This window comes from Pseudomonas sp. PLMAX (assembly GCF_046042685.1).
Lineage (GTDB): Bacteria > Pseudomonadota > Gammaproteobacteria > Pseudomonadales > Pseudomonadaceae > Aquipseudomonas > Aquipseudomonas putida_AE.
The window spans coordinates 5,362,501-5,419,480 of sequence record NZ_CP064949.1; the positions used below are offsets into that span (position 1 = coordinate 5,362,501).

Annotated in this window: 50 protein-coding genes and 2 pseudogenes (2 of these 52 running past the window's edge); 24 read left to right on the forward strand and 28 right to left on the reverse strand. The window is 61.8% G+C overall.

The genetic code is table 11. The features are described from left to right. Nucleotides 1-324 carry the final stretch of a threonine/homoserine exporter RhtA gene (rhtA, locus tag DKB71_RS24275; RefSeq protein WP_323608121.1) on the forward strand. 564 nt of this gene lie to the left of the window's left edge, so 324 of the gene's 888 nt are visible here — the last part of the coding sequence; its start codon lies off the left edge, out of view; its stop codon occupies nt 322-324. Nucleotides 325-494: 170 nt separating this feature from the next. Beyond that, nucleotides 495-776 (forward strand): hypothetical protein, encoded by a 282-nt coding sequence (locus DKB71_RS24280; protein WP_408597929.1) that lies wholly within the window; start codon nt 495-497, stop codon nt 774-776. Between the two features lie 15 nt (nt 777-791). Here the strand turns inward: DKB71_RS24280 and DKB71_RS24285 are convergent, their stop codons facing one another. After that, entirely contained in the window at nt 792-1,352 is a 561-nt protein-coding gene (locus DKB71_RS24285; RefSeq protein WP_323629167.1) for a TetR/AcrR family transcriptional regulator, read from the reverse strand. Between the two features lie 93 nt (nt 1,353-1,445). Between DKB71_RS24285 and DKB71_RS24290 the strand changes: the two genes are divergently transcribed. Together DKB71_RS24290 and DKB71_RS24295 are read left to right on the forward strand one after the other, a co-directional pair. Further along, on the forward strand, nt 1,446-2,174 hold the full coding sequence (locus DKB71_RS24290) for an SDR family oxidoreductase (protein ID WP_323629168.1): 729 nt from the start codon (nt 1,446-1,448) through the stop codon (nt 2,172-2,174). A gap of 36 nt (nt 2,175-2,210) precedes the next feature. Next, on the forward strand, nt 2,211-2,801 hold the full coding sequence (locus DKB71_RS24295) for a 2-hydroxychromene-2-carboxylate isomerase (protein ID WP_408597932.1): 591 nt from the start codon (nt 2,211-2,213) through the stop codon (nt 2,799-2,801). 45 nt (nt 2,802-2,846) lie between these two features. Here the strand turns inward: DKB71_RS24295 and DKB71_RS24300 are convergent, their stop codons facing one another. The 4 genes from DKB71_RS24300 to DKB71_RS24315 form a co-directional block, all read right to left on the reverse strand. Next, on the reverse strand, nt 2,847-4,655 hold the full coding sequence (locus DKB71_RS24300) for an aminopeptidase P family protein (protein WP_408597934.1): 1,809 nt from the start codon (nt 4,653-4,655) through the stop codon (nt 2,847-2,849). A 64-nt stretch (nt 4,656-4,719) separates the two neighbouring features. Then, nucleotides 4,720-5,877, reverse strand: coding sequence for an aminotransferase class V-fold PLP-dependent enzyme (locus DKB71_RS24305; protein WP_323629171.1), 1,158 nt, complete (start codon nt 5,875-5,877; stop codon nt 4,720-4,722). A 206-nt stretch (nt 5,878-6,083) separates the two neighbouring features. Then, entirely contained in the window at nt 6,084-6,698 is a 615-nt protein-coding gene (locus DKB71_RS24310; RefSeq protein WP_274073275.1) for a LysE family translocator, read from the reverse strand. Nucleotides 6,699-6,799: 101 nt separating this feature from the next. Then, a complete protein-coding gene (locus DKB71_RS24315) occupies nt 6,800-7,069 on the reverse strand; it encodes a hypothetical protein (protein ID WP_274073274.1) in 270 nt (89 codons plus the stop codon). A 131-nt stretch (nt 7,070-7,200) separates the two neighbouring features. Here DKB71_RS24315 and DKB71_RS24320 point away from each other — a divergent pair. Next, nucleotides 7,201-7,299 (forward strand): annotated as a pseudogene (locus tag DKB71_RS24320) (FMN reductase); the annotation flags it as partial. Here the strand turns inward: DKB71_RS24320 and DKB71_RS24325 are convergent. Beyond that, nucleotides 7,299-7,664, reverse strand: coding sequence for an antibiotic biosynthesis monooxygenase (locus DKB71_RS24325; RefSeq protein ID WP_274073273.1), 366 nt, complete (start codon nt 7,662-7,664; stop codon nt 7,299-7,301). The pseudogene DKB71_RS24320 and the gene DKB71_RS24325 overlap by 1 nt on opposite strands. 95 nt (nt 7,665-7,759) lie before the next feature. Here DKB71_RS24325 and soxR point away from each other — a divergent pair, with 95 nt between their 5' ends. The 13 genes from soxR to DKB71_RS24390 all read left to right on the forward strand — a co-directional run bounded on the left by soxR (nt 7,760) and on the right by DKB71_RS24390 (nt 17,333). Then, nucleotides 7,760-8,227: a redox-sensitive transcriptional activator SoxR gene (gene soxR, locus DKB71_RS24330; protein ID WP_408597938.1), complete on the forward strand. Its 468-nt coding sequence runs from the start codon at nt 7,760-7,762 to the stop codon at nt 8,225-8,227. 144 nt (nt 8,228-8,371) lie between these two features. Beyond that, a complete protein-coding gene (locus tag DKB71_RS24335) occupies nt 8,372-8,830 on the forward strand; it encodes a VOC family protein (protein WP_274073271.1) in 459 nt (152 codons plus the stop codon). Nucleotides 8,831-9,105: 275 nt separating this feature from the next. Beyond that, nucleotides 9,106-10,305, forward strand: coding sequence for a PepSY-associated TM helix domain-containing protein (locus DKB71_RS24340; protein WP_408597941.1), 1,200 nt, complete (start codon nt 9,106-9,108; stop codon nt 10,303-10,305). Then, nucleotides 10,302-10,844 (forward strand): thiamine pyrophosphate-binding protein, encoded by a 543-nt coding sequence (locus tag DKB71_RS24345; RefSeq protein ID WP_274073269.1) that lies wholly within the window; start codon nt 10,302-10,304, stop codon nt 10,842-10,844. Before DKB71_RS24340 ends, DKB71_RS24345 begins: the two co-directional genes overlap by 4 nt. Next, nucleotides 10,841-11,170, forward strand: coding sequence for a hypothetical protein (locus DKB71_RS24350; protein ID WP_274073268.1), 330 nt, complete (start codon nt 10,841-10,843; stop codon nt 11,168-11,170). Before DKB71_RS24345 ends, DKB71_RS24350 begins: the two co-directional genes overlap by 4 nt. Next, the gene (locus tag DKB71_RS24355; protein WP_323608114.1) at nt 11,167-11,739 is read left to right on the forward strand and encodes a DUF6162 family protein; all 573 of its coding nucleotides are present in this window, start codon (nt 11,167-11,169) and stop codon (nt 11,737-11,739) included. Before DKB71_RS24350 ends, DKB71_RS24355 begins: the two co-directional genes overlap by 4 nt. A gap of 35 nt (nt 11,740-11,774) precedes the next feature. Next, complete coding sequence (locus DKB71_RS24360) at nt 11,775-12,701, forward strand: metal ABC transporter substrate-binding protein (protein ID WP_274073266.1); 927 nt, start codon at nt 11,775-11,777, stop codon at nt 12,699-12,701. Further along, nucleotides 12,698-13,543: a metal ABC transporter ATP-binding protein gene (locus DKB71_RS24365; RefSeq protein ID WP_408597945.1), complete on the forward strand. Its 846-nt coding sequence runs from the start codon at nt 12,698-12,700 to the stop codon at nt 13,541-13,543. Before DKB71_RS24360 ends, DKB71_RS24365 begins: the two co-directional genes overlap by 4 nt. Then, complete coding sequence (locus tag DKB71_RS24370) at nt 13,543-14,442, forward strand: metal ABC transporter permease (RefSeq protein ID WP_033041974.1); 900 nt, start codon at nt 13,543-13,545, stop codon at nt 14,440-14,442. Before DKB71_RS24365 ends, DKB71_RS24370 begins: the two co-directional genes overlap by 1 nt. After that, complete coding sequence (locus DKB71_RS24375) at nt 14,443-15,345, forward strand: metal ABC transporter solute-binding protein, Zn/Mn family (protein WP_408597948.1); 903 nt, start codon at nt 14,443-14,445, stop codon at nt 15,343-15,345. It begins immediately after the preceding gene. A gap of 850 nt (nt 15,346-16,195) precedes the next feature. Then, nucleotides 16,196-16,501: a transposase gene (locus tag DKB71_RS24380; RefSeq protein WP_323609148.1), complete on the forward strand. Its 306-nt coding sequence runs from the start codon at nt 16,196-16,198 to the stop codon at nt 16,499-16,501. Continuing rightward, nucleotides 16,498-16,890, forward strand: a complete 393-nt coding sequence (locus tag DKB71_RS24385) for an IS3 family transposase (protein ID WP_408597950.1) — start codon at nt 16,498-16,500, stop codon at nt 16,888-16,890. The genes DKB71_RS24380 and DKB71_RS24385 overlap by 4 nt, the downstream gene beginning before the upstream one ends. Next, a complete protein-coding gene (locus tag DKB71_RS24390; RefSeq protein WP_408601152.1) occupies nt 16,785-17,333 on the forward strand; it encodes an IS3 family transposase in 549 nt (182 codons plus the stop codon). The genes DKB71_RS24385 and DKB71_RS24390 overlap by 106 nt, the downstream gene beginning before the upstream one ends. Nucleotides 17,334-17,715: 382 nt before the next feature. Here DKB71_RS24390 and DKB71_RS24395 read toward each other — a convergent pair whose 3' ends face one another. From DKB71_RS24395 to DKB71_RS24415, 5 genes are all read right to left on the reverse strand, one after another. After that, the gene (locus tag DKB71_RS24395) at nt 17,716-17,943 is read right to left on the reverse strand and encodes an MbtH family protein (protein ID WP_128608950.1); all 228 of its coding nucleotides are present in this window, start codon (nt 17,941-17,943) and stop codon (nt 17,716-17,718) included. Nucleotides 17,944-18,024: 81 nt separating this feature from the next. Further along, nucleotides 18,025-19,437, reverse strand: coding sequence for an aspartate aminotransferase family protein (locus DKB71_RS24400; RefSeq protein ID WP_408597952.1), 1,413 nt, complete (start codon nt 19,435-19,437; stop codon nt 18,025-18,027). 41 nt (nt 19,438-19,478) lie between these two features. Then, on the reverse strand, nt 19,479-20,000 hold the full coding sequence (locus tag DKB71_RS24405; protein ID WP_408597954.1) for a GNAT family N-acetyltransferase: 522 nt from the start codon (nt 19,998-20,000) through the stop codon (nt 19,479-19,481). 91 nt (nt 20,001-20,091) lie between these two features. After that, complete coding sequence (locus DKB71_RS24410) at nt 20,092-21,417, reverse strand: ATP-binding protein (RefSeq protein WP_408597956.1); 1,326 nt, start codon at nt 21,415-21,417, stop codon at nt 20,092-20,094. Then, nucleotides 21,414-22,094, reverse strand: a complete 681-nt coding sequence (locus DKB71_RS24415) for a response regulator (protein WP_034151358.1) — start codon at nt 22,092-22,094, stop codon at nt 21,414-21,416. Before DKB71_RS24415 ends, DKB71_RS24410 begins: the two co-directional genes overlap by 4 nt. 154 nt (nt 22,095-22,248) lie before the next feature. Here DKB71_RS24415 and dsbD point away from each other — a divergent pair, with 154 nt between their 5' ends. From dsbD to dsbG, 3 genes are read left to right on the forward strand one after another with little or no spacing between them, the layout of a single operon-like run. Further along, on the forward strand, nt 22,249-23,985 hold the full coding sequence (gene dsbD / locus DKB71_RS24420; protein ID WP_408597959.1) for a protein-disulfide reductase DsbD: 1,737 nt from the start codon (nt 22,249-22,251) through the stop codon (nt 23,983-23,985). After that, nucleotides 23,985-24,839, forward strand: coding sequence for a prolipoprotein diacylglyceryl transferase family protein (locus tag DKB71_RS24425; protein WP_408597961.1), 855 nt, complete (start codon nt 23,985-23,987; stop codon nt 24,837-24,839). The genes dsbD and DKB71_RS24425 overlap by 1 nt, the downstream gene beginning before the upstream one ends. After that, on the forward strand, nt 24,815-25,582 hold the full coding sequence (gene dsbG, locus DKB71_RS24430; protein ID WP_274073258.1) for a thiol:disulfide interchange protein DsbG: 768 nt from the start codon (nt 24,815-24,817) through the stop codon (nt 25,580-25,582). Before DKB71_RS24425 ends, dsbG begins: the two co-directional genes overlap by 25 nt. 106 nt (nt 25,583-25,688) lie before the next feature. Here the strand turns inward: dsbG and DKB71_RS24435 are convergent, their stop codons facing one another. Together DKB71_RS24435 and DKB71_RS24440 are read right to left on the reverse strand one after the other, a co-directional pair. Further along, nucleotides 25,689-26,513 (reverse strand): alpha/beta fold hydrolase, encoded by an 825-nt coding sequence (locus DKB71_RS24435; protein ID WP_408597963.1) that lies wholly within the window; start codon nt 26,511-26,513, stop codon nt 25,689-25,691. Nucleotides 26,514-26,692: 179 nt separating this feature from the next. After that, nucleotides 26,693-39,688 (reverse strand): non-ribosomal peptide synthetase, encoded by a 12,996-nt coding sequence (locus DKB71_RS24440; protein ID WP_408597965.1) that lies wholly within the window; start codon nt 39,686-39,688, stop codon nt 26,693-26,695. Nucleotides 39,689-40,061: 373 nt separating this feature from the next. On the opposite strand from DKB71_RS24440, the gene DKB71_RS24445 reads away from it, so the two are divergent. After that, nucleotides 40,062-40,610, forward strand: a complete 549-nt coding sequence (locus DKB71_RS24445; RefSeq protein ID WP_188265168.1) for an RNA polymerase factor sigma-70 — start codon at nt 40,062-40,064, stop codon at nt 40,608-40,610. A 46-nt stretch (nt 40,611-40,656) separates the two neighbouring features. On the opposite strand, the gene DKB71_RS24450 is transcribed toward DKB71_RS24445, so the two are convergent. From DKB71_RS24450 to DKB71_RS24480, 7 genes and pseudogenes are all read right to left on the reverse strand, one after another. Next, nucleotides 40,657-40,875 carry a hypothetical protein gene (locus DKB71_RS24450; protein WP_408597967.1) on the reverse strand — a complete coding sequence of 73 codons (219 nt, stop codon included), beginning with the start codon at nt 40,873-40,875 and terminating at the stop codon, nt 40,657-40,659. 394 nt (nt 40,876-41,269) lie between these two features. After that, nucleotides 41,270-41,530 (reverse strand): DUF6429 family protein, encoded by a 261-nt coding sequence (locus DKB71_RS24455; protein WP_408601153.1) that lies wholly within the window; start codon nt 41,528-41,530, stop codon nt 41,270-41,272. 33 nt (nt 41,531-41,563) lie between these two features. Beyond that, nucleotides 41,564-41,796, reverse strand: a pseudogene (locus tag DKB71_RS24460) (type II toxin-antitoxin system HicB family antitoxin); the annotation flags it as partial. Between the two features lie 159 nt (nt 41,797-41,955). After that, nucleotides 41,956-42,240 carry a type II toxin-antitoxin system RelE/ParE family toxin gene (locus tag DKB71_RS24465; protein ID WP_046816214.1) on the reverse strand — a complete coding sequence of 95 codons (285 nt, stop codon included), beginning with the start codon at nt 42,238-42,240 and terminating at the stop codon, nt 41,956-41,958. Further along, a complete protein-coding gene (locus DKB71_RS24470; protein ID WP_008056440.1) occupies nt 42,230-42,475 on the reverse strand; it encodes a type II toxin-antitoxin system Phd/YefM family antitoxin in 246 nt (81 codons plus the stop codon). The genes DKB71_RS24465 and DKB71_RS24470 overlap by 11 nt, the downstream gene beginning before the upstream one ends. A gap of 445 nt (nt 42,476-42,920) precedes the next feature. Then, nucleotides 42,921-43,418 (reverse strand): hypothetical protein, encoded by a 498-nt coding sequence (locus DKB71_RS24475; RefSeq protein WP_408597970.1) that lies wholly within the window; start codon nt 43,416-43,418, stop codon nt 42,921-42,923. Between the two features lie 526 nt (nt 43,419-43,944). Continuing rightward, nucleotides 43,945-44,307, reverse strand: coding sequence for a DUF6124 family protein (locus tag DKB71_RS24480; protein WP_408597972.1), 363 nt, complete (start codon nt 44,305-44,307; stop codon nt 43,945-43,947). 99 nt (nt 44,308-44,406) lie between these two features. Here DKB71_RS24480 and DKB71_RS24485 point away from each other — a divergent pair, with 99 nt between their 5' ends. After that, the gene (locus DKB71_RS24485) at nt 44,407-45,657 is read left to right on the forward strand and encodes an IS256 family transposase (protein WP_408597974.1); all 1,251 of its coding nucleotides are present in this window, start codon (nt 44,407-44,409) and stop codon (nt 45,655-45,657) included. 483 nt (nt 45,658-46,140) lie between these two features. Then, nucleotides 46,141-47,136, forward strand: coding sequence for a tRNA dihydrouridine(20/20a) synthase DusA (dusA, locus tag DKB71_RS24490; RefSeq protein ID WP_408597976.1), 996 nt, complete (start codon nt 46,141-46,143; stop codon nt 47,134-47,136). A gap of 13 nt (nt 47,137-47,149) precedes the next feature. Here the strand turns inward: dusA and DKB71_RS24495 are convergent, their stop codons facing one another. From DKB71_RS24495 to smc, 8 genes are all read right to left on the reverse strand, one after another. Then, nucleotides 47,150-48,463 carry a sensor histidine kinase gene (locus DKB71_RS24495; RefSeq protein WP_408597978.1) on the reverse strand — a complete coding sequence of 438 codons (1,314 nt, stop codon included), beginning with the start codon at nt 48,461-48,463 and terminating at the stop codon, nt 47,150-47,152. Next, complete coding sequence (locus tag DKB71_RS24500) at nt 48,460-49,128, reverse strand: response regulator transcription factor (RefSeq protein WP_274073201.1); 669 nt, start codon at nt 49,126-49,128, stop codon at nt 48,460-48,462. Before DKB71_RS24500 ends, DKB71_RS24495 begins: the two co-directional genes overlap by 4 nt. Nucleotides 49,129-49,131: 3 nt before the next feature. Then, nucleotides 49,132-49,455 carry a PepSY domain-containing protein gene (locus tag DKB71_RS24505; RefSeq protein WP_408597981.1) on the reverse strand — a complete coding sequence of 108 codons (324 nt, stop codon included), beginning with the start codon at nt 49,453-49,455 and terminating at the stop codon, nt 49,132-49,134. Next, a complete protein-coding gene (locus DKB71_RS24510; protein ID WP_274073199.1) occupies nt 49,455-49,763 on the reverse strand; it encodes a PepSY domain-containing protein in 309 nt (102 codons plus the stop codon). Before DKB71_RS24510 ends, DKB71_RS24505 begins: the two co-directional genes overlap by 1 nt. Nucleotides 49,764-49,850: 87 nt before the next feature. Then, nucleotides 49,851-51,014: a putative zinc-binding metallopeptidase gene (locus DKB71_RS24515; RefSeq protein ID WP_408597983.1), complete on the reverse strand. Its 1,164-nt coding sequence runs from the start codon at nt 51,012-51,014 to the stop codon at nt 49,851-49,853. 178 nt (nt 51,015-51,192) lie between these two features. Then, nucleotides 51,193-53,550: an NAD-dependent DNA ligase LigA gene (ligA, locus tag DKB71_RS24520; RefSeq protein WP_408597985.1), complete on the reverse strand. Its 2,358-nt coding sequence runs from the start codon at nt 53,548-53,550 to the stop codon at nt 51,193-51,195. Nucleotides 53,551-53,717: 167 nt separating this feature from the next. Beyond that, complete coding sequence (gene zipA, locus DKB71_RS24525; RefSeq protein ID WP_274073196.1) at nt 53,718-54,572, reverse strand: cell division protein ZipA; 855 nt, start codon at nt 54,570-54,572, stop codon at nt 53,718-53,720. 255 nt (nt 54,573-54,827) lie between these two features. Then, nucleotides 54,828-56,980, reverse strand: the 3' portion of a protein-coding gene (gene smc / locus DKB71_RS24530; RefSeq protein WP_408597988.1) for a chromosome segregation protein SMC. 1,336 nt of this gene lie beyond the right edge of the window; 2,153 of the gene's 3,489 nt are visible here — the last part of the coding sequence; the start codon falls outside the window, past its right edge; it ends in the stop codon at nt 54,828-54,830.

The following is a 56,980-nucleotide window of genomic DNA, read 5'->3' on the forward strand; positions in this document are numbered from 1 at the left end:
CTGTTTGTCGCCCCGATCGGCATTGTGCATGCCGGCGCGGCGCTGTTGACCCCGGCATTGATTCCGATCGCCCTCGGGGTTGCCGTGCTGTCCACGGCCCTCCCCTATACGCTGGAAATGGTCGCCCTCACCCGCATGCCGGCCAGGACCTTCGGCACATTGATGAGCATCGAGCCGGCGGTGGGTGCCTTGTCCGGTCTGTTGTTCCTGCAGGAATTCCTGTCTCTGTCACAGTGGATGGCCATCTTGTGCATCATCCTGGCTTCCGTGGGCGCCACCATGACCATGGGCAGTAACGCCAAGCCCGCCGTTGCAGCCGATTGAGGGGCGGATTTGCATAGACTCTGGTAATTGCCGCGCAATTAGGCCATGTTTAGGCCCGCAACCCAGTGCCAGAAATGGATTTTTTCAGGACAGGGGCCTCAAAACGCTTCATGCGTAAAGCGAACACTGCCAGACCGGGCGATAGATCCGGGAACGCTACAAGGATAGCAATGAAACGAATTTTGATACTGATCGCCGTTCTTGCAGTTGCGGGCTGCGCGGCGACCGCCAAACCCCAGACCAAACACGGCAAGAAAGGAATCCATATCAACTGTTCGGGGCTGTCGTCCTCATGGGACCAGTGCTACTCCAGCGCCGCCAACTCGTGCGCCCCCAAGAGCTACAAGGTCATTGCCAAATCCGGCGACGCCGTTGAAGAACCGGGTGATTATCTGTTCGGGATCAACCCCGCGGGCTACACCAGCCGCAGCATGATCGTCATCTGCAAATAATCTGCAGCCATCCTGTCAGGCCCTCGGGCCTGCCAGCTGGCGGCCAATCTCCTCATGACTGGACTTCAGCACCTTGCGCTGCAGCTCCGGCGTGGCGAGCATTCGCGCCACCACCAGTGCACCGACGCATTGCGACAGAATCGCCCAGGCCAGGCTGTCGCTCTCCAGCACCTGCGCCCAACGCTCCTGAAGCTGGCAGATCCAGTGCTCAGCCTGCTGCCTGATCAGTAGATCCGAGCGGGCAATCTCGGCCCCCAACGCCGGTAGTGCACAACCGGTTTCCGGGTGCTCGACGTGGGACATGCTCAGGTAGAGCTCGAGGCAACGTTCGAATTTGTCGCGATCCTGGTCAGCCCCCAGCCGCTCCAGGCTTTGCCGCAGCTCACGCTCGACAATGGATGCGAACAACTCGTCCTTGGACGCGAAGTGACTATAGAACGCCCCGCCACTCAAACCGATGGCCTTCATCAAACCGTCGACACCTACCGTGGAAAAACCCGATTGCTTGGCCGACACCGCGCTGCTTTGCAGCAGTTTCTCTCGGGTTTCCAGCTTGTGACTGGCTGAATAACGCATTGTCCTTACCTCTGGTTCGATCATCTTGACGCCTGTCGAATCGTAGCATAACGTTCGTTTAGTTAACGATCGTTTACTAAAGAGGTCCAGGCAATGAATAACAAGAAGGTCGTACTGGTTGTCGGCGCGGGGGACGCCACGGGTGGCGCTATTGCCAAACGCTTTGCACAGGAGGGATTTGTTGCCTGCGTGACCCGGCGCAGCGCGGACAAGCTCCAGCCTCTGGTCGATGCCATCAATGCAGCCGGCTGTGAAGCCCACGGCTTCGCCTGCGATGCCCGCAAGGAAGACGATGTGGTTGCACTGGTCGAGCAGATCGAAAGCGAGATCGGCCCGATCGAAGCGTTCGTGTTCAATATCGGCGCCAACGTGCCTTGCAGCATTCTCGAAGAAACCGCCCGCAAGTATTTCAAGATCTGGGAAATGGCCTGCTTCTCAGGCTTTCTCAATGGCCGGGAAGTGGCCAAGCGCATGGCCAAGCGGCAACGGGGCACGATCCTGTTCACCGGCGCCACCGCCGGTTTGCGCGGCGCCGCAGGTTTTGCGGCGTTTGCCGGCGCCAAGCACGGGATCCGTGCGCTGGCACAAAGCATGGCGCGCGAACTGGGGCCGATGAATATTCATGTCGCCCACGTCGTCGTCGACGGCGCCATCGATACCGATTTCATCCGTGACAGTTTCCCCGAGAAGTACGCGACCAAGGATCAGGACGGCATTCTCGACCCCGAACACATCGCAGAGAACTATTGGTACCTGCACAGCCAGCCCCGCGATGCCTGGACCTTCGAACTGGACCTGCGCCCCTGGAGCGAACGCTGGTAACCCCTCCCCTACAACAACAAAAAGAGTGCATCGACCATGAGCAAGATCGTGGAGTTCTATTTCGACCTGGGCAGCCCCGCCACCTACCTGGCGTACACCCAACTACCGAAGATCTGTGAGCAGACCGACAGCCAGCTGATCTACGTGCCCATCCTGCTCGGCGGTGTGTTCAAAGCCACCGGCAACGCTTCCCCGGCGACCATACCTGCCAAGGGTCGCTACATGTTCATAGACCTGGATCGTTACGCCAATCGCTATGGCGTGCCATTGAAAATCAACCCGCACTTCCCGATCAACACACTGGTGCTCATGCGTGCCGTGACAGGTGTGCAGTTGCGCCAACCCGAGCGCTTTGCCGCGTTCATCGATTGCCTCTTCAAGGCACTGTGGATCGATGGTCGCAACCTCAATGATCCGGCCACTGTCGGGGCAGTATTGAGCGAAAACGGTTTCGACCCGGAAGAAATCCTGGCCCTGAGCGCTGACGAAGAGGTCAAGAATGCCCTCAAGGAAACCACTGAAAAAGCCGTGCAACGCGGCGTGTTCGGCGCACCGAGCATGTTTGTCGGTGATCAGCTGTTTTTTGGCCAGGATCGGTTGGATTTTGTCATCGAAGCCCTGAGTTAAAACCCGAGGCCCGGGCGCTGGAGACGGCGCCCGAGCTCAAGTCAATCAGATGGCCGCAGTACGGGTGTTCAACCACTCCAGCGTAGCGCCGTCGAGCAACGGGCTCAAACGCTCGCGCACTTCGGCGTGGTAAGCGTTGAACCACTGCTTTTCTTCCTCGCTCAGCAACGAGGTTTCCAGGCAGCGTGTGTCAATCGGGCACAGCGTCAGGGTTTCGAAACTGAGGAATTCGCCGAATTCGCTGGTGCCTGCCTCGCGGTTCATCGCCAGGTTCTCGATGCGCACACCCCAGCGGCCTGGACGATAGGTGCCGGGTTCGATCGAGGTGATCATGCCTGGCAGCATCGCGGTTTGCGGCGCGGGTGCAGCCTGGTAGGCAATCACCTGCGGACCTTCGTGAACGTTGAGGAAGTAGCCGACGCCGTGACCGGTGCCGTGGCCATAGTCGACGTTTTCCGCCCAGATCGGTGCCCGGGCGATGGCGTCCAGCAGTGGCGACAGGATGCCTTTGGGGAACCGCGCACGGGACAGCGCGATCACGCCCTTGAGCACCCGAGTGCAATCGCGTTTCTGTTCCTGCGTCGGCGTGCCGACCGCAACCATGCGCGTGATGTCGGTGGTACCACCCAGGTACTGGCCGCCGGAATCGATCAGCAACAAGCCGTCACCTTCGATCACCGCGTGCTCTTCTTCGGTGGCGTGATAATGCGGCATGGCGCCGTTCGCGTTGAAGGCGGCAATGGTGTTGAAGCTCAGCGAAACGTAACCCGGCCGGCGTTCGCGCGCTGCGGTGAGTTTTTCGTCGATGGTCAGTTCGGTAATCCGCTCACGGCCCCAGGCCGATTCGAGCCAGGTGAAGAATTCGCACAGCGCCGCGCCGTCCTGCTCCATGGCCTGGCGGATGTGTTCGGCGTCGGCCAGGCTCTTCTGGGACTTGGCCAGGGTGGTCGGATTCAGGCCTTCGAGCAGTTTGACAGCGCTGTCGAGGTTACCCAGCAGGCCAGCCGTGACCCGCGCCGGGTCGACCAGCAGGCTCGCCCCCGCTGGCACTGCACGCAGGGCCTCGGCCACTTCGCTGTAATCGCGCAAGGTCACGCCGTCCTGTTCCAGGGCCGCACGCAACGGCGCATCGACCTTGCTCAGCGCCACGAACAGTGTTGCCTGCTGCTGGCTGATCAAGGCGAAGGAAACGAACACCGGGTTGAACGACACATCGCCGCCGCGCAGGTTGAACAGCCAGGCAATGTCATCGAGAGTGGCGATGAAATGCCAGTCGGCACCACGTGCCTGCAGGGTTTCGCGCAGCTTGGCGAGTTTTTCGCCACGGCTGACGGTGGCCTGTGGCGGCAAGTGCTGATAGATCGGTTCGTTCGGCAGGCTCGGGCGATCGCTCCAGACTTCGCTCAACAGGTCGATGTCGGTACGCAGGCGCGCGCCCCGCTCTTCCAGCTTGCTGCCCAATGTGCGCGCGGAAGCCACCGCCATCACCGCGCCATCGACCGCGACCACGCCGCCTTGCGGGGTCTGCTCGGCCAGCCAGTCCAGCGGCCCGGGTTGTCCCGGTTGCAGCTTGACCAGCTCGATGCCGCTGCCCTTGAGTTCCTTGCTCGCCTGTTCCCAATAACGGCTGTCGGCCCAGACGCCGGCGAAATCCGCGGTAACGATCAGGGTGCCGACCGAACCGTGGAAACCCGACAACCATTGGCGCCCTTGCCAGTAACCCGGCAGGTATTCGGACAGGTGGGGATCGGCGGACGGCACCAGCAGGGCATGGATGCCCTCCCGGCTCATCAGCTCGCGGGTTTGCGCCAGGCGCTGGGGCACTGACCCGGTGATCGTAAACTGCGTATTCATCGTGACTCCTGCTAACCACTCGTCATTATTGTTCGGTGCCGATCAAGGTCGGCACTTTGTTACCCTATTGCCAGAATGCCGGAGCACTGGCGCAGGCGGTTCTAATCAGCTGTACCGCTTGGTCGATATCCTGTTCGGTGGTGAAACGCCCCAGGCTCAAGCGAATGGTGCGACTCGCCGTACGGGCATCATGCCCCAGGGCCAGCAGCACATGGGAGGGCGCATTGCTCGCGGAATTACAGGCCGAGGTCGCGGAGAACGCCATCGAGGCGAGCAACACCGCCGAGTTGAACTCGCCTTCACTGAAGGTCAGGCTCAAGGTATGCGGGATGCGTTGAGTCAGGCTGCCATTGAGCCGCACGCCGGGAATGCTCAGCAATTGCTCGAGCAGGCGTTCGCGCAGATGCACGATCGAGGCTTTTTCTTCATCGAACAAGGCTGCCGCCAGGGCGAAGGCCGCGCCCATCGCGGCGATCTGGTGGGTTGCCAGGGTACCGGAACGCAGGCCGCCTTCGTGACCGCCGCCGTGGATCTGCGCCAGCAGGCGCTGCTGCGCACGCGGTCCGACATACAGCGCGCCGATGCCTTTGGGACCATAGAGCTTGTGCGCCGAGAAGGACATCAGGTCCACCGGCCACTGCGCCAGGTCGATCGCTACCTTGCCCGCGCCTTGCGCCGCGTCGACATGAAACAACGCATTGCGCCCGCGCACCACCTGGCCGATGGCCGGGATGTCGTTGACCGTGCCCAGTTCATTGTTGACCAGCATCAGCGACACCAGGAAGGTGTCCTCGCGCATGGCTTCGCGCACCGCTTGCGCGCTGATCAGGCCATCGGCGTCCGGCACCAGGTACGTCACCGCCACCCCGCTGTCCTGCAACTGTTTCGCGGTGTCGAGGATGGCCTTGTGTTCGATCTGGCTGGTGATGATGTGGCCGCCGGATACACCGCGGGCCTGGGCAACGCCCTTGAGGGCCAGGTTGTTGGATTCGGTGGCGCCCGAGGTCCAGACGATCTGTTCGGGCGTGGCGCCAACCAGTTCGGCGACCTGGCGCCGCGCCTGCTCGACCGTTTGCCGGGCCTGTTGGCCAAAAGCATGGGAGCTGGAGGCCGGATTGCCGAAGTTGCCGTCAAAGCCCAGGCACTCGACCATGATCTTGATGACGCGCTCATCCACCGGCGTGGTGGCGGCGTAGTCGAAATACAGCGGACGTTTATTCATAAAAGACTCGCAGAGCGTGTTCCGGGATCAGGAAGCTCATGACTGCAAACGGCAAGACGCAGCCTCATGAGCTGCGTGCTGTTTTCAGAAGGTTACCAATACCTGATCGGATGCCGTTAAAGAAGAACAACTTCATTTAAAAGTGCGTCGGAACGCTCCTGAAAAGCCAGCTTAACAGGCATCGGGCAAGCGGTTGAAGCAATGCGTCAGCTAAAGCTTTCGAGCAAGATCGGATACAGCGACGCCACCAGCAGCGCGGCCATGCCCCAGTTGAACAGGCGCAACCAGCGCCGATCCTTGAGCACGTTGCGCAGCAGCGTGCCGCAAGCGGCCCAGACGCCGACGCTCGGCAGGTTGATCAGGGCGAACACCGCCGCAATCACGATCACGTTGGTGAAGTAGCCCTGCATGGGTGTGTAGGTGCTGATGGCACCGATCGCCATGATCCAGGCCTTGGGGTTGACCCACTGGAAAGCGGCGGCGCCCAGGTAGCTGATCGGCTTGGCCTCGCCTTTCGCGCTGTCGGAGACGGGGCCGGAATGGGCGATTTTCCACGCCAGGTACAGCAAGTATGCCGCACCGACGTAACGCAGCACCGTGTACAGCACGGGATAAGCCTGGAACACCGCGCCCAGCCCGAACCCTACTGCCACGACCAGCACGAAGAATCCGCAGGTGATGCCCAGCATGTGGGGAATGGTCCGTTGAAAGCCGAAGTTCACCCCGGAGGCCAGCAACATGGTGTTGTTCGGACCGGGCGTGATCGAGGTGACGAGGGCAAACAGGGCAAAGCCCAGCAGCAGATCGAACGAGAGTGTCATGGGTGGCAGTCCATCGGGGTCAGTCAGGTATTGACCCTATCGCGAACCTTGGGGGAAACCCATGGACAGTTAGGCGAAAGTTCGAGCAGTACAGTCTTGGCTCAGCTCGGGCGACCGTGCAGCTGTACAGCTCGCTCGGCGTTCATCTCGCCCTGTTTGTCGAAGCCAAATGTCTTCTGTGGCTGGCCGAGCAGTTCGGCTTTCTTCGCGTGGTATTCGTCGAAGGACAAGCCGCGACGATTCAGCGCCTCCAGCGCCAGTTCCCGGGTTTCTTCAGCGGTGTAGGGGCGCAATTCCGGGGAAACATGGCTGGCACATCCAGCGAGTACGGAGACCGCGAGCAGCAAGAAAGTGGCGATTAGAGGTTTCATTTTCGGCGTCCTGGCATCAGGTTCGGGGCAATGAACACAGGCTACTCGCGCCTTTATCCGAGCAGAAATCAACGCTCTCGATAGTGGCTATCGGGATTTTCCAATGCAGGCTTCATATGATGTAGCGTCCATTGAAAGTCATTGCCCTCTCCGGCGGTACCTGGCGCCCTTCGCGCACCCTGGTGCTGACCCAGGCTCTGCTGGCGCAATTAGCCGAGCAACTGTCGATCTAACCCGGCAGATTGCAGTGCAGCGCCTGATCGTGGCTGCGTTCCAGGCTGTGCAGCACCTGGAACGAGCCGAAGGTCACGGCCTTCGCCTGATGGGCGCGGATCAGCTGCCAGAAATCCTGTTCGCCGCTTTCAAACGCCTGAAACGCCGCCTCCCCCGCCTCACGGGTTTGCCATTGCAGGTAATTGAGCACCCGCCGACCGTCCTCGCTGGCCTGGATGCTGGCACTCAGAAAGCCGCTGTGGTGCTGGGCCAGACGCTCGGTCTGCTGCGACAGCGCCGACACCAGCGCCAATTGTTGATGCGGTTCGATTTCGAATTCGATCAGTTGGGTGAAGCTGCGATGTTTGGCTGGCGCGTTCATGGATAGTCCCCACTCAGGTACAAAGCGAATCTTGCGATCCGAAGACGTGCAGGGTAAAACCTCCAGTTAAGTCAAGGTCAAGGGGCATTTTTTAAATGATTACCTCGCAAAACTCCCATAAGGAGCTCAGCGTCGGCCAACTGGCGGCCCGCAGCGGCGTCGCGGTCACGGCGCTGCACTTTTATGAAACCAAGGGATTGATCAAGAGCTACCGCAACCAGGGCAACCAGCGCCGTTATCCACGGGAGGTGTTGCGGCGGGTGGCGTTGATCAAGGTGGCCCAGCGCCTGGGCATTCCGTTGGCGGAGATCGGCGAGGCGCTCAAGGCCCTGCCGGACAATCGCGCACCGACGGCGGCGGACTGGCAGGTGATGTCGGCGCAGTGGAGCCGGGAGCTGGATGAGCGGATCAATCAGTTGACCTTGTTGCGGGACAAGTTGAATGGCTGCATTGGTTGCGGGTGTTTGTCGATGGAGGCGTGTCCGTTGCGTAATTTTGGCGATGTGCTGGGGGAGCGTGGGCCAGGGGCGCAGTTGCTGGAATCGGGGGTTGAGCCGAGATAGCGGCGCGGCCATCGCGAGCATCTTTTTGTGAACTTGAAACATTCCGAAGATCAAAATCAAAGGATCGCAGCCTCCTGCAGCTCCTACAATTGTTCGGCTGGAGAGCGATCTTCAATCCACAACAAGAAAAAGGGAGAACCCATCATGAGCGTTAAACCGATTCCAGAGGGTTATCACAGCATCACCCCGTACCTGGGCATTCAAAAAGCAGCCGAAGCCATCGATTTCTACAAAAAGGCCTTCGGCGCCATCGAGGTCATGCGCCTGTCCATGCCCGACGGCGGCATCGGCCACGCCGAACTGCGCATTGGCGATTGCCCGATCATGCTCGGCACTCCGTGCGATCAAGGGCCGCTGAGCAATCCCGACAACTCGCCGTCGGTGGGCCTGCACCTGTACGTGACCGATGTGGACAAGTCCTACAAACAGGCGATCGACGCTGGCGGCACCGTGGTTTCCGAGGTCAAGGACCAGTTTTACGGTGACCGTTCCGGGACCTTGAAGGATCCCTATGGGCATATGTGGTTCCTGGCCACGCGTAAAGAGGACCTGACTCAGGAGCAGATCGAGCAGAGGGCGAAGGAGATGTTCCAGCAAGGGTGAAATATGCGGTGCCTGAGCGGCCCTCTTCGCGAGCAAGCTCGCTCCCACAGGGGATCTTCTGTGAACCGGTGGGAGTGGGCTTGCCCCTGGCGACGATGGCCTGGCGAAACACGAAACATTTTCTTTCATATCTCCCTTCCTGATTTAGGGTGCTCATCCGTCCTATATAGATGCAGTCCTGTCGCGTAGGCAAAAGCCACGACCGGACCTTCCATTGACCTCATCGCTGCGAAGCCCGTAGCAGAGGCCTTTCATCGATATAAGACGCCCTGATCATGTCGAAGAAATCCCGCTCCAAACTCTGGTTCCTGGTCCATAGCTGGCTGGCGCTGCCGATCTGGTTTTTCGTCCTGATCGTCTGTGTGACCGGCACGTTGGCGGTGGTCAGCCAGGAGATCGTCTGGCTGGCCAACCCGCAAATGCGCGCCAGCGCGCCTGCGGACGATGCGCCGCGGCTCAATTACGACCAGATCGTCGCCGCGATCAGGCAGGCCGAGCCCGACATCATCGTCGACAGCATCAGCCGCTCCGACGAATCGCACTTCGCCCTGGACGTCGGCGTCACCTACCCCGACGGGCGGGCGCTGACGGTGTACGTCAACCCCTACACCGGTGCCATCCAGGGCCCCGCGCCGCAGTTCAACTTCCAGGCCTTCACCCGTGCCCTGCATGGCTGGTGGCTGGTGCCGTTCACCAACGGCTACAGCTGGGGCTGGTACCTGGTGTCGTTCCTCAGCCTGCCGATGCTGGCGTCCCTGGTGACCGGGCTGGTGGTGTACAAGCGGTTCTGGAAAGGTTTTTTGCGTCCGACCCTGCGCATTCGCCATGGCGCGCGGATTTTCTGGGGGGATTTCCACCGTCTCAGCGGCATCTGGTCGATCTGGTTCATTGCGGTGATTTCCGTCACCAGCACCTGGTTCCTGATCGAGGCGTTCATGTTCGACAACCAGATTTCCATCTCCACCGCGCCGGTGGCTGCCGTGGTCCCGCGGGAAAGCGTGCCGCTCACCGCCGATGGGTCGCCCACGCCGATGATCAGCCTGGAAGCGGCGATCCGCGAGGCCAAGGCACGTATCCCGGGGCTCGACGAGAGTTTCGTCAGCATGCCGGCCAATGCCTACAGCTACCTGTCGGTGGGTGGGCGCAGTTGGTACCCGCTGATGTTCCAGACCGCCGACATCAACCCCTACACCGGCGAAGTCGCCGCCACGCGCCTGCTGTCGGACCGCTCGGGCCTGGAGTTCGTCACCGAATCCATGCGTCCGCTGCACACCGGTGATTTCGGTGGTATCTGGATCAAGCTGATCTGGTGCTTCTTCGGCCTGCTGTTGAGCATGATGGTGCTCAGCGGCCTGCTGATCTGGACCAAACGCACCGCCCTGGCCACGGCCAACGCCCTCAAGCGCAGCAACAAACGCCCGCGCAACGAGCCTGCTACGGCGAACAGCCGTGAAACCACGGAGGTCAGCCCATGAGCCAGGTCGCCACTCAAGCACCCCGTTCGACCCTGAGCCGCCTCTGGCACAAATGGCGTTTCCACATCAACGTCCTGCTGTTGCTGGTGCCGCTGGGCTTCATGCCCAAATACTTCGCCGATGCTGCGCTGTTTCGCGGTGACACGGGGCTGGGCGAGCGGGAAATTGGCGAAGTCCAGGTCGGACCCTGGAGCCTGCGCCTGGCCGAACTGCGCAACGAAGCACCACGGCCCGATGGCCCGGCCGGCCACATGAAAAGCTTCAACGCCGCGCTGTGCGACAGCTGCCGCGAGCAGGTCAAGGCGACATACCTGCGCATCGGCAAGCCACGCAGCCTGCGCGCCGCCGGGGTGATTTTCTTCGGCACCCCGTACCGCATGGGCGCCATGCTGCCGATCCCGGAAAAAACCAAAGCCGACGCCGAACTGTGGATCACCATGGAAGGCTGGGACGGCTCCATGCATCAGGCATCCATTCCTCTGAGCCAGGCTTCCCCCGCCACCCTCGCCTGGCTGTCCACCCAAGGAGGCAAACCATGATCAACCCTCTTCGTCCTTTGCGCGCCGCGCTGCTGGTGCTCTGCGCCGGCTTCAGCGCAAGCGCCCTGGCCCACAACCCGATGTGCGAATGCAAGGCCATCGACGCCGAGCAGATCAAGTGCACCGGCGGTTTTTCCGACGGCAGTGGCGCACCGGGCGTGACGCTGGACGTGATCGGCTACGACGAAACCATTCTGGTGCCAGGCAAGCTCGGGGCCGACTCGACCCTGACCTTCAAGAAACCCGGGGCCGAGTTCTATGTGCTGTTCGACGCGGGCCCAGGCCATGTGGTCGAAATCGACCAGGCGGACATCGAAAGCCCATGAGTACGCCAACCACCCAAGTCGTCCGCCCGGCCGGTGCCGGCCACGAAACCCTCTACGTATTGCTGTTGTGCCTGATGATCCTGGCGGTGGCAGGTTCCGTGGTCGCCTGGCGTGGTGAGTCGCAGCAGGTGAGCAGCGTCAACAGTCATCAACTGGATGCCCGCCGCGACCTGAGCGCCTCCGAACAAGGCATCTACGCCGATCTGCGCGTGACCCTCGACGAGATTCACTTGCTGCGCCAGGAACAACAGACCTTGCCGACACCTGAAACCCTCGCCGATGAAGGCTTTGCCCCCTTTGCCCAGGACGCCAGTTCGGTCAGCCGCGGTGGTCATGCCTGGCAGTTGCTCGACGCCAGGGCGTACTTCGGACAGAGCCAGAGCACCACAGTGGCCGGCTCGTTCCTGATGCGCCTGAGCGCTGACGACGACGCGCCGGACATCTGGCTCAACCGCGCCACCGACCTCAAGGCCCCCGCCGACCTCAGCGATGCCACGCTCGAAGGCGCCGGCTGGCAGCAGATCGTCGCGCAATTCGATGCCGGCGTGACCCGCCAGCACCGACACTGAACCCTCGCCTTCCTCCGAGAGAAGACCGCTTTCCCATGCCTACTTCATCGCTACGTTCTTTCCTGCGCCTGTCACTGGTCGGCCTGCTGGCCTGCCTGCTGACACCCCTGGCCAGCGCCGACCAGGCCAAGCGCCTGCGCATCGGCATCACCCTGCACCCTTATTACAGCTACGTGGCCAACATCGTCGGCGACAAGGCCGAAGTGGTGCCGCTGATTCCCGCTGGCTTCAACCCCCACGCCTACGAACCACGGGCCGAGGACATCAAGCGCATCAGCGGGCTCGACGTGATCGTGCTCAATGGCGTCGGCCATGACGATTTCGCCGACCGCATGATCGCTGCCAGTGAAACGCCGAACGTGCCGGTGATCGAGGCCAACGAAAACGTGCCGCTGCTGGCCGCTACCGGCGTTGCCGCACGCGGCGCCGGCAAGGTGGTCAACCCGCACACCTTCCTGTCGATCAGCGCCTCGATTGCCCAGGTCAACAATATTGCCCGGGAACTGGGAAAACTCGACCCGGCCAATGCCAAGACCTACACCGAGAACGCCCGAGCCTACGGCAAGCGCCTGCGCAAGATGCGCGCCGACGCCCTGGCCAAGTTGACCGAGGCGCCGAACGCCGAATTGCGCGTGGCCACGGTTCACGCCGCCTACGATTACCTGCTACGCGAATTCGGCCTGGAGGTGACGGCGGTGGTTGAGCCGGCACACGGCATCGAACCGAGCCCGAGCCAGCTGAAAAAGACCATCGACCAGCTGCGTGAGCTGGACGTGAAGGTGATCTTCTCGGAGATGGACTTCCCTTCCACCTACGTCGACACCATCCAGCGCGAATCCGGGGTGAAGCTGTACCCGCTGTCGCACATTTCCTACGGCGAATACACCGCCGACAAGTATGAAAAGGAAATGACCGGCAACCTCAACACCGTGGTACGGGCGATTCAGGAGTCCGGGGCATGACATCGAAAGAAACCCTCCTGGCCGATGCGCAATCCCCTGTGGGAGCGAGCCTGCTCGCGAAGGCGTCCAGTCAGGCGGCACCTTCATTGAATGACACAGCGCAATCGCGAGCAGGCTCGCTCCCACAGGTTTCGGGGCCGACCCTGGATTTCGCCGACGTCAGCCTGACCCTCGGGCGCACGACGATCCTCGACAAAGTCACCTTTCAGGTCCGCCCCGGCAGCGTGCATGCGCTGGTCGGCCCCAACGGTGGCGGCAAGAGTTCGCTGATCAAGACCCTGCTCGGGCAGATGCCGCACCAGGGCCGTTTGAGCCTGCAATGGCCGGGCGAGCCGGGGACGATCGGCTACGTGCCCCAGGCGCTGGAATTCGATCGTGGCCTGCCGATGACCGTGGACGATTTCATGGCCGCGATGTGCCAGCGGCGTCCGGCGTTCCTCGGTTTGAGCAAGCATTACGCAACGGCGATTGGTGAGGCGCTGGAGCGGGTCGGCATGCAGGACAAGCGCAAGCGGCGCATGGGTGCGCTGTCGGGCGGCGAACGTCAGCGGGTGTTGTTGGCGCAAGGGTTGATTCCAGCGCCGCAGCTGTTGGTGCTGGACGAACCGATGTCAGCCCTCGATGAAGCCGGCATCCGCGTATTCGAACGTTTGCTGGGCGACTGGCGGGCGGCGGGCATCACCGTGCTGTGGATCGAGCACGACCTGGAAGCGGTCGGGCGCCTGGCCGATCATGTCACCGGGCTCAACCGCCGGGTGCTGTTCGACGCCACGCCGCAACAGGCGCTGACCCCGGATCGCCTGCTGACGCTGTTTTCGACCCATCCACGGAGCCTTGCCTGATGAGTTACGAAGCCTTTCGCTTGATGGTCCAGGGCTGGGCCTCGTCGGGTTATCTGCCTGAGGCGCTGGCCTATGGATTTGTGGTCAACGCGCTGCTCGCCGGTTTGCTGATCGGCCCGGTGCTGGGTGGTTTGGGCACCCTGGTGGTGGTCAAGCGCTTCGCGTTTTTCTCCGAAGCGGTGGGTCACGCGGCGCTGACCGGCGTGGCCATCGGCATCCTGCTGGGCGAACCCTACACCGGGCCTTACGGCAGCCTGTTCGGCTACTGCCTGTTGTTCGGCATCCTGCTCAACTACCTGCGCAACCGCACGGGCCTGGCGCCGGATACCTTGATCGGCGTGTTCCTGTCGGTGTCGTTGGCGCTGGGTGCCAGTTTGCTGCTGATCCTGGCCGGCAAGATCAACGTGCACATCCTCGAAAACGTGCTGTTCGGTTCGGTGCTGACGGTCAACGGCAATGACCTGCTGGTGCTGGCCATCGTCGGTTCACTGGTCATGGCCCTGGCGTTGCCGCTGTACAACCGCATCATGCTCGCCAGCTTCAATCCGCAACTGGCGGCGGTGCGCGGGGTGGCGGTGAAGTCCCTGGATTACCTGTTCGTGATCCTGGTGACGCTGATCACCGTCGCCGCCGTGAAAGTCATTGGCGCCATCCTGGTCGGCGCGCTGTTGGTGATACCGGCCGCGGCCGCACGCTTGCTCAGCCAGTCGCTCAAGGGCTTCTTCTGGTGCTCGGTGCTGATCGCCACGGTGAGCACGCTGTGCGGGATTCTCGCGCCGATCGTCTTCGACCTGCCGATCCCGTCCGGTGCCGCGATCATCCTCGTGGCCGGTATCGCCTTCGCCCTGGCCGCCATCGCGCGCGGCGTCGTCCCCAGCCTCAAAGGGAACCTTGGATAAATGTCATTTTCTCTGCGACAACTGACCCTGGCCCTCGCCCTGTGCGGGCTCGCCACCACAACCTTGGCCGCTGAAGGCAGCAAACCACTGCGGGTGCTGGCCTCGTTGCCCATCACCTACGGCCTGGGCGAAGTGTTGCTCAAAGGCACCGATGTCAGCCTTGAACGCGCGGCGCCCGCCAACCTGCCGGGCAGTCGCCAGACCGCCTACTTCACCGGCCGTGGTGCCCCGGCGCTGGCTAAATTGGCGACCGACGCCGATGCGGTGATCGGCTTGCGTTCACTGTGGCCGGACGATCCGCTGTACCCGATCTCCCGGCGCAGCAATATCCGCATCATCGAAGTCGACGCCGCCCGACCGGTGGATGGTGCCCTGCCCGGCATTGCCGTGCAGCCGGGCAATCAGGTCGATGGCTTGAACAGTCAGCCATGGCTGGCCAGCAACAACATGGGACGCATGGCTGACGTGATGGCGGCGGACCTGATGCGCCTGGCCCCCACGGCCAAGCCCGCGATCGAGGCGAACCTGGCGGCGCTGAAACAGCGTTTGCTCAAGCTCAGCGCCGCCAGCGAAGCGCGCCTTGCGGCCGCCGACAACCTCAGCGTGATGAGTTTGAGCGATCACTTTGGCTACCTGATTGGCGGGCTCAATCTGGAGTTGGTAGGGCTGGATGCACGACCGGATGCCGAGTGGACACCTGAGGCACTGAAGACCTTGACGGCAACGCTCAAGGACAACGACGTGGCGGTGGTGTTGCATCATCGGCAGCCGTCGGACGCGGTGAAAGCGGCGGTCACCGAGGGTGGGAGTCGGTTGGTGGTGTTGAGTGTCGATGCTGCTGATCCGGTGGCCGAACTGGAAGGGGATGTGGATCTGGTGATCAAGGGATTGAGCGGCGCCTAACTGTAGGAGCCCGGCTTGCCGGCGAAGGCGTCCTTGAACGTTGCGCTGGTCTTTCGGACGCCTTCGCCGGCAAGCCGGGCTCCTACAGGTCCGCCGCGGCCATCGATTCACGCGCTGCACAACCCATACATAGGAGCTGGCTTGCCAGCGAAGAGGCCCTCGAGGACGCCTTCGCCGGCAAGCCGGGCTCCTACAGGTCCGCGGCGGCCACCGACTCACGCCCTGCACAACCCATTGTAGGGGCTGGCTTGCCAGCGAAGAGGCCCTCGAGGACGCCTTCGCCGGCAAGCCGGGCTCCTACAGGTCCGCGGCGGCCATCGACTCACGCGCTGCACAACCCATTGTAGGAGCTGGCTTGCCAGCGAAGAGGCCCTCGAGGACGCCTTCGCCGGCAAGCCGGGCTCCTACAGGTCCGCGGCGGCCATCGATTCACGCGCTGCACAACCCCATTGTAGGAGCTGGCTTGCCAGCGAAGAGGCCCTCGAGGACGCCTTCGCCGGCAAGCCGGGCTCCTACAGGTCCGCGGCGGCCATCGACTCACGCGCTGCACAACCCATTGTAGGAGCTGGCTTGCCAGCGAAGAGGCCCTCGAGGACGCCTTCGCCGGCAAGCCGGGCTCCTACAGGTCCGCGGCGGCCATCGATTCACGCGCTGCACAACCCATTGTAGGAGCTGGCTTGCCAGCGAAGAGGCCCTCGAGGACGCCTTCGCCGGCAAGCCGGGCTCCTACAGGTCCGCGGCGGCCACCGATTCACGTGCGGCGCAAAACATTGTAGGAGCTGGCTTGAACTGGCCTAATTATTCCGGACACCTCTTAAGGGCGATATGATTTCGCCAACTTGGAGGTTCCATGAACGAAAGAAAGGTCTACACCCGCGAGTTCAAGCTTCAGGCTGCCAGCATGGTGCTTGATGATAACTGTTCGGTTCCAGATGTTTGTGCATCGCTGGATATCGGGCCCACCGCTTTACGGCGCTGGGTCGATCAGGTTCGCAAGGAACGCGAGGGCCAGGCCGTCAAAGGCACCAAGGCGATTACCGAAGATCAGCGCCAGATTCAGGAGCTAAAAGCCAAGATCAAGCGTATGGAGATGGAGGCCGAGATCTTAAAAAAGGCTACCGCTCTCTTGATGTCGGATCCCGATCGTTTTCGATGATTGCGGAGCTAAGAGAGTCATTCCCGACGGCTATCGTGTGTCGCGTTTTTGGTGTGAAGCGCAGCAGCTTTTATGAGTGGCTTCAGCGGCTCGCCAAGCCGCAGGTCAGACGCGAGGAGCTCAAGCTGAAAGTGGTTGAACTGCACAGCGAAAGCCGTGAAGCCATGGGTTCCAGGATGATTAGCAAGGGCCTGAAGTCGCAAAACATAGCGGTCGGAAGGAGTCTTGTCAGAACACTGATGAGGGAGGCCAACATTGTCAGTAAACAACGCCAGCCGCATCCATTCAGGTCCAAGGGGTTGAAGCATTTGTTGCGCCTAATCGACTCAAACGCAACTTCAAACCGGCTGCTGTTGATCAGGTCTGGTGTGGCGACGTTACCAGCTTGATGGTGGGTAAGCGCTGGGTTCACCTGGCCATCGTAATTGACCTGTTTGCTCGTCGAGTCATTGGCTGGGCATTCTCTCTAGTCAATGACGCCAACTTGGTGAGCAAGGCGCTACGCATGGCGACAGAGGTACGAACCTGCCCGCCGGGACTGATGTTCCACTCGGATCAGGGCTGTCAGTACACCAGTCGTAAGTTTCAAGAAGAACTGGCCCGCCACGGCATTTTGCAGAGCATGAGTCATCGCGGACAGTGCTGGGACAACGCTCCAACAGAGCGTTTTTTCGGCACACTGAAATCAGAATGGGTTCCCCGCAGCGGCTACAGCATGGTCGAAGAAGCAAAAACCGACATGGTGCGCTTCTTCATGTATTACAACCGCACCAGGCTCCACAGCTACAACAACTACCTGTCGCCAATAGCTATGGAGCAAAAAGCGGCATAAACACCGTAATCGGTGTCCGGGATTACTTGACCAGTTCAGCTTGCCAGCGAAGAGGCCCGCAAGGACGCCTTCGCCGGCAAGCCGGGCTCCTACAGGTCCGCGGCGGCCATCGATTCACGCGCTGCACAACCCATTGTAGGAGCTGGCTTGCCAGCGAAGAGGCCCACGAGGACGCCTTCGCCGGCAAGCCGGGCTCCTACAGGTCCGCGGCGGCCATCGATTCACGTGCGGCGCAAAACATTGTAGGAGCTGGCTTGCCGGCGAAGAGGCCCTCGATGACGCCTTCGCCGGCAAGCCGGGCTCCTACAAGGGCATGTCGCCCCCAGATACAAAAAAGCCCGCTGACCTGACCGGTTCAGCGGGCCTTTTCATGCGAGATGGCTTAGTGCGCCACTGCCGCCTGCTCGTCCATCTTCTGGCGCAGGCTCAGCGGACGCATATCGGTCCAGGTCTCTTCGATGTAGGCCAGGCATTCCTTTTTCAGCCCGCTCTTGCCCACGGTACGCCAGCCCTCGGGCACGGCTTTGTAGTCGGGCCAGATCGAGTATTGCTCTTCATGGTTGACCACGACCTGAAAGAGGATGTCCTCACGGTCGAATACTGACGTCATGCTGTCTCTCCATCGCTGTAGGGTGGGCTGTACGCTGTGTACAGCCGCTATGTAGAAGGAACGTTGCAGGGCCCGAAAAATTTAGAGACTGGCGGTGGCAGCGGCCAATGCCCGGCCGAAAATCTCGGCCACTCGATCGATTTCCGCGGCGGTGATCACCAGCGGTGGCAGGAAACGCACCACCGCGCCATGTCGCCCGCCCAGTTCAAGAATCAAGCCGCGCTTGAGGCATTCGCGCTGCACCAGCGGCGCCAGTCGCGCAAACGACGGTGGGTGACCCAGGGCATCGGGCGCGCCGGTCGGATCGACCAGCTCCACCCCGAGCATCAGGCCTCGACCCCGAATATCGCCCAGCTGCGGAAAGTCGCGCTGCAGGATGCGCAGGTGCTCGCCGAGGCGTTCGCCCATGGCGGCGGCGTGTTCGCAGACCTTGTGCTCCACCAGGTAACGCATCACCGCAGAACCGGCGGCCATCGCCATTTGATTGCCGCGGAAGGTCCCGGCATGGGCGCCCGGCAGCCAGGTGTCGAGCCAGTCGCGATAGACCACCACGGCCAATGGCAAGCTGCCGCCGATGGCTTTCGACATCACCACCACGTCCGGAATGATCCCGGCGTGCTCGAAAGCAAACATCTTGCCGGTGCGCGCGAAGCCACTCTGGATCTCGTCGACGATCAACGCCACGCCGGCTATTTCGGTGATCCGGCGCAAGCCGCGTAACCAGTCGAGATCGGCCGGGATGACCCCGCCCTCCCCCTGCACCACCTCGACGATCACCGCCGCGGGCAGTTGCACGCCGGCCTCTGGATCGTTCAGCAGGTTTTCCAGGTAGTTGAGGTTGGCCTTCACCCCCTGCGCACCGCCCAGGCCAAACGGGCAACGGTAATCGTAGGGGTACGGCATGAACTGCACGCCACTGCTGAGCAAGGCACCCAAGGGTTTTTTCGGCCCGAGGCTGCCCATCAGGCTCAGCGCGCCCTGGCTCATGCCGTGGTAGCCGCCCTGGAACGACAGCACGGTGCTGCGGCCGGTGGCGGTGCGAACCAGTTTCAAGGCGGCTTCCACCGCGTCGGTACCGGTAGGACCGCAGAACTGGATCTTCGCTTCAGCGGCCAAGGCTGGCGGTAACAAGCCGAACAGGTCCTGGACGAACTGATCCTTGACCGGCGTGGTCAGGTCCAGGGTGTGCAGCGGCAGTTCGTCCGCCAGCACGCGCTGGATCGCTTCGATCACCACCGGGTGGTTGTGCCCCAGGGCCAGCGTCCCGGCGCCCGCCAGGCAATCGATGAAGGTGCGGCCTTCGACGTCTTCGACATACAGGCCCTTGGCGCGTTTGAGTGCCAGGGGAATGCGCCGCGGGTAACTGCGGGCATTGGACTCCTGCTGGCTCTGACGCGCCAGCAACGGCGATTCGTTGAACTGATAAAGCGTCTCGGCCGGCACCGGAGTGATCCGGGCCGACTGGTCTTCCATAAGCCTGGTAGCGACTGACATCTCTCGACCCCTCAATAAGGTTTTCCTGTTCTGGAAACGCATCAGGGCGCCGGGGATTTAGACCCTTGATCGTCTTTCCATGAAGGTGACGCCAGGCCTTTGTGCATGGGGATGGCGTGAAGCCCCGCGACCATGAAGGATCGGGCACACCGCTGGTAGCCCAGGCGCCGATAAAACGCTTCGCTGGTCTTGGTGCTATAGAGTCGCGCCTGGTTCAGGCCCCGGGCGACCAACCAGCCTTCGAGGTCTTGCACCAGCGCCAGCCCCGCCCCTCGCCGGAACGATTCCGGCTGCACGTAACAGAACGCGAGCGTGCCGCTGGTCGCGGCCATGGCAACGCCTACCGGCTTGTCCTGCAGCAGGGCGATGCTCAGGTACAACCGCTGATCGGTCAGCCACGGCTGGATGTGCTGGATGGTCTTGTTGTGGGTCCAGGTGGCAACGATGTGCGGATCGTTGCGATGGTCGAGCGCGCAACCGACCCGGATGGAGCGCTCGATGATGCGGCTGATGATGCCGGCGTCGGCCGGGGTTGCCTGGCAGGTGCGTATCGATGGTTCCATGGTGCTGTCACCTCAATCCGTTGAGAGTGAGCAAAACGATAGTCGTGGAAGGTCCAGGCGGCCAATGTCGAGAAGTTACATCTCATGTGCGTCAGAGGGGTTGCAACGGCATCGTCAGCTCCACCCGCAATCCATCCGACCGACTGTCGAAACGCAGGGTACAGCCGCAGCGCTGGACGATCGCCTGGACGATCGCCAAACCGAGGCCGCAGCCGTTGCTCTGGCCGTTGCGCCAGAAGCGTTGGGTCAAGTGTTGCAGGTCGTCGTCGGCAATGCCCGGGCCATGGTCGCGAACCACGAACTGCACGCGGTTGCCGGTGGTTTCCAGACTCAGCTCCACCGGCCCGTTGCCGGGTGTATGGCGCAAGGCGTTATCCAACAGGTTGCGCAGTGCAGCAATCGACAGCACCGCGGGCATTTTCACCGGAGCGGGAGAAGCCCTTGTTGGCAGATGGAGCTTGATGCGCTGACGATCACCCCCGGCTGCATCCTGGATCGCCAGTTTCGCCACCTGCTCGGCACTGCACTGCACGCCATCGTCGAACGACAGGCTGCCCTCGACCCGCGCCAGCAACAGCAATTGCTCAAGGGTTCGGTGCAGACGGTCAGCACCCTCTTCGGCCCGGGCCAGGGATTGATCCCGGGCCGCGCCGTCGGTCATGCGCGCCACTTGCAGGTGGGTCTTGATCGCGGTCAGGGGGCTGCGCAGTTCGTGGGCCGCGTCACCGGTCAGCCGCCGTTCCCGTTCGATGGTCTTGCCGATGCGCTGGAACAACTGGTTCTGTGTGTCGAGCAGCGGTTGCAGTTCGCTGGGCAACGGCTGCACCTGCAAAGGCTCCAGGGAGTCAGGGCTGCGGCGCATCAAGGCGTCGCGCATGCGATTGAGCGGCGCCAGCCCCTGGCCGATGCCGAGCCAGAGCAGGCACAGGCAGCCGAGCAGCGCCACGCCCACCGGCACCGAAGCGGCCAACAGGATCGACATGTTCAGCGCCTCGCGTTCAATCTGCCGATCGGCCGTGGTGATCCGCAAATCGCCACGGGCCAGGGTGAAACTGCGCCATGGCGCGCCGTCGATGATCTGGTCGTGGAAGCCCATTTTCTCGGCTTCCAGGGTTTGCCCCGGATCGCTGTGGCTGCGGGCGAGGATTTCCCCGCGCAACGAACTGACCTGACACGCCATGCCACCGGGAATGTTCAGTTGTTCAGCGCTGAAATGGGTGCCCTCGCCCTTGCTTGGCAACGCCGGTAATTGCTCCATGAGCCCGGCGACCATGCGCGCCGAGGCCACCAGGCGCTGGTCGAGGGAAAACATCATCTGATTGCGCAGGTCGCTGAGCATCCAGGCCGCGGCCAGCGCCCAGATCAGGGCAAAGGCGCCGCCGAGCGTCAGGCTCAGGCGCAAACGCAGGCTCATCACTTCGATTGATCTCCGCCATCGGCCGGCCCCAGGCGATAGCCCAGGCCGCGCACGGTCTCGACGATGCCGTTGCCGAGCTTGCGCCGCAGGTGATGGATATGGACGTTGAGGGCATTGCTCTCCAGTTCGTCGTTAAAACCGTAGACGCTGTCCTTGAGCTGCTCGGTCGACAGCACCCGGCCGCGGTTATGCAGTAGCGCCTGCAACAGCGACTGCTCGCGGCGCGACAGGTCCACCGGCTGGCCGGCCAGGGTGGTTTCGCGGCTGCTCGGGTCGTAGGTCAGGGCGCCGTGCTCGATCAGGTTGACGCTGCGACCGGCCACCCGCCGCAACAGCGTGTGCAGCCGCGCGGCGAGTTCGCGCAGGTCGAACGGCTTGAGCAGATAATCGTCGGCACCGGCCTGCAAGCCGTCGACCCGATCGGTGACCGAGTCGCGGGCCGTGAGAATCAGTACCGGCAACTCCAGGCCGTTGTGACGCAGTTGCTGCAGGAGTTTCAGACCGTCTTCGTCCGGCAGCCCGAGGTCGAGCACCATGACATCAAATTCGGCGACCTTGAGCATCGCCCGGGCCGCCGACGCGGTGGCGACATGTTCCACGGTCAGGCCCTGGGCCGTCAGGCCGGCGACGATGCCGCTGGCAATCAACTCATCGTCTTCGCAAACCAGTACGTGCATGGAGAGCCTCGTGCAAATAACGCTGATTAGGCCATCGACCGATTAAGCGGACATTATGCCGCAACTGCCGCTGAAACCCGGCGACCAGAGTTAATCATCGGTTAATCGACACCACCCATTGTGCAGCTCACTTGCTAAAGGATAAGGCTTTTCCATGCGTCAGCTGTTTCTACTCGTCGCCCTGCTGTTCTCCGGCCTGACCCAGGCGGGCGGCAATCCGTTCGAGACCAAACCCGACTTCCTGCCCGTCGACAAAGCGTTCGTTTTCACCTCCGAGCGCCTTGAGTCTGGCGAAACCCAGCTGTTCTGGCAGATTGCCGACGGTTATTACCTGTATCAGAAACGCTTGAAATTCGACGGTCTGGCTGTCGAACAGCATCCCGCGCTGCCGGAAGGCGAAGCCCACAGCGACGAGTTTTTCGGTGAACAGCAGGTTTATCGTCAAGGCCTGGAGCTGAAGCTCCCGGCGGGCGCCAGTGGTCAGGTCAAGGTCAGTTACCAGGGCTGCGCCGATGCCGGGCTGTGTTATCCACCGCAAACCCGGGTCGTGGACCTGGGCAACTCGAACGCCCTGGGCACGGCCAATGAAGCGCCGGACCAGGCCCTGGCCAGCAATCTGCAGCAACGCGCCCTGGGCTGGAGCCTGCTGGTGTTCTTCGGCCTGGGCCTGCTGCTGGCGTTCACCCCCTGCTCGCTGCCGATGCTGCCGATTCTGGCCGGGTTGATCGTCGGCAGCGGCGCAACACCCCGGCGCGGAGTGGCCCTGGCCGGCAGTTATGTGGTGAGCATGGCGCTGGTGTACGCGGCGATGGGTGTGCTGGCCGCATCCCTCGGGGCGAACCTGCAAGCCTGGCTACAAAACCCTTGGTTGCTGGGCAGTTTCGCGGCGATTTTCGTGCTGCTGGCCTTGCCGATGTTCGGTTTCTTCGAGCTGCAACTGCCGGTGGCGGTGCGTGATCGCCTGGAAAACGTCTCGCGCAACCAGCGCGGTGGCAGCCTGGTCGGCGCAGGTGCCTTGGGCGCGTTGTCCGGCCTGCTGGTCGGCCCGTGCATGACCGCGCCGCTGGCCGGCGCGCTGCTTTATATCGCGCAGAGCGGCAACGCGCTGCACGGTGGGTTGATCCTGTTTGCCATGGGCATCGGCATCGGTGTGCCGTTGTTGCTGCTGGTGACGGTGGGCAATCGTTTCCTGCCCAAGCCTGGCGCCTGGATGAAGCTGCTCAAGGGCATCTTCGGCTTCCTGTTCCTCGCCACGGCATTGCTGATGCTGCGCCCGGTGCTGGATGAGTCGCTGTGGGTCGGCTTGTGTGGTGCATTGCTGCTGGTCGCGGCCTACAGCGCCTGGAAGCAGTCGGACGGATTTGGGCGCATCGCCCATCTGTTCGGCGCCACTTCGCTCCTGCTGGGTTTGTGGGGCAGCCTGTTGATGATCGGCGCGGCGGGAGGCAGTGATGACCTGTTCAAGCCATTGCAGGTGTTCCGCACTTCCGGCTCGGCCGTCGCCGCCGTGCCCAGCGGCCACGACGCCTTTACCACCATCAAGGACCCTGCGGCCTTGCAGCGCGAACTCGACGCGGCGCAGGCGCAAGGCCAGTGGGTGCTGCTGGACTACTACGCCGACTGGTGCGTGTCGTGCAAGGTCATGGAAAAACAGGTTTTCGGCAAAGCGAAGGTAATGGAAGCCCTGAGCGACGTGCGCTTGCTCCGACTGGACGTCACCGCCGACAATGCCGCCAGCCGTGAACTGCTCGGCCATTACAAAGTGCCAGGCCCACCGAGCTTGCTGTGGATAGGTGCCGACGGCCTCGAGCGACGCAGCCAGCGCATCACCGGCGAGGTCGATGCCGACACTTTCCTGCAACGCTGGACCACCACCCGAGACGCCCGTTAATGCTGACCTTTACTCTCGGCACCTTTGCCATCGCGCTCAACCATTTGCTGCTGATCAGTGCATTGGTGCTGGCGACGTTCGTCGGTTGGCGGGTGGCCAAGCGCGGTGGCGAGAACCCCGAGTCGGTGCTGTTTAGCCTTTTCCTGATCGGCATGCTCGCGGCGCGGATCGGTTTCGTCGCCGTTTACTGGGCCCACTATCGCAGCGATCCGTGGCAGGTCATCGACCTGCGCGATGGCGGGTTCCTCGCCTGGCCAGGGGTCATCGCGCTGGTGCTCGCCGCGCTGTACCGGGGCTGGCGTCGCCCGGGCCTGCGCCGTCCGCTGGGCTTCGGCGTGGCCAGCGGCCTGGCGTTCTGGTTGCTGGCGACCTTCTCGCTGACCATTTATGAACAGGGCACGCGCCTGCCGGAGATCACCCTGCGCAATTCCGCCGGTGAAACCGTGCAACTGGCGGACTACAAGGGTGGCCCGCTGGTGATCAATTTGTGGGCCACCTGGTGCCCGCCCTGCCGCCGGGAAATGCCGGTGCTGGAACACGCCCAGATGCAACGCCCGGACCTGACCTTCCTGTTCGTCAACCAGGCCGAAAGCATGCAAAGTGTCAGCACCTTCCTGGAGACCCAGGGCCTGAGCCTGTCCAACGTGCTGTTCGACGGCAGCGGTCGCCTGGGCCAGGCTGTCGGCTCAATGGCCTTGCCGACTACGCTGTTCTATAGTCCCGACGGCCGCCTGCTGGGCAGCCACCTGGGCGAGCTGTCGCAAGCCAGCCTGGCCCGCGCCCTGGAAAACTTCGATTCCGTACCTGCCACTTCTGCAAGGAAACTGCCATGCCCCGCCTCCGCCACCTGCTGACCCTGAGCCTGGGTGCCGCCCTGCTGCACCTGCCATCGGTGCAGGCCGAAGAGCTGCCCGAGGCGATCAAGAAGATCGAAGCCAAGGGCGCGAAAATCGTCGGTCAATTCGACGCCCCCGACGGCTTGCGCGGGTACGCGGCGCAATACCAGAACCGCGGCATGGCGCTGTACCTGACGCCCGATGGCAAGCATGTATTGCTGGGCAACCTGTACGACGAGAAAGGCAATGACCTGAGCAGCGCGCCGTTGCAGAAACTGGTGTACGCGCCGATGTCCAAGGAAGTCTGGGCCAAGATGGAAACGAGCAACTGGATCGCCGACGGCAAGAAGGATGCGCCACGCATTGTCTACATGTTCAGCGACCCGAACTGCCCTTACTGCAACATGTTCTGGGAACAGGCGCGGCCGTGGGTCAAGGCCGGCAAGGTGCAGTTGCGGCACATCATGGTCGGGATCATTCGCGAGGACAGCCCGGGCAAATCCGCCGCGCTGCTGGCTGCGAAGGACCCGCAAAAAGCCCTGGCGGACCACGAAGCGGCTGGCAAGGGCAGCTCGCTCAAGGCCTTGAAAGAAGTGCCACCGGCGATCCAGGCCAAGCTCGCGGCCAATATGCAATTGATGGAAGACCTGGAGCTGCAGGCCACTCCGGCGATTTTCTATATGGATGACAAGGGCGAGTTGCAGCAACAGCAAGGGGCGCCTTCGCCGGATAAGTTGGCGCAGATTCTTGGGCCGAAGTAGTTTTCCGAAGATTCGGTGGTGAACTCACCGACGCCTTCGCGAGCAAGCCCGCTCCCACATTTTGACCGGGATCTACTGTGGGAGCGGGCTTGCTCGCGAAGAACGATTACGCGGTCGCTCGGGTTCTCTCGTTTAGAAACTGCAGCAACGCTTGAGTGACAAACCCCGGATTCTCCAGATTGGAAATATGCCCCGCCTCCGGCACCAGCACATACGGGCAACCAATCAACCCGGCCATTTCCTGCGTTTCACTCGGCGGACGTGGTTTGTCCTGATCGCCACACATCACCAGCGTGGTCGCGGCATTCAATTGCCCCAGACGCGGCAACAGGTCATCCCGGCCAAAGGTAATCCGCCCCATCGGCACGATGCTTTCACGCAAACGCTCAGGCGGCAGCGCGGCGAGTTTGCTGCGGAAGTCCTGATACAGCGCCGACTGCGGATCGATGCCCGGACGGAAAAAGATCGGCACCACGATATCCAGCAATTGCGGCGAGATGACGCCGGTTTCTTCAATCATCTTGAACAGCGAAAAATAGTATTGCCGGGTCGGCTCCGGTTCGACACCGACGTAAGTGTCCATCAACACCAGCCCGTTGAGCCGTTGCGGCGCTGCCAACGCCAGGCGCACACCCCACATGCCACCCACCGACAGGCCGACCAGGGTCACGCGATCGATGTCCAGGTGATCGAGCAGCGCCAGGGCCTGGCGTGCGATGTCATCCAGCGACGTTGTGCCGGCAGGCAGCGGCCCGGATTCACCGTGGCCCCACAGGTCCAGGGCGATTACCCGATACTGTTGCGACAACGCGGCGATCTGCGGGGCCCACATGGCCTGGTCCCACAGGTAACTGCCCGCCAGCAGGACTGCCGGGCCGGTGCCTTGATCGAGGTAGTGGAGGGGTTGGCCGTCTATCGTTACGAAGGGCATCGAGTGGCTCCGCCGGTGGAAAGGGAACAGGAAGACTGAGCGGATGAGGGTCTGTAGTCAATCACACGAATGTATGCATACGTACAACCTCATCGCCAGCAGGCTGGCTCCCACAGTTGAACGCGATCCAATGTGGGAGCGGGCTTGCTCGCGAAGAGGCCGGTACAAGCACTAAAGAATTACAGCCCCTCCAACTCCGCCATCAGATCATTCAACCGATCCACCTTCTCCTCGGTGATCTCACTGGCCGCCAACCCATCGATGTACGCAGAAAGCTCCTCCACCGTGCTGCATTCGAACATCGCCCGCAGCGGCACATCGCGCTGCAGGGTTTTCTGCACCCGCGAGGCGATCTGCGTGGCCAACAGCGAATGCCCGCCCAATTCGAAGAAATTGTCGCGGATGCCGACTTTCTCCACCTTCAGCACCTCGGCCCAGATGTCCGCCAAAGTCTGCTCCAGGTCGTTGCGCGGCGCCTGGTAGTCCTGGCTTTGCAGCTGGCCGATCTCCAGTGCGGGCAGGGCCTTGCGGTCCAGTTTGCCGTTGGCGTTGAGGGGCAGCTTGTCGAGCCACAGCCAGTGCAGCGGCACCATGTATTCCGGCAGCTCGGCGCGCAGGCGTTGCTTGATGCGCTCCAGGCGTTCAGACGGATCGAGCGTCGAATCCGCCGCCACCAGATAGCCCACCAGATGCTTGCCATTGACCCCTTCCTGGACACCGACCGCCGCGTCGCGGACTTGCGGTTGTTCATGCAGGCGCGCTTCGATTTCACCCAGTTCGATGCGGTAGCCGCGAATCTTCACCTGATGGTCGATCCGCCCGACGTATTCCAGCACGCCGTCAGTGCGACGGCGGGCCAGGTCGCCGGTGCGATACAGACGCTCGCCCGGTGCACCGAACGGGTTCGGCACGAACACCTGGGCAGTGCGCAGCGGATCGCTGACGTAGCCGCGCCCGACCCCGGTGCCCGCGACACACAACTCGCCCACCGCACCCAGCGGCACCAGTTCCAGCGCACCGTCGAGCAGGTACAGGCGGTTGTTGTCGGTCGGCGTACCGATCGGCAAATAACTGCCGCGGGTGGAGGCCAGGTCGACGCGGAAGAACGCCACGTCATCCGAGCATTCCGCCGGGCCATAGGCATTCACCAGCCCGATCTGCGGGTAGCGCAGCAGCCATTGATGCGCCAGTTCCGGCGGCATCGCCTCCCCTGTCGGCAGCATCCAGCGCAGGCCGTCGAGGCCCATGCGCTCCTGGGCGAGCATGCCCTGGATCAGCGACGGCACGCTTTCCAGCACGGTGATGCCCTGGCTCTGAACGTGGGCGAGCAAGCCTTGCGGGTCGTGGGCGATGGCGTTCGGCACGATGTCCACCCGCGCGCCGAACAACGGCGCGGCGAGGAACTGCCACACGGAAATATCGAAGCTTTGCGAAGCGGTCTGGGCAATCACGTCGGCCGCGCTCAGGTCCAGGTACGGCACCTTGCTCAACTGGTTGTTGAGCATGCCGCGCTGTTCGACCATCACGCCCTTGGGCAAACCGGTGGAGCCGGAGGTGTAGATCACGTAGGCCAGGTTATCCGGCCCGCTGTGGATGCCCGGATTGACCACCGATACATCGCTCGCCTGCACTTCTTCCCAGACCAGCAACCGCGGCCGACTGGCGCAACCAAACTCATCCAGCAACGCCAGCGCTTGTTCGTGACAGGCCCGAGTGCAAACCAGCAGCGGCGTGCGACTCAGGTCAATGATGCGGCCCAGGCGCTGGCTCGGCAGCCCCGGATCCAGCGGCAGATAACCCGCACCCGCCTTGAAGCTGCCGATGATCATGCCGAGCAGGTCGAGGCTGCGTTCGGCCAGCAGCGCCACCGGCTGATCCAGCCCGACGCCCGCCGCCATCAGTGCATGACCGAGGCGGTTGCTGCACTGGTTCAGCTCCAGGTAGCTGTATTGCCGATCCAGGCAACTGGCGGCGACCCGCTGCGGATGCGCAGCCACCTGTGCTTCAAACAATGCAACGTAGCTCAGCTCCAGGGGGTAACCGTGTTCGCTCTGGTTGCAGCCGTGGATCAGGAAGTCCTGCTCTTCGGCACCCAGCAGCGGCAGGTCCGCCATGTCGCCATGGAAGCCTTCGACCAACGCCAACAGCAGACGCTTGAATTCGCCGAGCATGCGCTCGACCGTGGACTCATCGAAATAACGCTGGTCGTAGGACAGGTGCAAGCCCAGGTCATCCCCCGGATAACACACCGCCGTCAGCGGGAAGTTGGTGTGGGTGCGGCCCGAGTCCGACGTCGCGTTCAGGCTTTGCGCACGGTCCAGTACCGAAACCTCCACCGGGGCGTTCTCGAACACGAACAGGCTGTCGAACAGCGGCTGGCCCTTGGGCAGTTCGCTATTTTCCTGGATGCTCACCAGCGGCAGGTATTCGTACTCACGCAGCTGCATGTTGCTGTCGAGCAGACCGCTCAGCCATTGGCGCACGCTGCAACGCTGATGGTCTTCGGGCATTTTCACCCGCAGCGCGATGCTGTTGATGAACAGGCCGACGGTGCGTTGCATCTCCGGCATCTGCACCGGACGCCCGGCCACCGTTACACCGAACAGCACGTCGCGATCACCGCTCAAGCGGCGCAAAACCAGGGCCCACGCCGCCTGGGCAAAGGTGTTGATGGTCAGCTGATGGGCCTGGGCCAGTTCACGCAGGCGTGCACCGTCGCGGGCATCGAGGCGGGTGTAGCGATCGCCGACGATCATGCCGCCGCTGTCGCCGGCATGTTCGCGCAGGAACGGCCGGTCGCTCGGAATCGGCGTGGTTCGCTCAAAGCCTTGCAGGTTGGTTTTCCACCAATTCCGCGCTTCGGCCAGGCTCTGGTGTTGCAACCAGGCGATATAGTCGCGGTAACGCGGCGGCACGGCCAACTGCGCTTCCCGGCCTTCGCCGAGGGCGGTGTAGATCTCGAAGAAGTCGTTCATCAGCAACGAACGGCACCAGGCATCGATCAGGATGTGGTGGTTGCTCATCATGAACCAGTAGCGCGCCGCGCCCACCCGGATCAGGCGCAGGTGGAACGGTGCCTGATTGAGCAGATCGAACCCGGCCTCGCGCTCGGACTTGAGCAAGGCCTGCAGCTTTGGCTCCTGCTCGGCGTCGACGATGTCGCTCCAGTCCAGGTATTCGATCGGCGTGCTGCCCGGCTTGTGGATCACCTGCAGCATGTCCTCGCCGACATTCCAGCAGAACGAGGCGCGCAGGGCTTCGTGGCGGGCGATCACCGCTTGCCAGGCCTGGGCGAAACGCTGGGGATCGAGCTCGCTGTTGATGCGGTAGCGATCCTGCATGTAGTACAGGCCCGTGCCCGGTTCCAGCAGGGTGTGCAGCAGCATGCCTTCCTGCATCGGCGTCAGCGGGTAGACGTCCTCAATCACTGCCGCGGCAATCGGCAGCGCATCCAGTTGCGCCTGGGTCAGTTTCGCCAGCGGGAAGTCCGACGGCGTCAGACCGCCCGCGTCAGCGCCCAGGCAGTGCTCGATCAAGCTGCTCAGTTCGCCCAGGTAAGCATCGGCCAATTCGCTGATGGTCTGTGGCTCGTAACGTTCGGCGCTGAAGGTCCAGCGCAGCACCAGCTCGCCGCCATAGACCTGACTGTCGACGCTCAATTCATTGGGCAGCGGCGCCCGGGCATCGTGGGCCGCGCCGATGGTTTCATCCAGCGGGTGGAACAACGCATCGGCGGCAAAACTCTGGTCGAACTGCCCCAGGTAGTTGAAGGTGATCGGTGCCGCCGGCAGCTCGGCCATGCGCTGACGACTTGGCTCATCCGCCAGATAACGCAGCACGCCATAGCCCAGCCCCTTGTGCGGCACGGCACGCAGTTGCTCCTTGATCGCCTTGATCGAAGCGCCCTGCCCGGCCGCCTCTTCGATGTTCAAAGGTGTCAGGCGCAGCGGATAGGCGCTGGTGAACCAGCCGACGGTGCGGGTCAGGTCGATCTCGTCGAACAGCGCCTCGCGGCCATGGCCTTCGAGTTGGATCAGCGCCGATTCGTTGCCGCTCCAACGGCACAATACTCGGGCCAACGCGGTCAGCAGCAGGTCGTTGACCTGGGTGCGATAAGCACTCGGCGCCTGCTGCAGCAATTGCCGGGTGCGCTCGCTGTCGAGGCGCACGCTGACGGTTTGCGCATGGCGATGCTGCCGACCACCTTGAGGACGATCACAAGGCAGTTCGGCGCTCGGCCCGGCCAATTGCGTCTGCCACCAGCCCAGTTCTTCACGCAGGGATTCGCTGCCGGCATAGGCCTGCAGACGTGCGGCCCAGTCCTTGAAGGCGCTGGTTTTGGCCGGCAGTTTCACCGGCTGTTGCGCGTCGAGCTGGCGATAGACGTTCTGCAGATCGTCCAGCAGCACGCGCCAGGAAACGCCATCGATCACCAGGTGGTGAATCGCGATGAACAGGCGTTGCTGGCCTTCGGGACCATCGACCAGCAACACACGCAGCATCGGCCCTTCTGCAAGATCGAGGCTGCGCTGGGCATCGGCGAACAGGGCGGCGCATTGGTCCATGGACGTGACGCGCACTTGCCACAGTACCGGCACATCGGACATCGCCTGGTGCCGGGCTTGCCATTGACTGCCCACCTGGCTGAAGCGCAAGCGCAACGCATCGTGCTGTTCAATCACCGCCAGCAGCGCCTGCTCCAGGCGATGGGGTTCCAGGGTCACGCTCGGTTGCAGCAACAATGCCTGGTTCCAGTGTTGGCGTTGGGGAATGGCGGTGTCGAAGAACCAGTGCTGGATCGGCGTCAGGCGCGACTCGCCGCTGATCAAACCTTGCTCGGCGGTGACCTGCTCGGTGCGGGTCGCCACGGCGGCGAGGGTCTGCACGGTCTGGTGCTGGAACAGGTCGCGGGGGCTGAAGTGAATACCCTGCTGCCGCGCGCGGCTGACCACCTGGATCGACAGGATCGAGTCGCCACCGAGCTCGAAGAAGTTATCGTTGAGCCCGACCTGTTCGACGTTCAGCACTTCGCACCAGATCTGCGCCAACGCCAGCTCCAGCTCGTTGCTCGGTGCCACATACTGCTGGCGGTTCAACTCCGGGTCTGGCGCCGGCAGGGCGCGGCGGTCGAGTTTGCCGTTGGCGGTCAGCGGCATGCTGGTCAGCAGGACCAGGTGCGTGGGCACCATGTAATCCGGCAGCTGGGATTTGAGGTGCGACTTGAGGGCTTCGCGCAGTGCGCTTTGTCGGGACTCGTCCTGTTCGGCGACGTCGCAGACCAGATAACCCACCAGCTGTTTGCCGCTCGGTGCATCGAGCGCCAGCACCACCGCTTCGCGCACCGATTCATGCTCCAGCAACCGGGTTTCGATCTCACCCAGCTCGATGCGGAAACCGCGAATCTTCACTTGATGGTCGATACGCCCCAGGTACTCCACCAGGCCATCGGCGCGCTGGCGCACCAGGTCGCCGGTGCGGTAGATACGCCCGCCGTTGCCGGCAAAGGGATTGGCCACAAAACGTTCCGCGGTCATGCCCGCACGCTGGTGATAACCCTGGGCCAGGCCGGCACCACCGACGTACAACTCGCCGGTCGCGCCTTGCGGCACCAACGCCAGGTCGGCATCGAGAATGTAGGCCACGCGGTCACCGATCACGCTGCCGATCGGCACGCTGCCGGCGCCTTCTTCCAACACCTGGGGCGCGAGGCTGGCCAGTGGCATGACCACGGTTTCCGTCGGGCCGTAGGCGTTGAAGAACAGCTTGGGATTGAACGCTGAACGAATCCGCGCCAGGTGTTCACCGGTCAGCGCTTCGCCGCCAGTGATGATCATGCGCACCGGCAGGGTTGCGTTTTGCGTTGCCAGCCACTGCGCCAACTGGCTGCCGTAGCTCGGGGTGAAACCGAGGATGTTGATGGGGTGGCGACGGATCAGGCCGCAGATTTCTTCCGCGTCCCATTGGCCCTGGGCCCGCAGCACCACCTGGGCACCGCTCAACAGCGGCACCAGCAGACGCTCGGTGGCGGCGTCGAAGTTGATCGAATAGAAGTGCAGCTCGCAGTCGTCGGGGCGCATGGCGAAACGCTCGATTACCGCGCGACAATGCATGGCGATTTCGCCGTGGGACACCACCACGCCTTTCGGTTTACCGGTGGAGCCCGAGGTGTAGATCAGGTAGGCCTGGTGTTGCGGCAGGTTGATGTTTGGCAGTTCGGTGACCGGGTAGTTGGCCAGCGCCGCGCTGTCTTCTTCCAGGCACCAGCGGCCAACGCCCGCGGGCAGTTCACCAAGGGACTGGAACATCGCCGCGTCACTGAGCAGTAGGCCGACGCCGCTGTCTTCGATCATGTAGTGCAGGCGATCCAGCGGGTATTCCGGGTCCAGCGGCACGTAGGCGCCACCGGCCTTGAGGATCGCCAGCAGGCCGACGACCATCTCCAGCGAACGCTCGAGCGCCAGGCCCACGCGCACCTGCGGGCCGACGCCGCGCTCGCGCAGCATCCAGGCCTGGCGATTGGCGCGGCTGTCGAGTTCGGCGTAACTCAAGGTCTGCCCGGCGAAGGTCAAGGCCGGCGCATCGGGACGTGCTTGGGCCTGTTCGCTGAACAACTGATGGATGCACTGGTCGAGTCGATGCTCGCCCGGCTCGACGCCAAGGCTATCGAGCAACTGCTGTTGTTCGCCGGCGTCGAGCAACGGCAATTCACCGAGGCGCTGTTGCGGATCGGCAATCAGCGCCTCCAGCAGGTTGCGCCAATGGGCGGCCATGCGCGCAATGCGCGGCTCGTCGAAGAGGTCGGTGCTGTAGGTCAGGCAGCAACCGAGGCGATGATCGAGATCGGTGACTTCCAGGTTGAGGTCGAACTTGGTCGCGCGGGCATCGTTGGCCAGGTACTCAACGGTCATGCCGGCGAGGCGGCGGCTCTGCTGGAACTCCCAGCGCTGCACGTTGCACATCACCTGGAACAGCGGGTTGTAGGCGGCGCTGCGCGGTGGCTGCAGGGCTTCCACCAGATGGTCGAACGGCAGGTCCTGATGGGACTGGCCTTCGATCACGGTATGGCGCACCTGCTCGAACAACTCGCCGACGGACATCTGCCCGTCCAGTTGGCAACGCAACACCTGGGTGTTGAGGAACGCGCCGATCAGCCCTTCGCTTTCCGGGCGAATGCGGTTGGCCACCGGCGCGCCGATGCGCAGGTCGGTCTGGCCGCTGTAGCGATAGAGCAGCGTGGCGAGGGCAGCGGTCATGGTCATGAACAGGGTCAGGCCATTTTGCGCATTGAAGGCGCGGACCCGTGCCGCCAGCTCATCGCTCAGGTCGAATCGGTACAACTCACCCTGGTGACTTTGCACCGGCGGACGCGGACGGTCGGCGGGCAATTCCAGCAGCGGATGCTCACGGCCCAGTTGCGCCGTCCAGTAGTCGAGCTGGCGCTGGCGCTCACCGGACTCCAGCCATTGACGCTGCCAGACGCTGTAATCCAGGTACTGCACCGGCAACGGCGCCAGCGGCGATTCACGGTCGTCTACAAAGGCTTCGTACAGCGCACTGAGTTCCCGGGCGAAGATGTCCATCGCCCAGCCTTCGGTGACGATGTGGTGCAGGGTCAGCACCAGGTAGTGTTCCTGCTCGGCGGTCTTGACCAGGCAGGCGCGCAGCAGCGGTCCGGTTTCCAGATCGAAGGGTTGGTGCGCCTCATCGTCGGCCAGTTGCTGCACTTGCCACTCGCGGCCATCGGCATCCAGCGCGGTGAAGTCCTTGCAGTCCAGGCGCACGCCGGCCTCGGCATGCACCTGCTGGCGCGCGACGCCATCGACGCTCGGGAAAGTGGTGCGCAAGGTTTCGTGACGCTGGATCAAGGCCTGCAACGCGGCCTCGAAACGCTCGACGTCCAGCACCCCGCGCAAGCGCGCCATGCCGCCGACGTTGTAGGCCGGGCTGTCCGGTTCCATCTGCCAGAGGAACCACATGCGCTGCTGGGAATAGGACAGCGGCACCGGTTGGCTGCGGTCGACCCTGGCGATCGGCGGCTGTTCGTTGGTGCGGCCGCTGGCCTGGATCAAACGCACCTGTTCGGCAAAGGCGCCCAGCTCACTGTGTTCGAACAGCGCGCGCAGCGGCAACTCGACGTCGCAGGCCTGGCGAGTGCGTGAAATGATTTGCGTGGCCAGCAGCGAATGGCCGCCGAGGGCAAAGAAGTCATCGCACAGGCCGACTTGTGCAAGGCCCAGCACTTCACGCCAGATGCCGGCGATCTGCTGTTCCAGCGCAGTCACAGGCGCGACGTGTTCACGCACCTGCCATTGGGGTTCCGGCAGGGCGCGACGGTCGAGTTTGCCGCTCGGACTGAGGGGCATTTGCTCCAGGCGCATCAGTTGTGCCGGGACCATGTATTCCGGCAGTTCGGCTGCCAGAGCGGTTTTCAGGCGGGTGCTTTGGGCTTCTTCGGACTCAGTGGAATCGGCGGTGTAGTAACCGATCAACTGACCGCCGGCTGACGTTTCGCGGACAAGCACCACCGCCTGGGTGACGCCGACTTGCGCCAACAGCCGCGCTTCGATTTCCTCCGGCTCGACACGGAAGCCGCGCAGCTTGACCTGCTGATCGAGACGTCCGAGGTATTCGATCACACCATCACTGGTCCAGCGCGCACGGTCACCGGTGCGGTACAGACGCGCGCCCTGCTCGCCCAGTGGATCGACCACAAAACGCTCGGCGGTCAGGCCCGGACGCCCCAGGTAACCGCGGGCCAGGCCGATACCGCTGATGCACAGTTCCCCCGGCACACCGGCCGGCACCGGGTTGAGGACGCTGTCGAGGACACGGCAGACGACGTTGCCCAACGGTCGACCGATCGGCGAGCGCTCGCCATCGGCGGCGGTGCAGTGCCAATGGGTCACGTTGATCGCAGTTTCGGTCGGGCCGTAGCGGTTGTGCAATTGCACCGCCGGCAGTTGTTCCAGCACGCGGTTGCGCAGTTCGGCCGGCAGCGCTTCGCCACCGCAGAACAGCCGGCGCAGGCTGGTGCATTCGGCGCTGAGCGACTCGTCGATGAACACCGCCAGCAGCGACGGCACGAAGTGCAGCGTGGTCACCCCGTACGCTTGGACCAGCTGCGCGATGCGCTGCGGATCGCGGTGCTCACCCGGCCCGGCAATCAGCAGCCGGGCCCCGGTGATCAACGGCCAGAAGCACTCCCACACCGACACGTCGAAACTGATCGGCGCTTTCTGCATCAGCACATCGGTTTCACTCAAGCGGTAAGTGTCCTGCATCCAGTGCAGGCGTTCGGCGAGGGCCGCGTGGGTGTTGCCGACGCCTTTCGGTTGGCCGGTCGAGCCGGAGGTGTAGATAACGTAGGCCAGGTTGTCGCCGTGCAAATGCAGGCCCGGCGCATGGCTCGGCCAACTTTCCAGATGCAGGGCATCCATGGCAATGACGCTGACGCCTTCGCTGACAGGCAGGCGATCGAGCAACGGTGTTTGCGTCAGCAGCAAATCGACCTTGCTGTCGCTGAGCATGTAGGCCAGGCGCTCGGCCGGGTAATCCGGATCGAGCGGCACGTAGGCGCCACCGGCCTTGATGATCGCCAGCAGGCCGATCAGCAGTTGCGGCGAACGCTCGCAAGCAATGGCCACGCAGACATCCGGACCGACGCCTTTGTCGCGCAGGTAGTGGGCCAGGCGATTAGCCTGGGTGTGCAGCTCGGCGAAATCGAGGCTGCCGCCGTCCCACATCAGCGCGGTGCGCTCCGGGGTCTGGCGAGCTTGCTGGTTGAGCAGTTCCGGTAGCCATTGGCTGGCAGGCGGGCAAGGTGCAACGGCCCACTCGGCTTGTTGATTAATCTCAGGTCCGGTCAGCAGAGGCAGGTCGCCGATGGCGGTTTCCGGTTGCTCACTGACGGCACGCAACAGGCGGCTGTAATGCTCCGCCAGACGCTCGATGGTCGCTGCATCGAACAGCTCGCTGGCGTAGTCGAAGGACAGGCTCAAGCGACCGTTGCGGTCTTCTTCGCTGTGCAACTGCAGGTCGAACTTGGCCTCGCGGCTGTGCCACGGCAGCTCTTCGGCGAGCAGCCCGGGCAGGCGTTTCAAGGCGCTGAGATCGCGCTGCTGGTGGTTGAACATGACCTGGAACAGGCCTTGTTCACGGGCCTGCGGGAAAGCTTCAAGCAGTTGCTCGAACGGCAGGTCCTGATGCGCCTGTGCACCCAACGCGGCCTGGCGGGTTTGCGCCAGCAGCTCAACGAATGGCAGGCGCGAATCCACTTCGGCGCGCAGCACCTGGGTGTTGATGAAGAAGCCGATCAGACCTTGGGTTTCCAGGCGCGGACGGTTGGCATTCGGCACGCCGATGCGGATGTCGCGCTGACCGCTGTAGCGATGCAACAAAGTCTGGAACGCGGCGAGCAACAGCATATACGGCGTGGCTTCGTGGGCCTGGGCGGTCTGGCGAATGGCATCGCAAAGCGTCGCGTCCAGGCGCAGAGTGTGGCGGGCGGCGCTGTGCAGCTGTTGCGCCGAGCGCGGGTGGTCGGTGGCCAGGCAGAGGGTTGGATGCTCATCGCCCAACTGCGCCTTCCAGTAAGCCAGTTGGCGCTCGCCCTCCCCTTGCGCCAGCCATTGGCGCTGCCAGCTGCCGTAGTCGGCGTACTGCGTCGGCAGCGGCGCGAGCGTGGCCTGTTGCCCTTGGGTTGCCGCCGCGTACAGCCGGGAAAATTCGTCGATCAACACATTCATCGACCAGCCGTCAGCGATGATGTGGTGCATCGTCACCAGCAGCTGGTGATCTTCGTCGTCGAGGCGCACCAGCGTCACCCAGAGCAACGGACCTTTCTCCAGATCGAACTGGGTGCGCGCTTCGTCCTCGCGGATTTGTAGCGCCCGGGCTTTACGTTCGGCCATCGGCGAATCGCTGATGTCGATGCATTGCAGATTGAATTCAGCCGCCGCATCGACCTGCTGCAACGCCACACCATCACGCTCGAAGAAGCGCGTGCGCAGGGATTCGTGGCGTTCGATCAACTGCTGGAAACTTGCGCGCAGCGCGTCTTCGTCCAGTTCGCCACGCAGGCGCAAGGCACCGGGAATGTTGTAGGCGCTGCTCTGCGGATCGAGTTGCCAGGTGATCCACAGGCGATTTTGCGCCAGGGATTGCGGCATGGCCTCGGCGCGCGACAGCGAGGTGATCGCGCCTTGGGCCAGACCTCCGTCCTGCTGTTGCCGGGCCACCGCTTCGGCGAACGCGCCCAGGGTCGGCGCTTCGAACAGCAGGCGCAGGTTGAGCTCCAGGCCGAGTTGTTCGCGCAGACGCGCCACCACCTGCGTGGCCGCGATGGAGTTACCGCCCAGCAGGAAGAAGTGATCGTCAGCAGCAACCTGCTGGACCTGCAATTGCTCGCACCAGATCTGCCCAATCAGGCTTTGCAATTCCGAGCCGGATTCGCTGTTGGTTGCATTTTCGCTGACCACTGAAGGGAACAGCGCATAACTGTCGAGGCTGCCATCCGCCAGGCGATTGCGGCACGCCGAGCGTTGCAGTTTGCCGCTGGAGGTCTTGGGCAAGGCGCCCGGATTGAGCAGCACCACCACGCTCGGTGCTTGCTGATAGGCCTCGGCCACGGCCTGGCGGATGGCTTTGATCAAGCCGTCGGGCGGCAGGATTTTCTGCACGCTGCGGCTGATTTCCGCGGCAATGCCGATGCCTTCCTCACCGTCGACATTCACCGCAAAGGCCGCGACGCGTCCCTTGCGCACCACCTCCACTTCACGCTCGACCGTCTGCTCGATGTCCTGTGGATAAAGGTTGTGGCCGCGCACGATCAGCATGTCTTTCAGGCGCCCGGTGATGAACAATTCACCCTCGCGGATGAAGCCCAGGTCACCGGTGCGCAGCCAGCTTTTGCCGGCATGCTGGACGAAGGTCTCGGCCGAGGCCTCGGGGTTGCGCCAGTAGCCGTGGGCGATGCTCGGGCCGCTGGCCCAGACTTCACCGACCGCGTTGTCCGCCAGCTCGCTGAGCGACGCCGGGTCGATGATCAACACCGCATGCTCCGGCTGGCTGATGCCGCAGCTCATGATCGCGCTGCCCTCGCCGGCTTTGGCACGGTTTTGCGCCAGGGCCACGTCGTCCACCCGCAGATTGCCGATGCCTTGGCCACGCGCAGTACCGGCGACGAACAACGTCGCTTCGGCCAGACCGTAGGAAGCCATGAAACTGGCTTCGCTGAAACCGCAGCTGGCGAACTTCTCGGCGAAGCGCTCGAGGGTGTCGAGACGAATCGGTTCCGACCCGGAATAGGCCACGCGCCAGCCGCTCAGGTCGAGGCGCTCCAAGGCCGACTCACTGACCCGTTCGCTGCACAGGCGATAGGCAAAATCCGGCCCGCCGCTGATGGTGCCGCCGTATTCGCTGATCGCTTCGAGCCAGCGCAACGGGCGGCCGAGGAAGTACGCCGGCGACATCAACACGCACGGCACGCCGCTGAAAATCGGTTGCAACAGGCCGCCGATCAGGCCCATGTCGTGGTACAGCGGCAACCAACTGACGATCACGTCGTCGGGGTTCAGGTCGATGCCGAAACCGTGGCGGATCAGCAATTCATTCGCCACCAGATTGCCGTGGCTAACCTGCACACCTTTGGGCAATGCGGTCGAACCGGAGGTGTATTGCAGGAAGGCGATGTCATCGTCTGCCAGGTCCGGCGCGACCCAGCGTTCGGCGTGGACGCTGTCGAGGGTATCGACACACAGCAGCGGCGGCGCGCCTTCAATCTGCAGCAAAGAATCGCGCAGCCCGGCGCTGGTCAGCAACAGGCGCGGCTCGGCATCGCCGATGATCGACAGCAGACGCTCCTGGTGATGCCGGCGCGCCGATTCCGGCGGATAGGCCGGCACCGCGATCACCCCGGCATACAGGCAACCGAAAAACGCCGCGACATAATCAGGACCACTGGGAAACAGCAACACCGCGCGATCGCCAAAACCGGCCTCGGCCTGCAGCGCGCCGGCAATGGTCCGCGCCCGCTGATCCAGCTCGCGATAACTGAGCACCACAGCCTGGTCCCGGGTTTCGGCGAGAAAACGCAAGGCCACCCGATCCGGCGTCAAGGCCGCGCGGCGCTGGAGGGCTTGGACCAGTGTGCTGGGGAGTTCGAACGCGTCGGTCATGAGGTTTCCTGCCTGAATTCGGCTTGCAATTGGAATCGGTGTCGTAACGTCACGCCCCATTCGGGGGCATGCAGGACGCGGTCTTCGCCGACCGCGCAAGGCATTGGCAATGCTGTGGTGTCCGGGGCTGCAGCCCGAAGCCATTCACCAATGAGAACGGATGACCTTGGCAAATAATTAGTCGACTGCCCTGCTAGCCAACCAGACCAAGGCGCGACAGCGTGTCGCAGTTCTCACTCTGCACCTTTGAGGAGCATTAGTTCTCTTTCTCAATTGACAATCATTATCATTCAACATAATTTGTCGCTCGATGTGTAGGGCGGCCCCGGCCTTCTTGTCGTCCCACTAACCTATTGGCAGCAAGGTGATCTCCATGACGGAACAAGCGTCCACAAGCAGGTGCGATTCGCCGCTACTTCAGGCATTCGTCGACAATCGACTGATACTGGTCAAGATTGCAGCCCGCATCACCGGCTGCCGCTCGCGCGCTGAAGATGTGGTGCAGGACGCGTTCTTCCGCCTGCAATCGGCGCCGAACATCACCTCCTCGTTCAAGGCGCAGCTCAGCTACCTGTTCCAGATCGTGCGCAACCTGGCCATCGACCACTACCGCAAGCAGGCCCTGGAGCAGAAATACTCCGGCCCTGAAGAAGAAGGCCTCAACGTGGTCATCCAGGGCGCCTCACCAGAAACCTCGCACATCAACTTCTCCACCCTGGAAAACATCGCCGACGCCCTGACCGAACTGCCAAGCCGCACGCGTTATGCCTTCGAGATGTACCGCTTGCATGGCGTGCCACAGAAGGACATCGCCAAGGAGTTGGGGGTGTCACCGACCCTGGTGAACTTCATGATTCGCGATGCGCTGGTGCATTGCCGGAAGGTGTCGGGGAGTCGGGCGGATACGTTTGCCCAGCGTTGAGGCTTGATCGCCAGATCAAGAAAGACGTACTGAAATTCGCGACGAATCAGTCGCCCTGCAGCAAACCTGAGCTGTATTCACTGAAACTGCTGCCAAGCGCACTGCCCTGGAAATTCAGTTTGCCGGGGTTGTTGCTGTTACTTGGGGTAAAGCCAGCAGACGGCTGGCAGTCTTCGGAAAAACAGCTGTGGGTACTCGTCCCCGAACAGGCGCTCAACAGCAAAGCGCTGGCGATTAGCGCGACTTTGATTTGGGTTGAGATCATTTTCGGATTCCTGTGGGGAGGCGCGGTGATTTGAGCCGACGCCTTCATCCTAGGCCGCTGACCCGTCGCCTATAATGAAACCTGGATGAGTGACAGGGTTCGTTCAGGATCGGTGGTTTTGCGCACAACTCTCCCGGCGTCGGTCCAACCGCTACCCTTCCCCCAAACTTATGTATTAAAGACAGCTGTTTGCCGGGAGCTTACATTCGCTCACCGGCAAGGACGCATTCCAAACAGACACTCACGCCGAAGGCACTGAGTAAAATGCGTTACATAGCCATCCTCCTCATAGTCATCATCTTCGCCATCCTTGCCTTGGCGTTGTATGGTTGGTATCGCCACCTGAAAGACGATGAAGATGACCTTGTATAGCCTGCGTGAGCATAGTCTGAAGTCAGGTCTCAGGGTTGGCTGCAGGCTCCCCTTGAGCTCTCACCCCAAACAACCGATCGGCTATCTGACGACCTCGCTCCAGCCCTTCCTCCGTCAACCAGATCGATTTGTTCTTGTTCACCGGATTGCTGATGAAACCGTGCTCATGCAATCGGTTCATGATCTCGAAGTCGAACCCTTTCCAGGCATTGCCGTCATCGGAACTGAAGGTTGCCAACAGGGCGAGCACGGCTTCTTCAATCAGTTTTTCGTCGTATTCCATGATGGTTTCTCCGCTCGTATTCATCGAGCTCTGTGCCAGGCGCAAGCTCAGGTTGCCCGAGTAGGTTTCTGCAGTGCGCGTCCGAGTTTCGCGCAGGTCTCCAGGTAATCGGTGACGGCCTCTTCAAATGCGGCTCGGAGCTCACTGACCGACTCGCCATGAAAACCCACGACATCCTTGATATCCACGATGTGCCCAACAAACAGGCCGTCTTCGTCACTGTAGTCAATGCGGGCGGCGTAGCCGTTGCAGTTCATCATATTCACGGGGTAACTCCTGCCTGGTCAAGGAAAGCCCGGGCGTCACACAAGATTCAGATTTTTGCAGGTCGGTGACCAGAATATCGAGGTGAGTCTCGATGCAGTTGTAGGCAAAGTCCGGGAATCATGTAGGGAGGTTACGTTTGCTGAACCTACCGCAGCCGCTCAACGAGGCTTCTTCGCACGCTCATACACCGCACTACGCTCCCGCTTCCCTACTGCTACCACCGAAACCACGACGCGCGCTTCAATAACCTCATATACCAACCTGTACCCGGACGATTTCAATTTGATCTTGTAGCAGTCCGGCATCCCGTGCAGCGCATCCGCTGGCACTCTGGGGTTCTCCAATCGTTCGGCGAGCTTTTTTTTGAGTTGGTCGCGCAAGGTATGGCCCAATTTGTCCCACTCCTTGCGTGCCGAAGGCAGGAATTCGAGCTTATAAGTCATCCAGTTCTACCGGCACGGGCGTTTCGTGGCGGCGGGCGCGGACCAGCTCCGCCAGATCCAGATCGTCCAGTCGCTCCATCATGGCTTCGAAGACATCGGCTGGGACCATGTAGCCCATGACCCGATTATGGTTGAGGACGGCGACCGGGCTGCCATGGGCGCCACTCAGTACTGCCGAAGGATTTTTCTTCAATTCAGATACGCTGACGGCAATATCGGCCAATACGCTTTGCATGATTAAGACTCCAAATTAGGTCTTTATACTGGTCTAAATTGTCATTTTCAGCAACCTCTCCGTCGTCCCTTTGCGTTCTCCGGCCCGCTTTTCTTGTTCCCCTCCCAGAGGTCAACTTCACTCACCTACGTCCTTCTGTTTTATCACCGTTCACTTTCGGTCGTGCCTTCATACATGAGTTATTAAAGCCAGCGCCCCATAAATACATCGAGTCTCGGATGTTAAATTTCGCCCAAGACGAAATTTATGCAGCCCATGGCAACCCGTTGGCGCGATCACCGAACCTTTGCGATTGGGGAGAACCAACTCATTTTTAGAATCAACGTGGACCATTTTCGAAAAGCTTAACGCTAACAATTTCATCCCCCATCCGTTTATTAACCTGGGCAAGTCTGAATTGGATGGGCTTCCCCGCATCAGTCCTTTGCAACGGAGAAGCTACCTGTTAGGTGATATTATAATCACGATCACCAATAGCTACTACATTTCCCGAACTGTTACGTTGATCGTAAGAAAGTCTAAAGAGTCCTGTCGTAGCTACCCCTGCCTTTGAAAGCTCATCCTGTATTTTATCGAGCCAAATTTCACACATATATTGACCGTATCTGGAGTCAATATAGGACTCTAACAAAGGAGCACCTAACGTGATCACGCTCGCTGGCGATGCCGGAGTCACGCGACAGGCGTTAATATCTACCGAAATTAAAGTGGTGGCCTCGGTGAGATAAAGATTCAAAGTATCACCAACTCTGGTCGACCTCATCAGAGGAAAATATATACTATTATGATCAGAATTCAGAGCTCCTGAATACATAAACACCGGTCCTGGGGCCCGAGTGACAGCACCGACGTACGGCGCGCCAATAATAGATGCTTTAGTTATGAATGATGTATTCGGAAATGGTGGGACAGGCGGAGCAGGCGGAACAGGTGTAATATTCATATTAAACTCCCTTACCTTACGAATTAACCAGCATAAAGTTGATTAGCCTAATAAAAAAACCATGAAACACTTACCTTCCTTGCACCAGTGATTTATGACAGACATTGAAACTTTTTTTCGATCACCTACTTTTCCAATCGAACAAAAATCCAAGCAACCTACGCCTTGAAATGGTAACAAACTTATTTTTCAAGCATGCACGCATCATTTAACTCGCCAAAACAAACCTGCCCCCTTTCCGTTACCAAGAAAAAATCTATCAAACACTCACTTTCCTCGCACCTGTGATTTATGACAGGTATTTAAATCTTTTCGCGATTACCTCTTTGTCCAACCGCACCAAAACAACTAAGGCACCAAGAGGGGGAGAAGGGGGTGGGTAAGTGATGGGAAAGAACCAGCACAATGGATCAGTTTATTTTTGTTAGAACACCATTGGCGTAAGAATGAGCCTTTACACCAATGGTGCTTTACAACTATTACGCAGCCGACCGGGGGCATGCCCCCCTCGCCCCAGGAAACGTGGCTACTCAGGTAGGTCGAGTCGATCCAACGCCCGATTCACCGCCAGCTTACCCAACATGATGACTTGCGCAATGCCTAACAGTGAATTGCGCCTGGGTCCCTCCATATGATCGGCCAGATCCATCGTCATGACATTGGCCGACGCCAGCGACTCACAAGCATGGGCCAGCAGGGTTTCGGTATCGAGCTCTGGGTTGACGATGAACATGGTGCTGATTGTGCGGGGGATGTCCATGATGGGGACGTCCGGCTTCAGGTGATAGTCGAGGGCGCGCTCGGCGGCGTCGTGGAGTTTTTTTGAATCGAGGGTTTCGTACGGGGATGCCGGGTCGGTGTCCGGCGGGTTGGGTGTGACCTTGAACATGGATGGAACTCCGATGCTATTTAACAGGAGCCATGAGGGTGTACTGAGGTTTGTGTAAACGGTCATTAGGCGCACACTGCCTACCCCAAGGAGTTTCAAATGACCGAGCCTAAGCGCACCAAGCGAGTCAAACCCGATCCTGAGTTGGTAAAACTGGCCGATAGCCTGTTGGCCAATTACCGAAAGCCAGAGGATCTGATCGGCGAAAACGGTCTGCTCAAACAGCTCACCAAGATGCTCGTCGAACGGGCCCTGGAAGCTGAAATGACCGAACACCTGGGTCATGACAAAAGCGCAGCGGTGACCAATGCCGAAGGAAATGCACGCAACGGCCATAGCGGCAAGACGCTCAAGGGCGACTTTGGCGAGCTACCGCTGGAGATTCCCCGTGACCGCCAGGGCATGTTCGAGCCTCAGCTGATATCCAAGCACCAGACGCGCTGGACCGGCTTTGATGACAAGGTGATTTCACTGTACGCCCGTGGCATGACTGTTCGGGAAATCCAAGGGCACCTGGAGGAAATGTACGGCACTGAGGTCTCTCCAAGCCTCATCTCGGCGATTACCGATGCGGTCAGTGAGGAGGTCAAGGTCTGGCAGTCGCGCCCTCTGGATGAGCTCTATCCGATCCTCTACCTCGACTGCATACACGTCAAAGTGCGTGATAGCGGCGCGGTCAGAACCAAAGCGGTTTACCTGGCCATTGGCGTCAACATGGACGGCCACAAAGAGGTGTTAGGGCTGTGGATCGCGCAGACGGAAGGTGCCAAGTTCTGGCTGCAAGTCGTTACAGAGCTTAGAACCCGCGGGGTAAAAGACATTTTCATTGCCTGTGTAGATGGGCTCAAGGGCTTCCCTGAAGCCATCGAAGTGGTCTATCCGCAAGCTTCGGTTCAACTGTGCATCGTGCACATGGTTCGCAATAGCTTGAAGTTTGTATCGTGGAAATATCAGCGTGAAGCGGCTGCTGATCTCAAGCTTATCTACCGGTCAACAACCGTCGAGATGGCCGAGCAGAAGCTGACCGATTTCGAGGCCAAATGGGATGATCGATACCCTCTGATCAGCCAATCCTGGCGCAAGAACTGGGCGAGGGTCATACCGTTGTTCGATTACCCGCCTGAGATACGGACGGTGATTTACACCACCAACGCCATCGAATCGATCAACATGAGCTTGCGCAAAGTCACTAAAAGCAGAGCCTCATTCCCGACAGACGATGCGGTCATGAAGCTCTTTTATCTCGCGCTGAACAACATCAGCAAGAAGTGGACAATGCCAATCAGAGACTGGGCGGGAGCGTTAAACAGGTTCAGTATCCAGTTCGAAGACAGGCTTGTGCAGGATTAACAGCAACGCCGTTTACACAAAATCCCGTACACCCCCGGAGCCATCACCACCTCGCTACCAAACGAAGGGTGGCGACCATACGAAGGTTGGTAGACCGGGCATCGTAACCGGCGCTCCCGAAGGAGCCCTGCGCATGGCCACCATAAAAACACCGCCCTAACATTGGACAGTAAAAGGTGACGCAAGGCGTCGATGCTACGGGCCTACCAAACCCGATCACTGGTTTTTTCAGTGACCGGCAAACGATAGAACCCATGCCCTGGACGCACAAGCCGGCGGATTCTGTCTCAGCTGTAGGCAACGACGCAAGGTGTTGTAGTCAGTGCGAAGTTTCACTGAGTGTTTTTAAACACGCGCTCTACATCCGTTGAAAACATAACCAATTACGGCGTTTCCGATGGCTGTGGAAGGCGCAAGACTCACCAAACCCCCAATCCTGATAAACTCCCCCACCTTCCCAGCCTCACCGATTCCAGATCCCCCATGTCCGTATCCAACGCCACACCCGCCCCGCTCTCCCGCCGTTTCTCCGTCGCCCCGATGATGGACTGGACCGACCGTCACTGCCGTTTCTTCCTGCGCCTGCTCTCCAAGCACGCGCTGCTCTACACCGAAATGGTCACCACCGGTGCGCTGCTCAACGGCGATCACGAGCGGTTCCTGCGGCACAACGAGGCCGAGCATCCGTTGGCGTTGCAGTTGGGTGGCAGTGTGCCGCTGGACTTGGCGGCCTGTGCGCGGATGGCGCAGGAGCATGGGTACGATGAGGTGAATTTGAATGTGGGCTGCCCCAGTGATCGGGTGCAGAACAATATGATCGGCGCGTGCCTGATGGGGCATCCGCAGTTGGTGGCCGATTGTGTGAAGGCGATGCGTGATGCGGTGTCGATTCCGGTGACGGTGAAACATCGGATCGGGATCAATGGGCGGGACAGCTATGAAGAGCTGTGCGATTTCGTTGGCACGGTGCGTGATGCCGGTTGCACCAGTTTTACCGTGCATGCGCGGATTGCGATTCTGGAGGGGTTGTCGCCGAAGGAGAATCGCGATATTCCGCCGCTGCGTTATGACGTGGCTGCGCGGTTGAAGGCGGACTTCCCTGAGCTGGAGATTATTCTCAACGGCGGGATCAAGAGCCTGGAAGCCTGTCACGAGCATTTGCAGACGTTCGACGGGGTGATGCTCGGGCGTGAGGCTTATCACAATCCCTATGTGATGGCCGAGGTGGATCAGCAGTTGTTTGGCAGCACCGCGCCGGTGATCACACGCGCCGAGGCGTTGGCGCAGTTGCGACCTTATATCGCTGCGCACCTGGAAGCCGGTGGCGCGATGCACCATATCACTCGCCATGTGCTGGGGCTGGGTACCGGGTTTCCGGGGGCGCGCAAGTTTCGTCAGTTGCTGTCGGTGGATATCCACAAGGCGAAGGATCCGCTGGGCTTGCTGGATCAGGCGGCCGGGTTGCTCGAGGGGCGTTGATCGCCCCGTTGTTTCAGCGTTTGGGCAAGTCGATGGTCACTTTCAAGCCGCCCCACTCGCTTTCTTGCAGCAGTAGCTGCCCTCCCCAGCTGTCGACGATGTCGCGCACGATGCCCAGGCCCAGGCCATGGCCGTCGGTCTGTTCATCCAGGCGGGTGCCGCGGCTGATTACCTGATCGCGCTGGTCCTGGGGAATGCCCGGGCCGTCGTCTTCCACGTTTAATTCGTAGGCTTGTGCGGTTTCGACCACGCTTAGGCGAACTTCGGCGTCCGCCCATTTGCAGGCGTTGTCCAGCAGGTTGCCGAGCAGTTCCAGCAGGTCTTCGCGGTCCCAGGGCAATTGCAGGCCGCTGGGTGCGACATAGCTAAGGTGCAGGTGTTCGCCGTGGATCATGTTCAGGGTGGCGAGCAATCCCGGCAGTTCGGCGTCGCAATCGAACAAGGCCCCGGGCAATGCGTCGCCGGCCAGGCGGGCGCGGTTGAGTTCGCGATTGAGTCGCAGGCGGACCTGTTCCAGCTGGTCCTTGAGGACCTGACGCAGTTGCGGGTGGGCGTCGAGTTGCTCGCTGGAGGCCAGGCTCAACAACACCGCCAGCGGGGTTTTCAGGGCGTGGCCGAGGTTGCCCAGGGCATTGCGGGAGCGCTTGAGACTGTCTTCGGTGTGGGCCAGCAGATGGTTGATCTGGGTCACCAGCGGTTCCAGTTCGATGGGCACCTGATCGTCGAGTTGCGAGCGCTGGCCCTGTTGCAGTTGCGCGATCTGTTCCCGGGCCTTTTCCAATGGGCGCAAGGCGCGGCGCACGGTGAGCCGTTGCAGCAGCAGGATCAGCAGCAGGCCCGCCAGCCCCAGGCCGAGGCCAATCTGTTGCATGCGCTGGAAGCTCTCGCGCACCGGGGTGTAGTCCTGGGCCACGCTGATGGAAATTGACTGGCCGAGGCGCCGATAGTCCGAGCGCAGCACCAGCAGCTGTTGGCCTTCCGGGCCCAGTTGCAGGTTGCTCTCCAGGCCCGGCCGTTCGAGGCGTGGCAATTCCTGGTCCCAGAGTGAACGGGAGCGCCAGTGGCTGTCAGCAAAATCGATGCGGAAATAGTGGCCGGAAAACGGCCGCTGATACGCCGGCGACAGCAGCCGCTCATCCAGTTGCAAACCCTGGGGGCCGCGCACCAGCGCCACCAGCAGGTTTTCGCTGTCGTTGCGCAAGCCGGCTTCGAGGTAGCGCTGCAATCCCACTTCGAACAGCCACAGGCTGGTTTGTGCCAACACCAGGCCGACGATCACCATCACGCTGATCAGGCCCAGGCTCAAACGGCGCTGGATCGATCTCACCGGGCTTGCCCACCCAGCAGGTAACCCTGGCCGCGACGGGTTTCGATCACGTCGCGTCCGAGTTTGCGCCGCAGGTGGTTGACGTGGACTTCCAGCACGTTCGAATCGCGCTCGGTTTCACCGTCGTAGAGGTGTTCGGCCAGGTGGCTTTTGGAGAGGATCTGTTCCGGGTGCAGCATGAAGTAACGCAACAGGCGAAACTCGGCGGCGGTGAGCTGGATGTCGGCGCCATCGCGGGTGACGCACTGGCGCCCCTCATCCAGTTGCAGGCCGGCGGCCTTCAGGGTCGGTTGATTGACCTGGCCGTGGGAGCGGCGCAACAGGGCCTGGATGCGCAGGTGCAGTTCTTCGGGGTGGAAAGGTTTGGTCAGGTAGTCGTCGGCGCCGGCCTTGAGGCCTTCGATGCGCTCGGCCCAGGAACCGCGGGCGGTGAGGATCAGCACCGGCGTCGCCAGGCCGGCGGCGCGCCACTGGGTCAACACGTCTAGCCCGGGCAGCCCCGGCAGGCCGAGGTCGAGGATGATCAGGTCGTAGGGTTCGGTGCTACCCTGGTGCACCGCGTCGCGGCCGTCGGCCAGCCAGTCCACGGCATAACCTTGGCGATTGAGGCCGGCCACCAGTTCGTCGGCCAGCGGCACGTGGTCTTCCACCAGGAGCAAACGCATGGGTCAATCTTCCTTGTCTTTGAGTAAATGGCCGGTGGTGGCATCGATGTCCAGTTCGCGGACCACACCCTCGGTGGTCAGCAATTCGACTTCATAAATGTAGACGTCGTGTTTCTCTTCGAGCTCGGCCTCCAGCAGCTTGGCCCCCGGATAACGATCCAGCGCTTTTTGCAGAAGCTGCTCGAGCGGCAGGATCACGCCCTGTTGGCGCAGGCGCAGGGCCTCGTCCTGGTCGAGGTCGCGGGCCATGACCACCGAGCAGAAAACCAGCAGCGCCAGCGCCAGGCGGCCGCTGGCGCGTCGAGGGGAAAAGGAATGCAGCGTCATTACGTGTCCTGATGATCCTTGAGAATCTGCCCGCTGACCGCGTCCAGCTCCAGGTCCCACTCGATGCCCTGCGGATCGCGCAGTTCAACCTGGTAGATGTACTTGCCGTACTCTTCTTCCAGTTCGGTTTCGGTGACGGTGGAGCCGGGATGCTTGGCCAGCGCCGTGGCATTGAGCTTCTCGAAAGACACAATGGTACCAGCGTCGCGCAGCCTCAGGGCTTCATCGGGGCCGAGGTCGCGCGCCTGGGCGAGGTTGGCGGTCAGGCCGATGAGGGATGCGGCGAACAGGGCAGTAAAGGATTTCATGGGTGTCTCCGTATTTTTTATGTGTTGCCTACGGGGGCCACCTTAGCGAAACCAACTTAATTGAAACTGAATTGCCATCATGCGCGACTATTGTGCCAGCACCTCGTCGGCCCTGCCGCCTTCGCGCTGGATCACCAGGTGGATGAAGTGCAGCTTGGCGATCACCGCGGGCGGCAGCACGAAGGGGTAGAAATCCGGCTGGCCCATGCTGCGCGACAGCTCGTTGAGCATGCCGGCCAGTTCGATCCAGGCGTTGACGAACGACAGGAAGGCGGCGCCGCCGGGGTGCTGCGGATCGTACAGGGTGCTGGAGGGAAACGGCTGGTAGTCGAAGTCCATTTCCCGCGCGCTCATGCCAAAGCCGAGCGCGGTGTCGACGGCGTCCATCATGTGCAGATAGTGAGCCCAGGTTTCGGCCCAGTCTTCCCACGGATGCATGGTGGCGTAGGCGCTGACGTACTGCTGCTGCCAGTCGAGCGGCGCCCCTTGCTGGTAATGCCGTTCCAGGGCATCGGCGTAGCTGGCGCGTTCATCGCCGAACAGGTCGCGAAAGGGTTGCAGCCAATCGCTGTTGGCAATCAGGCGGTCCCAATAATAATGCCCGACTTCGTGACGGAAATGCCCGAGCAAGGTGCGATAGGGTTCGTGCATCTGCACCCGCACCTGTTCGCGGTGGGCGTCGTCGGCTTCCTTGATGTCGAGGGTGATCAGGCCGTTGGCGTGGCCGGTGGTGGGTGCCTTGCCTTCGAGGTCGACGCCGATGACGTCGAAGGCCAGGCCGGTTTCTTCGTCCTGGGTTTTCGGGATGACTTGCAACCCGAGGCTGAGCAACTGCGCGATCAGGCGGCGCTTGGCGGTTTCCACCTTGCGCCAGCGCTCGTGGTTTTCGGCGATGGATAAATCGGGGATGGTACGGTTCAGGCTGCAGGCGATGCACAGGGCATCTTGGTCGTTGGCTGGCAGCAGCCAGTTGCAGGCGGCTGGGGAATCGAGGTTGGCGCAGCGACGGAATACGCCGGCTGCGGGATCGGCATCGAGTAGCCAGGTGTCGGGCTGCTCGCCCGGTTGTAGCGAGGACAGGCGACTCTGCTCGGGTTGGTAACCCAGGGCTGCGGAACAGGCCAGGCACTGGCTGTTGCGAAAGAACAGCGACTGGCCGCAACGACAGGGCCAGATTTTGCTGTTGCGCGAGCTTTCGCCCATGAAGGGGGCGGCGATGCGCGAGCTGAGCTGTTCGAAGAAGCGGTACATGAGCGATCTCTCCCTGGGGCTTGCCAAGACTAGATCATTGCTGGGGGGTGATCGTTCCCCCGCTTTGCGGGGGTGAATCAAAAGATCGCAGCCTGCGGCAGCTCCCACAGGGGACGGCGGCGTTTGCGCGATCCTTGTAGGAGCTGCCGCAGGCTGCGATCTTTTGATCTTGAGGGCGTCAGACCGTGATGTTGTGCCCTTTCAGGAACTCGACGAATGCTTCTTCATCCAGCACCTTTAGCCCGAGCTCATTGGCCTTGGTCAACTTCGACCCCGCGCCAGGCCCTGCGACCACGCAGTGGGTCTTGGCCGATACGGAGCCGGCCACTTTGGCGCCGAGGCTTTCGAGTTTGTCCTTGGCCACATCGCGGCTCATCAGTTCCAGCGAACCGGTGAGCACCCAGGTCTGTCCGGCCAGTGGCAGGCCTTCGACGACTTTCTTCTCGCTCTGCCAGTGCATGCCGAAATCGGCCAGTTGTTTCTCGGCGTCCTCAGCCAGTTGGCGATTGGCCTCAAGGGCGAAAAACTCGCGAACGGAGTTGGCCTGTTTCTCGGGCAAAGCCTGACGCATGTCCAGCCAATCGGCGCTGATCACCGCTTGCAGCGAACCGAACTTGTCGGCCAGTTTCTGCGCCCCGCCCGGCCCTACCGAAGGGATGTGCAGCTTGTCGAGGAAACCGCCCAGGGTGGTGCTGGCGGCGAACTCGGCGCCCAGCTCGCCCTGGTCCTGAATCTGCAAGCCGTGCTTGAGCAGTTCGTCGATCACCTGCTGGTTGTGCGCGTCTTCGAAGAAGCTGTGAATTTCGTGGGCCACTTCCAGGCCGACGTCCGGCAGGTAGGTCAGCACTTGCGGCAAGGCCTTCTGCACCCGCTCCAGCGAACCCAGGGAACGCGCCAGCACCTTGGCCGTCTCTTCGCCGACATCGGGAATCCCCAGGGCGTAGATGAAGCGGGCCAGGCTCGGCTTCTTGCTGTCGGCGATGGCGCTAAGCAGCTTGTTGCTCGACAGTTCGGCAAAACCTTCCAGATCGACGATGTCTTCGAACTTCAGGGCGTACAGGTCGGCCGGCGAACTCACCAGGCCTTCATCGACCAACTGCTCGACGCTCTTGTCGCCCAGGCCTTCGATGTCCATGGCCCGGCGCGAGACGAAGTGAATGATCGCCTGCTTGAGCTGCGCACCGCAGGCCAGGCGCCCGACGCAGCGATACACCGCGCCTTCGCTGACGGTCTCGCGGCCCTTGCTGCGCTTGACCAGTTGCGTACGTTCGACGTGGGAGCCGCACACCGGGCATTGCTCTGGAATCTGTACTGGCCGGGCGTTTTCCGGGCGGCGCTCGGTGACCACTTGCACCACTTGCGGAATCACGTCGCCGGCGCGGCGGATGATCACCGTGTCGCCGATCATCAGGCCCAGGCGCGCCACTTCGTCCATGTTGTGCAGCGTCGCGTTGGCCACGGTGACACCGGCGACCTTGACCGGCTTCAAGCGCGCCACCGGCGTCACCGCACCGGTGCGACCGACCTGGAACTCGACGTCGAGCAATTCGGTGAGTTCTTCCATGGCCGGGAATTTATGGGCGATGGCCCAGCGCGGTTCGCGGGCGCGGAAGCCCAGTTCCCGCTGGGAGGCGATGCTGTTGACCTTGAACACCACGCCGTCGATTTCATAGGGCAGCGCGTTGCGGCGTTCGCCGATGTCGCGGTAGTAGTCCAGGCATTCGTCGATGCCGTTCGCCAGTTTCAGCTCGTGGCTGATGGGCATGCCCCAAACCTTGAGCTGCTGCAGATTGCCGATGTGGGTATCGGCGATGTCCGCGGACACCTGGCCGATGCCGTAGCAGCAGAATTCCAGCGGACGGTTGGCGGTGATCTTCGAGTCCAGCTGGCGCAAGCTGCCGGCCGCGGCGTTGCGCGGGTTGGCGAAGGTCTTGCCACCGACTTCCAGTTGCGTGGCATTGAGCCGCTCGAAACCGGCCTTGGACATGAACACTTCGCCGCGCACTTCCAGGGTCGCCGGCCAGCCGCTGCCGTGCAGCTTGAGCGGGATGTTGCGCACGGTGCGCACGTTGACGCTGATGTCTTCACCGGTGGTGCCGTCGCCGCGCGTAGCCCCGCGTACCAGCATGCCGTCCTGATAGAGCAGGCTGACCGCCAGGCCATCGAGCTTGGGTTCGCAGCTGTATTCCACCGCCGCGCCAGCGCCGAACAGATCACCGGCCGGCAGGTCCAGGCCTTCGGTCACCCGACGGTCGAACTCGCGCATGTCGGTTTCTTCGAAGGCGTTGCCCAGGCTGAGCATCGGCACTTCGTGGCGCACCTGGGTGAACGCCGACAGCGCGGCGCTGCCGACCCGCTGGGTGGGCGAGTCGCGGGTGACCAGGTCGGGATTGGCTGCTTCGAGGGCCTTGAGCTCGTTGAACAACCGATCGTACTCGGCGTCCGGGATGCTCGGCTCGTCCAGCACGTGGTAGCGATAGTTGTGCAGGTCCAGCTCGGCGCGTAGCTCTAGAATGCGGTCTTGGGCGGCAGTCATGGGTGTTCTCTCATAAAGCAAAAGAGCAGCCGAGGCTGCTCAATTTGTTGATGCTGTACAAATCATTGTAGGAGTCCGGCTTGCCGGCGAAGGCGTATTTGAGATCGCCATCGCCAGCAAGCCGGCTCCTACAGGGTGTGGAGGTGGATATCCACACGGTGCAAATATCAGCGTTTTTGGGTCAGTGCGCGACGTTCGAATTCAACGATGCGCTGACGGTAGTGCTCGATCGTCTGGGCGGTCAGTACGCTGCGCTGGTCGTCCTTCAGTTCGCCGTTCAACTCTTGCGACAATTTACGCGCCGCCGCCACCATCACGTCGAAGGCCTGCTTCGGATGACGCGGGCCTGGCAAGCCGAGGAAGAAGCTCACCGCCGGGGTGCTGAAGTGGTCGATGTCGTCCAGGTCGAACACGCCCGGCTTGACCGCGTTGGCCATGGAGAACAGCACTTCGCCATTGCCGGCCATGCTTTCGTGGCGGTGGAAGATGTCCATTTCGCCAAAACGCAGGCCGCTTTCGAGAATGTTCTGCAGCAGCGCCGGGCCTTTGAAGCCGGCTGGGTCGCGGCAGATCACGCTGATGACCAGCACTTCCTCGGCTTGCGGCTGTTCCTTGTCGCTGACCGCTGGCGCAGGCTTGGTGTCATCCGGGAAATCGTCGTCACGGCTGCTGAAGCTCGGGCCGCCGTCCAGGTCCAGGCTGAGGTTCATGTCGCCCTGGGAAGGTTCGCCATGGCCACGCTTGCCGCGCTTGGAGCCCGAATCGCGGGAGTCCCGGGCCGGCATGCTCACCGACGGCAGGTCGTGCTCGTCCAATTGCGGTTCCTTGTGCGTATCCAGCACGCGGGACGGGCCCAACACCTCGGGGCTGGCGTCCTCTTCGGGCAGGTTGGACAGGCTCCGGTCGAGACGGAATTTCAGTTTTCCCTTGCCGCCGCGCATACGGCGCCAGCCATCAAAAAGAATACCGGCAATGACAATAATGCCGATGACGATCAGCCACTCGCGCAGACCGATTTCCATGTAATCCCGTGCCTCTATAAAAAATGCTGAAAAATAAGGGGCTTACATTCTGTAAACCGCTTTAAAACGTGGCGCCAACTCTATGTTCTGACAGGCGTTTTACCCACGTATACGAAAAATTGACATTAAACTAGCACGACCAAAGGCAACTTTACACCGTCTGGCACGTTGGTCCCGCGAATATGTCGATTGGCCAGCAAGTCGGCATGGCAAATTGAGTCCCACTGTAAAAAAATCCCCCCTGAAAGCCACGCCTCAGGCATCCACCATCGCCATGGCCTCCTCGACATCCACCGCCACCAGACGCGAGCAACCCGGTTCGTGCATCGTCACCCCCATCAATTGCTCGGCCATTTCCATGGCGATCTTGTTGTGGGTGATGTAGATGAACTGCACCGTCTGCGACATCTCCTTGACCAGTCGCGCATAACGTCCAACGTTAGCGTCATCCAATGGCGCGTCCACTTCATCGAGCATGCAGAACGGCGCCGGGTTCAACTTGAAGATCGCAAAAACCAGGGCCAATGCGGTCAGGGCTTTTTCGCCACCGGAGAGCAAATGGATGGTGCTGTTCTTCTTTCCGGGCGGCTGCGCCATGATCGTCACCCCTGTATCGAGTAGATCTTCGCCCGTCAGTTCCAAATACGCGCGGCCTCCACCGAAAACTTTTGGGAAAAGTGCCTGTAAACCGCCATTGATCTGATCAAAGGTATCTTTGAAACGGTTTCGGGTTTCCTTGTCGATCTTGCGAATCACGTTTTCGAGCGTGTCGAGGGCTTCGACCAGATCGTCGTTCTGGGCGTCCAGATAACGTTTACGCTCCGATTGTTGCTGGTACTCATCGATGGCCGCGAGGTTGATTGCGCCCAGGCGCTGGATCCGCGCGGCGATGCGCTCGAGCTCTTCCTCGGCGGCTTTCTCGCTGGCCTCGGCGGTCAGGGTGGCCAGCACGCCGTGCAGGTCGTAACCGTCTTCGAGCAACTGGTCCTGCAATGCCTTGCGCCGCACGGTCAGGGCCTGCCATTCCATGCGCTGGGTTTCCAGCTGGCTGCGAATCAGCTGGGACTGTTGTTCGGCCTGGTTGCGGCGCTTCTCAGCCTCACGCAGTTCGCGGTCGGCATCCTCCAAGGCGATCTGCGCGGTCTTGAGCTCTTCGTCGACGGTCATGCGCTTGTCGAGCAGTTCTTCGAGTTTCAGGCGCAACTCTTCCAGCGGCGCCTCGCCCTCCTCCAGATTCAGACTCAACTGTTCGCGCTTTTCCGTCAGGCGTTCGGCCTGCATTTCCAGGCGCTCCAGGGCCTGGCGCGTGGAATCGTGCTGGGCCTTGAGCGAGCCCAGGCGCACCGCCAGTTGGTGGGCGTGATCCTTGTGCTGGCGGGCCTCCTGGCGCACCCGGTCAAGGCGTTCGCGCAAGCTGTCGCGCTGGGCCAGCAGCAGCTCGCGCTGCTCGGTGTCCAGGGCCATGGCGTCGAGGGCTTCCTGCAATTGCAGGCGCGCTTCACCGATGCTTTCGTGCTCCAGGGCGCGCTGCTCGCCCAGTTCCTCGATTTCTTCGTCAAGACGGGTGCGCCGCAGGGCCAACTGCTCGGCCTTGGCTTTGCCGGCCGACAGCTGGGCCTTCAACTCGCCTTGCTGACGGGCTTCGTCCTGCAGCAAACGACGCAAGTGTTCGCGACCGTTTTCCTGCTGACGCTGTTGCGCCCGCAGGTTTTGCAATTCGGTTTCCAGGGACTCGACCGCCGCTTCGCGCTCTTCGCGCTCCAGGCCCAGTTTCTGGATTTCCTGGCCACGGGCGAGCATGCCGCTTTCCGCTTCACTGGCACGGCGCACTCGCAGAAAGTGCCGACCGACCCAGTATCCATCGCGGCTGATCAGGCTCTGGCCGGCGGCCAACTGACCACGCAAAGCCAAGGCCTCTTCGAGGCTGTCGACCGGTTTGACCTGCCCCAGCCATGGCGACAGATCGATCTGCGCCTCGACCTTGTCGAGCAAACTGCCAGGCACTCGCTGGCCATCGCTGGCCGGGCTGAGCAGGCGCAGATCGCCCTGGGCAAAGCTGGAAAGGTCGAAGTCGTTGAAGTCATCCACCAGCACCGCTTGCAGGTCGGCGCCGAGAACGGTTTCCACCGCCAGTTCCCAACCTGCTTCAACCTTCAGCCCTTCGGCCAGGCGCGGGCGATCCGCCAGATGCTGCTCGCGCAGCCACTCGGCGGTGCCGGTGCCCGGATCGAGCGCGGCTTGCTGCAGGGCTTCGAGCGAAGCCAGGCGACCATTGAGCCGCTGCAGATCGCCCTGGGCCTGTTGCTGTGCCGTCAGCGCGTGCTGCAGTTGCTGACGCAGTTGCTCGAGCTTTTCGACCTGAGCTTCTTCACTGGTCTGCAAATCCTCGAGGGTCGCCTCGGATTCAG

Coding starts and splice junctions, on each gene's coding strand:
- DKB71_RS24280 (WP_408597929.1), top strand. CDS start 495: ATGAAACGAATTTTGATACTGATCGCCGTTCTTGCAGTTGCGGGCTGC.
- DKB71_RS24285 (WP_323629167.1), bottom strand. CDS start 1,352: ATGCGTTATTCAGCCAGTCACAAGCTGGAAACCCGAGAGAAACTGCTG.
- DKB71_RS24290 (WP_323629168.1), top strand. CDS start 1,446: ATGAATAACAAGAAGGTCGTACTGGTTGTCGGCGCGGGGGACGCCACG.
- DKB71_RS24295 (WP_408597932.1), top strand. CDS start 2,211: ATGAGCAAGATCGTGGAGTTCTATTTCGACCTGGGCAGCCCCGCCACC.
- DKB71_RS24300 (WP_408597934.1), bottom strand. CDS start 4,655: ATGAATACGCAGTTTACGATCACCGGGTCAGTGCCCCAGCGCCTGGCG.
- DKB71_RS24305 (WP_323629171.1), bottom strand. CDS start 5,877: ATGAATAAACGTCCGCTGTATTTCGACTACGCCGCCACCACGCCGGTG.
- DKB71_RS24310 (WP_274073275.1), bottom strand. CDS start 6,698: ATGACACTCTCGTTCGATCTGCTGCTGGGCTTTGCCCTGTTTGCCCTC.
- DKB71_RS24315 (WP_274073274.1), bottom strand. CDS start 7,069: ATGAAACCTCTAATCGCCACTTTCTTGCTGCTCGCGGTCTCCGTACTC.
- DKB71_RS24325 (WP_274073273.1), bottom strand. CDS start 7,664: ATGAACGCGCCAGCCAAACATCGCAGCTTCACCCAACTGATCGAATTC.
- soxR (WP_408597938.1), top strand. CDS start 7,760: ATGATTACCTCGCAAAACTCCCATAAGGAGCTCAGCGTCGGCCAACTG.
- DKB71_RS24335 (WP_274073271.1), top strand. CDS start 8,372: ATGAGCGTTAAACCGATTCCAGAGGGTTATCACAGCATCACCCCGTAC.
- DKB71_RS24340 (WP_408597941.1), top strand. CDS start 9,106: ATGTCGAAGAAATCCCGCTCCAAACTCTGGTTCCTGGTCCATAGCTGG.
- DKB71_RS24345 (WP_274073269.1), top strand. CDS start 10,302: ATGAGCCAGGTCGCCACTCAAGCACCCCGTTCGACCCTGAGCCGCCTC.
- DKB71_RS24350 (WP_274073268.1), top strand. CDS start 10,841: ATGATCAACCCTCTTCGTCCTTTGCGCGCCGCGCTGCTGGTGCTCTGC.
- DKB71_RS24355 (WP_323608114.1), top strand. CDS start 11,167: ATGAGTACGCCAACCACCCAAGTCGTCCGCCCGGCCGGTGCCGGCCAC.
- DKB71_RS24360 (WP_274073266.1), top strand. CDS start 11,775: ATGCCTACTTCATCGCTACGTTCTTTCCTGCGCCTGTCACTGGTCGGC.
- DKB71_RS24365 (WP_408597945.1), top strand. CDS start 12,698: ATGACATCGAAAGAAACCCTCCTGGCCGATGCGCAATCCCCTGTGGGA.
- DKB71_RS24370 (WP_033041974.1), top strand. CDS start 13,543: ATGAGTTACGAAGCCTTTCGCTTGATGGTCCAGGGCTGGGCCTCGTCG.
- DKB71_RS24375 (WP_408597948.1), top strand. CDS start 14,443: ATGTCATTTTCTCTGCGACAACTGACCCTGGCCCTCGCCCTGTGCGGG.
- DKB71_RS24380 (WP_323609148.1), top strand. CDS start 16,196: ATGAACGAAAGAAAGGTCTACACCCGCGAGTTCAAGCTTCAGGCTGCC.
- DKB71_RS24385 (WP_408597950.1), top strand. CDS start 16,498: ATGATTGCGGAGCTAAGAGAGTCATTCCCGACGGCTATCGTGTGTCGC.
- DKB71_RS24395 (WP_128608950.1), bottom strand. CDS start 17,943: ATGACGTCAGTATTCGACCGTGAGGACATCCTCTTTCAGGTCGTGGTC.
- DKB71_RS24400 (WP_408597952.1), bottom strand. CDS start 19,437: ATGTCAGTCGCTACCAGGCTTATGGAAGACCAGTCGGCCCGGATCACT.
- DKB71_RS24405 (WP_408597954.1), bottom strand. CDS start 20,000: ATGGAACCATCGATACGCACCTGCCAGGCAACCCCGGCCGACGCCGGC.
- DKB71_RS24415 (WP_034151358.1), bottom strand. CDS start 22,094: ATGCACGTACTGGTTTGCGAAGACGATGAGTTGATTGCCAGCGGCATC.
- dsbD (WP_408597959.1), top strand. CDS start 22,249: ATGCGTCAGCTGTTTCTACTCGTCGCCCTGCTGTTCTCCGGCCTGACC.
- DKB71_RS24425 (WP_408597961.1), top strand. CDS start 23,985: ATGCTGACCTTTACTCTCGGCACCTTTGCCATCGCGCTCAACCATTTG.
- dsbG (WP_274073258.1), top strand. CDS start 24,815: ATGCCCCGCCTCCGCCACCTGCTGACCCTGAGCCTGGGTGCCGCCCTG.
- DKB71_RS24435 (WP_408597963.1), bottom strand. CDS start 26,513: ATGCCCTTCGTAACGATAGACGGCCAACCCCTCCACTACCTCGATCAA.
- DKB71_RS24440 (WP_408597965.1), bottom strand. CDS start 39,688: ATGACCGACGCGTTCGAACTCCCCAGCACACTGGTCCAAGCCCTCCAG.
- DKB71_RS24445 (WP_188265168.1), top strand. CDS start 40,062: ATGACGGAACAAGCGTCCACAAGCAGGTGCGATTCGCCGCTACTTCAG.
- DKB71_RS24450 (WP_408597967.1), bottom strand. CDS start 40,875: ATGATCTCAACCCAAATCAAAGTCGCGCTAATCGCCAGCGCTTTGCTG.
- DKB71_RS24455 (WP_408601153.1), bottom strand. CDS start 41,530: ATGGAATACGACGAAAAACTGATTGAAGAAGCCGTGCTCGCCCTGTTG.
- DKB71_RS24465 (WP_046816214.1), bottom strand. CDS start 42,240: ATGACTTATAAGCTCGAATTCCTGCCTTCGGCACGCAAGGAGTGGGAC.
- DKB71_RS24470 (WP_008056440.1), bottom strand. CDS start 42,475: ATGCAAAGCGTATTGGCCGATATTGCCGTCAGCGTATCTGAATTGAAG.
- DKB71_RS24475 (WP_408597970.1), bottom strand. CDS start 43,418: ATGAATATTACACCTGTTCCGCCTGCTCCGCCTGTCCCACCATTTCCG.
- DKB71_RS24480 (WP_408597972.1), bottom strand. CDS start 44,307: ATGTTCAAGGTCACACCCAACCCGCCGGACACCGACCCGGCATCCCCG.
- DKB71_RS24485 (WP_408597974.1), top strand. CDS start 44,407: ATGACCGAGCCTAAGCGCACCAAGCGAGTCAAACCCGATCCTGAGTTG.
- dusA (WP_408597976.1), top strand. CDS start 46,141: ATGTCCGTATCCAACGCCACACCCGCCCCGCTCTCCCGCCGTTTCTCC.
- DKB71_RS24500 (WP_274073201.1), bottom strand. CDS start 49,128: ATGCGTTTGCTCCTGGTGGAAGACCACGTGCCGCTGGCCGACGAACTG.
- DKB71_RS24505 (WP_408597981.1), bottom strand. CDS start 49,455: ATGACGCTGCATTCCTTTTCCCCTCGACGCGCCAGCGGCCGCCTGGCG.
- DKB71_RS24510 (WP_274073199.1), bottom strand. CDS start 49,763: ATGAAATCCTTTACTGCCCTGTTCGCCGCATCCCTCATCGGCCTGACC.
- DKB71_RS24515 (WP_408597983.1), bottom strand. CDS start 51,014: ATGTACCGCTTCTTCGAACAGCTCAGCTCGCGCATCGCCGCCCCCTTC.
- ligA (WP_408597985.1), bottom strand. CDS start 53,550: ATGACTGCCGCCCAAGACCGCATTCTAGAGCTACGCGCCGAGCTGGAC.
- zipA (WP_274073196.1), bottom strand. CDS start 54,572: ATGGAAATCGGTCTGCGCGAGTGGCTGATCGTCATCGGCATTATTGTC.